Here is a 51,876-nt window from a genome sequence, read left to right as displayed (position 1 = left end):
CACACCTCAGAACGGTTGGGAACCCCCCAGCGCGGCGCGCCCCCCCCCCCCCCCCCCCCCCCGCCCCCCCCGCCGCGGTCGCGTTCAGAGAGCGACGTTGACGGTCTTGGTCTGGGTGTAGAGGCTGATGACCTCAGCGCCGAGCTCGCGTCCCCAGCCGGACTGCTTGAACCCGCCGAACGGTAAGGCGGTGTCGAAGCCGTTGTACTGGTTGATCCACACCGATCCGGCGTTGAGCTCGCGCGCGGTGCGGTGGGCCTTGGAGATGTCCCGGGTCCAGATGCCGGCGGCGAGGCCGTAGTCGCTGTCGTTGGCGGCAGCGGCGACGCCCTGCTCGGCGTTGAACGGCAGAGCGGCGACGACGGGCCCGAAGATCTCCTCGCGGACGATGCTGAACCGCGGCTCGACGTCCACGAACACGGTGGGCTCGATGAAGTAGCCTTCGTCGCCCCAGCGCTTGCCGCCGGTCAGGGCGCGAGCGCCGTCCGCCAGTCCCTCGGCAAGGTAGCGGGAGACGCGGTCGAACTGCTCCTGCGACACCAGCGGCCCGAGCTGGGTCGCGGGATCGAGGCCGGGACCGATCTTGACCTGGGCGGCGGCGTCGGCGACGGCCTGGGTGAACTCCTCGAAGATCGCGTCCTCGACGTAGAGGCGGGTGCCTGCGGTGCAGGCCTGGCCGTGGTTGAACAGCCAGGCGTTGAGCGAGCCGGGCACGGCGATGTCGAGGTCGGCGTCGGCGAACACGACGTTCGGGCTCTTGCCGCCCAGTTCCAGGCTCACCTTCTTCAGGTTGCCCTTGGCGGCGTCGACGATGAGCTTGCCGACCTCGGTGGAACCGGTGAAGGCGACTTTGTCGACGCCGTCGTGCGCGGCGACCGCGGCGCCGGCGTCGCCGAACCCGGTGACGATGTTCACCACGCCGGGCGGGAACCCGGCCTCTTCGAACAGCTCGCCGAGCAGCAGCGCCGTCAGCGGGGTCTGCTCGGCGGGCTTGAGCACCACGGTGTTGCCCGCGGCGAGCGCCGGAGCGATCTTCCACGCGGCCATGAGCAGCGGGAAGTTCCAGGGGATGATCTGGCCGCACACTCCGACGGGTTCGCGCAGGGTGTAGGCGTGGAACTGCGCGCCCTCGGGGGCGAAGGGCATGGACACGTTGACCGTGCTGCCCTCGATCTTGGTCGCCCAGCCGGCATAGTAGCGGAAGACGTCGGCGGACCAGCCGACGTCGACGACCTGGGCGATGCCGGCGGACTTGCCGTTGTCCAGGGCTTCCAGCTGCCCGAACACCTCGGCACGCTCGGAGAGCAGGTCACCGATCCGCCAGATCAGCCGCTCGCGCTGATTGGGCTTGATCCGCGACCAGGCGCTGTCCTCGAAGGCCGCACGGGCGGCCTGCACCGCGCGGTGGACGTCCTCGGCCTCTGCGTGGGCAACCTCGGTCAGCTTCTCGCCCGTGGCCGGGTCGTAGGTGGGGAATGTGCGGCCCGAGGCCGCGTCGACCCACTCGCCCCCGATCAGGAGCTTGCCGGAGCGGGACAGGAAGTCGCGGACGGAGCTGTGCAGAACGGGATCAGCGGCGATCGTCATGTGCTGAGCCTTTCGGGGGGAGTGTGCGCTGAGACGGCAGCGGGCAGACGGCGGGGGCGCCGACTCTCGTCGGCGCTCCCGGCGCGCTGGGAATCACTCGGGCAGCTGGTCCTTGGTGATCACCCAGAGCTTCTTGGTGAACGGGCCCTTCGAGATCCAGGTGATGTGCTGACCGGAGTTCAGGCCGATGACGTCGCCTGCTCCGTAGTTGGTCACCCGGCCGGTCTCGGTCTCGCGAACCTCGACCTCACCGGCCAGCAACAGGATCGTCTCGTCGCCCAGCGTTCCGGTGTACGGGGTGGTGAGGGTGCCGTCCGGGGTGACGTCGGTACCGGCGATGCCCTTGCCCGACCGCCAGATCCCGCTCAGGAACGTCCCACTCGACCCACCCTCGCTGATGAAGAACAGCTCGCCCGCGACCTGCGGCCCCTCCGCAGGCTCAGTGAAGTGGTAGTCGACCCACTCCTCCGGGTTGTCGTTGACGGTGTGCACCGTCAGGTTCTGCGGCGGGTTCGGGGTGGCCTGGCTGCCGTTCCAGATCACCCAGTACTTCTTGAAGTACGGCGAACGGATCTCCCAGGTGACCTCGAGGCCCTTCGGGTGGCTGAGGATGGATCCCGGGACGAGCTCGAACCGCTCACCGGTCGCGTTCACGGTCACGGTGGCGGAACCCTCGATCACCGCGGCGAGCTCGTCGCCGAGCGGAGAGGAGTAGACGAGACTGTGCGACCCGTCCGGATTGGCACCCGGCGACGTCGGGCCGGTGCGCCAGAAGCCGGCCTGCAGAGAACCGCTCGTGCCGTTCGCGCGGAAGATCGCGACCTCGCCATGGACCTGCTTGCCCAGCCGGGGCTCCTCCCACTCGAACGGGGACCAGTCCTGCGGAGCAGGGTTCTGGGTCCCGCCGTGAACCTTGTGCTCGGCGACCGAGGTCATCCGACTCTCCTTCAAGCTAGTGTCCGCCCGGCCCGCGAATCGGTCCGGGTCCTGTGTGGTGCATCGGATCTGTGGCGTCCTGACAGCCGGCTCGCGCTAGGGCGCCGATGTGACGAGCAGCACGCTAGGAGAGTCCCGCGAGGCGTGGTGTTCCCTCGCCGCCACAGACTTGTCGCCCCGTGCCACCCAGGTGTTCAGCGGGCCGTCCGCCAGGATCAGGAGTGCCGTGAGACACGGGAACTCGTACTCTCGGGGAGTGGACATCAGGGCCGCAGGCGACGTCACCGAGGAGAGCGCCGTCTCGCTCGCAGACTGGGCCGAGCTGATCAGGGCTCGATTCGTCGAGCTGTCCATCACCCCGCACAGCGGCACAGGTCTTCGAGGTGCGGTCCGGTCACGTCGACTGGGGCAGTTGCAGGCAGCGACCGTCCGGTCGGCACCCCAGACGTTCCGCCGTACCTGCCCGCAGGCGGCGGCCGCCGACTCGGAGCTGCTGGCCGTCGGCATGATCGAACACGGCGTCGGCCATCTCGAGCAGGACGGCAGGCGCTGCGCGGTCCGCGACGGCGGATTCGCCGTCTACGACACCACCCGCCCCTTCACCTGGAGTCTCGACGGCGCCTGGGACATGCGGGTCTACACCTGGCCGCGCGGCGGCCTCCCGGTCACCGACGCGGAACTGCAACGGCTGACCGCCCGCGCCGTCCCGCGCTCCTCGGCCATCGGGTCCCTGGTCGCCCCGATGCTGCACAGGCTCACCGTGGCCGACGCTCCGGCCCTGTCCCCTCCGAACGCCGTACGGCTCGCCGGCGAGATCGCCGAGCTGGCCGTGATCGCGGCCTCCGAGCCGGAGCCGGACGCGGGCAGCGGGGCGAACGCGGACCAGGGGCTCTTCCAGCAGGTCCAGGAGTTCGTCGAGGACAACCTCACCGACCCGCGGCTCGGAGCTACACGCATCGCCGGTGAACTGTTCGTCTCCACCCGGACTCTGCACCGTGCATTCGCGCGACACGACCTCACCCTGGCCAACTGGATCAAGGAACGACGGCTCCAGGCCTGTCGGCGAGCGCTGCGCTCACCGAGCTGGCACGACACCCCCATCAACCAGGTCGCCGCCCACTACGGCTTCGCCAACGCCTCGTTCTTCAGCCGAGAGTTCGCGGCCCGCTTCGGGACCACGCCACGCGCCTACCGCCAAGCTAACCGCAGCCGGTAGCGGCGCCCACGACTCCGACCTGGCCGATCCCGGAATGTGCAGATCGCTGCGCCTGCGCGCAGGGACAAGCGGATGATGGGCGACTACCAGCGAAATGCTGGCCTGCTCGAAGTGGCGTCCGCCGAAGCTGGTGTCCGACCGACACGGCGACGGGCGAGGTGTCGTGTCGCGTTGCCAATCCCACCCGCACCCAAGTGGCGGCCACTTGCTCCTCTGTCGAGCTGCGGTCGCAGGAGCCCTCCCTAGGGCTAGCTAGGAACGGCGGTCGAACAGCCGGGTCCGCAGCTCGGTCTGGCGCTTGTCGATCCCCTCGACGTACTGGTCGAGCTGCTCGACGCAACCGGTGAGCGGCTGGTCCGCGACGGCGTGGAACGGGCCGAATTCGAACAACTCGGCGAGGGTCGTCTCGACGGTGCGCCGGCGCTGCGCGACCCAGTCGAAGAGCCGGCGGTTCAGTGAGGCCGCGAATTCGACGACGTCGTCCCCAGGAGATTCCTGCGCGAGTGCGTGACGGATTTCCGTGCGCAGGACACTTTCCGCCTCCTTCTCCAGCGCGCCGTCGAGCATCGGTCCGGCGGGTGCGGCGAGAACCGACCCGAGGGGCAGCACGGCGGGGCCGAGTTCGAGTTCCAGCTGGAGGACGGACAACGGGTACGGGCCGTGGTCGCGGCGGATCGCGAAGGCCGGGAGTGCGAGGACCATCGGCACCCGCGCGACGGCGTGGCCGGGAATCTCGTCGGCGACGTCCACGCGGAGATCGAAGGTCGGTTCCTCGCGGGGATGCGGGAGGGCCCCCGCCCCGACGTCGACCCCCTGACCAGCCCGGATCGGCTCGATCTGCGGCGCGGCTGCCGGTCCCGCCGCCCCGGGAACCCGCGGCAGCTCGTAGAGCAGCAGGAGCGCGCTCGCCGGGCAGGTGACCCGCAGCCCGGTGATCCTCCGGGGACGGTCCGCAGTGTTCCGCAGGGTCAGGGTGAGGTGCAGCCGGAATTCACGGTGCTCGGCGGGTCCACGGGGATCGGGTTCCGACGGGAAGGCCCTGCCGAATTCCTCTTCCCAGCGGATATCGAGACCGACGACCTCGACCGTCGCGACGCGGCGCCGGCCACGGAGCGGAAAGACGGAAATCGCCGTCATCAGCAGACCGCCGACGGACCTGACGACGGCCGCATTCACAGCGCGACATTAGCACCGGGGTCCGCACGGCCGTCCGTCGCCCCATTTCCGTACCTCATTCTGATGACGGCAGGGAAGAACCGCGACGTGCGGTCCACGAACGACGCCCGGCCGGGTTCTCGAGACCCCGCCCGACGACGAGCGCGAGCGCCGCGACGAGGACGACGGCCACCGACGGGGCCAGCACGACGTGCGGGGCGGCGAAGAGGAACTCCCGCCCCTCGGCGACCATTGCGCCCCACTCCGGTGTCGGCGGCTGGATGCCCAGCCCGAGAAAGGACAGCCCCGAGACGGTGAGCAGCGTCCCGGCGAAGCGGACGCAGGCGTGGGCGACGAGCGGGCCGGCGATGTTGCGCAGCACGTGCCCGCCGAGCACGCGGGCCCGCCCTGCCCCGAGCGCGGCCGCGCCCTCGACGTAGCCCTGCCCGACCTCGCGCACGGTGAGCTGGTAGGCCTGGCGCGCGAACGGGGTCCACCCGACGACGACCACCGCGACCAGCAACGAGCCCGGGCCGGGTCCGAGAACGACCGCGGCGAGCAGCCCGAACAGCACGGTCGGGAGCGCGGCGAGCAGATCGGTCAGGCGCAGCACGGCCCGTCCCGCCCGTCCGCCTGCGTACCCGCACGTCAGCCCGACCGCGACCCCGATGGCCCCGGTGACCACGACGACGCCCGCCGAGAGACCGAGCGTGAGCCGGCCCCCGACGAGGAGCCGCGCGGCGACGTCGCGGCCGAGCTGGTCGGTGCCCAGCAGGTGCGTCGTCGACGGCGGGCGGAGGATGGCCGCGAAGTCCGTCGCCACCGGGTCGGGCAGCAGCAGGGGCCCGGGGCCGGCCAGGAGCACGATCCCGGCCGCGGCACCGACGACCCACCTCACCGGTCGGCCTCCCGGTCGTGGGCGACCGGGTCGAGGGCGAGCTGCGCGACCTCGGCGACCGTTCCGGCGACCACCGCCACCGCGACGAGGACGAGCATGCCGGCCTGCACCACCGGCAGGTCCCGGGCCAGAACGGCGTCGAGCAGCAGCCGGCCCACCCCGGGGATGCCGAACACGGTCTCCACCACCACCGCCCCGCCGAGGAGCCCCGCCACGAACATCCCGGACAGCGAGGTCACCGAGGTCAGCGCGAGCCGGGCGGCGTGCCGCCAGAGCACCCGGCGCTCCGGCAACCCCTTCGCCCGCGCCAGGCGGACGTGGTCGCGGCCGAGTACGTCGATCGTCTCGGCCCGCACGAGCTGTGCCGCCAGCGCGGCCGGGTAGGCCGCGAGCGTGAGCACGGGGAGCACCAGGTGCTCCGGACCGCCCCAGCCGATCGCCGGGAGCACGCCGGCGCCCACCGCGAACACCAGGACCAGCCACGGCGCCAGGACGAACTCCGGCACGGCGATCCCCGCGATGCCCGCGGTGGACAGGCCGCGGTCGAGCAGGCCACCGGGACGCCGCGCGGCGTACACACCGGCCGGGATCCCCAGCACCGCCGCGAGCCCCAGCGCGGCGCCGGTGAGCAGCCCCGACACCGCGATCGTCGACCCGAGCTGGTCGATCACGGAGGTGCGGGCGACGTACCCGATCCCGAGGTCGCCCCGCAGCACGGCGCCCAGCCACCGCAGGTACTGCCCGACGACCGGGCCGTCGAGCCCGAGCTCCGCCGTGACCCGGGCCGCCACCTCGGGCTCCGGCGCGTCGGAGGCGACCCGGGCGCGGAGCACGGTCCGGGTGACGTCGCCGCCGATCAGCCGGGGAAGCGCGAAGGCCACGACCGACGCGGCCAGCAGGACCAGCGGGAGCGGCAGCAGCCGCCGCAACAGCGGGCCGAGCACTCAGGTGTCGGTGCGCGACAGCGGCGGCAGGACCGGCCGCACCCCGAGCGGGTCCGGCACGAAGCCGCTCACCCCGCGCGAGCCGGCGGTGTTGAGCGGGTGCACGACCATCACCCCGACGGCGTCGGCGGTCAGCATCCGGGCGGCCTCGGCGAACAGGCGCTGGCGCTCGGCCGTGTCGGTGACGGTCGGCAGCCGGTCGATCAGCGCGTCGTAGGCCGGCGAGCAGTAGTGGTCGATGTTGTAGCTGCCGCCGCACGTGTAGTCCGAGGTCAGGGTGCTGGTCGCGTCGGCGTAGTCGGACAGGTAGCTGCGCGAGTTGAGGAACATGTCGAACCGCCCGGCGAGCACGTCCGGCTCCTGTGCGGCGTAGTCCCCGACGGTCACCTCCACCCCGATCCCGGCCCGGGCCAGCATCGACTGGATCGCCCCCGCCAGGACGGGCATCTCCGGGCGGTTCGGGAAGGTCCACAGCCGCACCTGCAGCGGCCGCTCGGGGCCGTACCCGGCCTCGGCGAGCAGGACCTTCGCCGCGTCGACGTCGGCACCCGGCGGCGGGGCGGTCCCGCCCCACGGCACCGCCGCACCGAACAGGTCCGCCGCCGGCGCCGCCGCGCCCCCCAGCACCTGCGCGGCCAGCACCGGCCGGTCGATCGCCGTCGTCACGGCCTGCCGCACCCGCAGGTCCGAGAAGGGCGCCGCGGACTGGTTGAGCAGCAGCTCGATCGTCCGCGCGCCCGGGTACTCCGCGACGTCGACGCCGGCCGAGCGCAGCTGGTCGAGCGAGGCGGTGGGGAGGCCCTCGGCGAACTGGACGTCGCCGGACTGCAGGGCCAGGGCCCGGCTCTGCGGATCGGTCACGTACCGCACGGTCACCCGGGCGGTACCGGCCTTCGGGCCCCAGTAGTCCTCGTTGCGCACCAGGACCGCGGAGTCGGTGCCGTTCACCGTCTCCAGCACGTACGGGCCGGTGCCCGTCCGGATCACGCTCGGCTGCCCCTCCCCGGCGTACGCGGCGGGCGCGAGAATGCCCAGGTTCCCGCTGCTCATCCGCAGCGGCACCACCGGGTCCGGCTCCGCCGTCGTGATCCGGACGGCGTCCGCGCCGTCCGCGGCGATCTCGAACCCGATCCCGCGGATCGACCGGGGCGGCGCCGTGGCCTCGGCGATGTGGCCGAGCGCCGTGACGACGGCGTCCGGGGTCAGCGGGCTGCCGTCGTGGAACGTGACGCCCTTCCGCAGCACGAACCGCCAGGTCCGCGGGTCGGCGGTCTGCTCCCACGAGGTGGCAAGCCCCGGAGCGGGCTGGACCGCGTCGTCGACCGTCGTCAACGTCTCGGCCACACCGAGGCTCTGCAGCCGGGCGCCGTCGTCGGCGTCGAACGCGTACGCGGCGCGGGGCGGGAACTGCAGCGCGACGGCCAGCTCGCCGTCCGCCCCGGCCGCACCGGTCCCGCCGCCCTGCCCGCCGCACGCCGCCAGCACGACCGCCCCGGCCACCGCCGCCACCAGCCGCGCCACCCGCCGTCGTGGCATCCGGTCGTCACCTCGATCCCGTCCGGGCCACCCGGATCGGGCAGCCGGATGCATTATCTGTGCAACTGTTCAGATGAGTCAACGTGACATGAACCCGACCTGGGTTGCGCGATGGAAGCAACTGGCACCGGTGGCTCAGCTCGCCCTGACCCGTCTGTCGCCTTTTCGACTTTCTCGTCGACCTCGGGGTTGGATCGCCCTGCCGGCCGGGATACGGTCCCCCGGACCTCGCGGTCCCGTTCACGCGTCGCCCGCCGGGAGTGCCATCCCGTCGCCGCGCGTGCCGGCGGCGCCCCTCGCGCAGCCGCGACGGTCGAACGCGGCGCCTGCCTCGATGCCCGCCCCTCCGGCCTCGCGGCAGGCGCCCTCTCCCTCACCACCGGGGACATCACCACCGGGCGGATCACGTCCGGCCGGTTCACCTCCGTGAGGTGATGGCTCCCGCCCTCAGGTCCGGAGCATTGGTCGCCGCCTCGGGAGCCCGACGCGGCTCCCGCGGCCCACCGCCGACCGGCCGGCCCGGCACAGCGCCGGCCCGGCACAGCGCCGGACCGGTGCCGGACCGGTGCCGGACCGGTGCAGGACCGGTGCCGACCACAGCCGACGACCACGCCTGGAGCGAGCCCATGGGAGCCACAGTCCCGACGACCGGCGGGGACGCGATCCGCCCGTTCACGATCGACGTCCCCGAGGAGCAGCTCACCGACCTGCGCAGACGTGTCGCAGCGACGAAGTGGCCCGACCGGGAACCCGACGCCTCCCAGGGGGTGCGGCTCGAGACGATGCAGGCGCTCGCCGACTACTGGTCGACGGAGTACGACTGGCGGCGGTTCGAGGAGCGGTTCGCGGCCCTCCCCCATTTCGTCACCGAGATCGACGGCGTCGACATCCACTTCGTCCACGTCCGCTCCGAGCACGAGGACGCCTTGCCGCTGCTCGTCACGCACGGCTGGCCGGGCTCGACGGTCGAGCAGCTGAAGATCATCGACCCGCTCACCCGGCCCACGGAGCACGGCGCGAGCGCCGCGGACGCGTTCCATCTCGTCATCCCGTCACTGCCCGGGTACGGGTTCTCGGGGAAACCGACCGAGACCGGCTGGGACCCCGTCCGCATCGCCCGCGCCTGGGTCGAGCTGATGAGCCGGCTCGGCTACCCGCGGTACGTCGCGCAGGGCGGCGACTGGGGCAACGCCGTCACGGAGCGGATGGCCTTGTTGAAGCCGCCCGGCCTGCTCGGCATCCACACCAACATGCCGGCGACGGTTCCCGCCGACGTCTCGAAGGCCCTCCAGCTCGGCGACCCGCCTCCGGCCGGGCTCTCCGCCGCCGAGCGGACGGCGTACGAGACGCTGGCCGACTTCTTCAGGACCGGCGTCGGGTACGCCATCGAGATGGCCAACCGGCCGCAGACCCTCTACGGCATCGTGGACTCCCCCGTCGGCCTCGCGGCGTGGATGATCGACCACGACGTCCGCAGCTACGAGCTCATCGCGCGCGCCTTCGCCGGCCGGCCCGGCGGCCTGTCCCGCGACGACGTCCTCGACAACGTCACCCACTACTGGCTGACCAACACCGCGATCTCCTCCGCGCGGCTCTACTGGGAGAACACGGGGGCCTTCTTCGACGCCCGGGGTGTCGACATCCCGGTCGGCGTGACCGTCTTCCCCGACGAGCTCTACCCGGCCCCGCGGAGCTGGGCGGAGCGGGCGTACCCGAAACTCGTCCACTTCAACGAGGTCGACGAAGGGGGCCATTTCGCCGCCTGGGAGCAGCCGCAGACGTTCGCGGCGGAGGTCCGGGCGACCTTCAGGTCGCTGCGGTGACCGCGACGGCGGAGCTGCCCGTCGAGGGCGAGCTCCCGGAGCTCGCCGGCGCCACGGCCTGGCTGAACTCCGCCCCGCTGACTCCGGCCGGGCTGCGCGGCCGGGTCGTCGTGGTCCAGTTCTGCACCTTTTCCTGCATCAACTGGCTGCGCACGGTGCCCTACGTCCGGGCGTGGGCCGCGAAGTACCGCGACGCCGGACTGGTCCTGATCGGCGCGCACTCGCCGGAGTTCCCGTTCGAGCACGACCTGGCGAAGATCCGGGCCGCCCTCGACGGGCTGGGCGTCGAGCACCCGGTCGCGGTCGACAACGACTTCGTGGTGTGGCGTGCCTTCGAGAACGCCTACTGGCCCGCCCTCTACTTCGCCGACGCCGCCGGACGCATCCGCCACCACCACTTCGGCGAGGAGGACTACGAGCGGTCGGAGCGGGTGATCCAGCAGCTGCTCGCCGAGGCCGGGCACGACGACGTCGACGACGACCTCGTGGCCGTCGAGCCCGACGGCGTGTTCCGCGCCGCCGACTGGGACGGGCTCGGGTCGCCCGAGACCTACGTCGGCTACGCGCGGGCCGCCGGCTTCGCCTCCCCCGGCGGCGTCGACCCCGACCGCGGCCGGGTCTACGCCGAGCCGCCGCGGCTCGCGCTCAACCAGTGGGCCCTCGCGGGCGACTGGACGGTGGGGAGCCAGACCGCGACCCTCGGCGAGCCCGGCGGGCGGATCGTGCACCGCTTCCACGGGCGGGACCTCAACCTCGTGCTGGGCTCCCGGACGGGCGGGCCGGTGCGTTTCCGGGTGCGGATCGACGGGCGGCCGCCGGACGGCTCCGCCGGGCTCGACGTCGACGGGCGCGGCGACGGCACCGTCGTGGAGGACCGACTGTACCAGCTGGTCCGCCAGGACGGCCCGGTGGCCGACCGCACCGTGGAGATCACCTTCGTCGACGCAGGCGCCCAGGCCTACGTCTTCACCTTCGGCTGAGCCGGCGCCGCCCCGCGGGCCGATGAGTTCCGGGCCGCGGGGCGGTCCATCGGGCATGCCGAGTCACGTGCTGGAGACACCCGAGGTCGACCTCGCGTACGACGTCGAGGGACCGCTGCCGACCGCCGACGGCCGCCCGCCGCTGCTGCTGATCGGCCAGCCGATGGACGCCGGCGGGTTCCGGGCGCTCGCCGCCCGCTTCCCCGACCGGACGGTCGTCACCTACGACCCGCGGGGCCTGGGCCGCAGCGTCCGCAAGGACGGCCGGGTCGACCAGACCCCGGAGGCCCAGGCCGCGGACGTCCACGCGCTCGTCGAGCACCTGGGCGCCGGCCCCGTCGACCTGTTCGCCAGCAGCGCGGTGCCGTCACCGCGCTCGCCCTGGTCGCGGCGCACCCCGGCGACGTGACCACCCTCGTCGCGCACGAGCCGCCGATCCTCTCCGTGCTGCCCGACGCCGGGGCCGCCGAGCGCGCCCGGGCCGCCGTCCGGGACGTCTACGAGGCGAAGGGCTGGGGTGCCGGCATGGCCGCGTTCGTCGCGATGACCTCGTGGCAGGGTGAGTTCACCGAGGAGTTCCTCGCCCGCCCGGCGCCCGATCCCGCGCAGTTCGGGATGCCGGCCGGCGACGACGGCTCGCGCGACGACCCCCTGCTCTCCGACCGGTCGTGGGCGGTCAGCAGCTACCGCCCGGACGTCGCCGCGCTGGCCGCCGCGCCCACCCGCGTCGTGATCGCCGTCGGCGAGGAGTCGGCGGGCACCCTCACCGCGCGCACCGCGGAGGCGACCGCCGCCCTGCTCGGCGGGCGGCCGGTCGTCTTCCCCAGCCACCACGGCGGCTTCCTCGACGGCGAGTTCGGCTACGCCGGCAAGCCGGACGAGTTCGCCGCGACCCTGCGGACGGTGCTCGACGGGTGAGCCCCTACACCACCGCCGTCTCGCCCCAGATGTCCTCGAGGTAGCGGTCGCTCGCCCGCAGCCCGGCGAGCCACGCCTCGCCGTCGGACTCGCCGGCGCCGGTCTTGGCGCGGAACACCGCGACGAGGGCCGCCCGGACGCCCGGGGCCATGGTCGAGGCGTTGCCGCAGACGAAGACCACGCCGTCGTGCTGCAGGGCCTCCCACACCTGGTCGGCCGACGCCTCGAGGGCGTGCTGGACGTAGCGGTGTGCGTAGCCCTTGACCCGGGAGAAGGCCGGGATCAGGGTCGCGACCCCGTCGGCCTCGTAGGCCTTCAGCTCGTCGGCGTAGAGCAGGTCGTCCTCCGGGTCCCGGCAGCCGAGGAACAGCAGGGACGTGGCGATCGGGACGCCGCGGGCCCGCAGCGCCTGCCGCTCCTGCAGGAACCCGCGGAACGGGGCCATCCCGGTGCCGGCCCCGACCATGATCATCGGCACGTGCGGGTTCTCCGGCGGCCGGAAGGCGATGCTCGGCTGCCGGACGAACGTGAACACGGTGCCGCCCTCGGGCACGTCGCCGAGGTGCCCGGAGCAGACGCCGCGGAACGTCGAGCCGTCCCCCCGGCGCGCCGGCGCCTCGAGCACGCCGACGGTCACCGCGGCCTCGGCGCTCATCGACGGCGACGACGAGATCGAGTAGTAGCGCGGGCGCAGCGGCGGCAGGAGGTCGAGGTACTCCGCGAACGGCAGGTCGCACTCCGGGTGCTCCTCGAGCAGGTCGAGCAGCGTGCGCCGCGGGACGGCGATCCGCTCCCGGTAGCGGGCCTTCGCCTCGTCGTCCGTCCCGGCGAGGTCGGCGAGCTCGTCGCGGGCCGCGCCCTCCGGCATGTGCGCCGCCATCGCCGCCAGGCCCGCGCGGCTCGCGACGTCCTGCAGCTCGACGGAGCCCGCCAGGATGCCGAGCAGCGGGTAGGGCTCGCCGATCGGCAGGTGGGTCGGGGTGGCGCCGGTCGCGGTGAGCGTGGCGTACTGGCCGCCGTCGAGGCCGAAGCGCGCGATCACGCGGTTGACCACCGACATCGCGTTGCGCGGCAGCACCCCGAGGTGGTCGCCGGCGGCGTAGGTCGTCCCGGTGGGCAGCGCGATCTCCAGGTGCCGCACCGAGCGTCCGCCCGGGGTCCCGGCGCGGGCCGTGAGCTCGCGGTTCACCCGGACCGTCGCCGCCTGGCCGCGGTAGGACTGCAGGATCGGGCTGGCGGTGCGGCGCTGCTCGAGCTCCACGGCCAGCCGCGGACCGCCCCCGGCCATCGCCGTCGCCCCGGCCTCCAGACCGAGGGCGGAGCCCAGGGCGTCCCACAGCCCGGCGTACCAGGCCTCGAACTGCCCGTCGAAGTCGCCGCGGGCGTCACCCTCCCCCCGCGGGTAGACGCGCGTCGCGCCGCGGGCCTCGAGCGCGGCGTCGACCCGGGTGGGCACCGCCTGGTAGGTCGCGGCCCAGTCGCGGTTGCCGCAGCCGAAGACCGTGTAGCGCACGCCCTCCGCCGAGGTGGCGGTGTCGTCGGCCCACGTGCAGAACTTCCCCGCGTTGTCCGGCGGCTGCCCGTTGTACGACGAGGTGACGACCACGACCGCGCCCTCGGTGGGCAGCTCCCCCACCGCGTCGTCCAGCCCCGCGGTGCGCGCGGTGTAGCCCCGGTCGGTCGCGTCCCGCGCGATCCGCGAGGCGAGGTCCTCCGACGCCCCGAGGTTCGACCCGAACAGCACCAGCAGCGGGGTGCCGTGCCGGTCGGCCGGCGCGACGGCGAGGGCCGGGGACCGCGGGATCGTCACGGCCTCCGCCTGCCGCGGCGTCGTGCCCCAGGTCCGGCCGCCGCGCGGGCGAATGGTGATCGTCAGCCCCTCGGGCTTGAGGGTCAGCGACTCCTTGATCTTCAGCTGGTAGTCCGCGTGGTCGACCAGCTCGAAGCGCTGCAGGACCATGCCGAGCACCAGCGTGGCCTCCTGCAGCGCGAACTGCCGCCCGATGCAGGCCCGCTGGCCCGACCCGAACGGGCGGAACGCGTTGGGCGGCAGGGCGTCGAGACGCTCGGTCGCGACGTGGTCCGGGTTGAACTCCTCCGCGTCGGGCCCCCACACCCCGGTCAGCCGGTGCAGCATCGGCGTCAGGGCGACGACGGCCTGCCCGGGCTCGAAGGGCCCCCACCCGCCCACCGTGGTCCGCTCCCGGGCCTGGCGGGTGAACGCGGGCGCGGTCGGCCACAGCCGCAGCGTCTCGTCGAGGATCTGCCGGACGTACCCCAGCTGCTGGACCTGCGCCACGGTCGGCGGCACCGACGGGTCGGTGCCCAGCACGCGGTCGACCTCCTCATGGGCCCGCGCGACGACCTCCGGGTGCTTGAGCAGGTAGGCGATCGCGAAGGACAGCAGCCCGCTGGTCGTCTCGTGGCCCGCGACCAGGAACGTCACGCACTGGGCGACGATGTTGTGGTCGGGCAGGCGGTTCCCCTGCTTGTCGGTGCCGACGAGCATGTGCCCCAGCAGGTCGGTTCCCGGGTCGCCCGAGGCCTTCCGCTCCGCGAGGATCCGGCCCACCGTGTCGTCCATGTACCTGCTGTCCGCCTCCAGCTGCCGCTGGGCCCCGCGGCGCAGCTTGATCGCGGCCGGGAGCAGCCGTTGCCGGGCCTGGGTCTCGTGCAGCGCCCCCATCATCGCCTCGACGAACGGGTGCTGGCCCTCGCGGTAGAAGGAGTTGAAGCGGTAGCTGAACCCGCACAGGGCGATCGTGTCGAGGGTCAGCCGCGTCATGTCCGCGGTGACGTCGATCGGCTCGTCGGGGTTCAGCCGCTCCCACTTGAGGCACAGCTGCTCGGCGATGTCGATCATCGGGTCGAGGTAGCCCTTCATCGCCCAGGTGCTGAAGCTGGGCAGCAGGATGTCGTGCGCCGACTTCCACAGCGGGTCGTCGGTGTCGGCGGTGAACAGCCCGGCGCTCTTGTGCGTCTTGCGGAACTCCCGCTGGCTGAGCCCGACGAGCTTGTCGAAGCGGGTGTCGTCGCACAGGTCGTTCACCATCTCCAGGCCGGACGCGACGTAGATCGGCCCGGTCGGGGTGGTGAGCTTGACCATCGGCCCCCACTCGCGCACGACCTTGATGAGGTCCTGGATCAGCGTGGCCTGGTGGATCTCGAACATGTTGCCGATGAGGGGCACGCCCTTCGGACCGGGGATGTCGTCCAGCGTCCTCGACGGGGCGGGCGTGGCGGGCGTGACGGAGGCGGTCATGGCTGGTCGCTCCTGAGGCTCGGGCGGGCGGTGTCGTCGAGGGGCGCGGCGGTGCCGGGGGGTGCCGGGTCGGGCGCGGGTGCGGGCGCCGGTGCGGGCGCCGGTGCGGGCGCCGGTGCGGGCGCCGCCGCGCGACGGGCGTGACGCAGCAGGAAGATCGAGATCAGCACGACCCACGCCGGGAAGACGAGGACGGCGGCGGGGTTGCTGGTCACGGCGAGCAGCAGGAACGCGGCGAGCAGGTATGCGATCACGGCCGGGACGACCGGGAGCACCTTCGCGTTGCGCAGCAGGGTCGTGGTGGTCAGCGCGAACATGCCGGCCCCGCGCACCCCGAAGATGAACACGAGGCCGTAGCCGACGCCGGTGAGCGCCCGCGCGGTCTGGGGGTCCTCGGCGGGTGTATGGCCGAAGTAGACGCCGAACGCGACCGCGCCGACCGCGGCGGTGCCGGCGAACAGGAGCGTCACGAAGATGGCCCCGGCCAGCAGGTTCAGCCCGTGCGCCATCGTCGACGGCGCCGGGGTCAGGGTGTCCAGCACGGCGCGCATCGCGGTCATGTGCCAGAGGAACGCGATACCCGCGAACGGGACGAGGTAGAGCCCGACGGCCACGAACAGCTGGTCGCCGCCGTTGGCGTAGAACCCCGCGTACGCCGAGTCGGGGTCGGCGAGCGTCGGGGCGCGGTGCACCAGGACCAGGGCCACGACGAACAGGACCGCGAACACGATCCCGCTGATCGCCGCGATCCGCGCCGAGGGCCCCGTGCCCGACGACGCCGACGGGGCCGCCTCGCCCGCCGGGGCCGCCGCGCTCACCGGGTCCGCCGCGGCGCCGCGCCGTCGTCCGGGAACGGGTCGCCGGGCGGTTCGAGGTCCTCGAGGATCCGGAGCAGGTCGAGCGTGCCGGAGAACGCGAGTTCCCGGCCGGAGTCTGTCGTCACGATGCCCCCCAGTCGCCCGTCGGCGGTGCGGAGAAGCTGGACCGTCAGGTGCATGACCTCCCCCTGTCACCGCGGACACGGTGGCACGGGGTGCGGCCGGCCGACCACGGTCGGACCTTCCAGCCGGCCTTCCAGTTGACTCCCGCGTCCCGGCCGGGCGCGGTCCGTGACCGGGCCGCTCCGCAGGATCGGCCGGGCGGCTCCGGGGCCCGCCGCCGTTCGGAGCAGGAGCACCGCGGGTTCCACACAGTGGGCGCGCGTGAGCTGCGTCCCGGCAGCTTCTCACTGCCTTCCGCCGTCCGCGGGAGGGCGGTAGGAACGGGTCCCATGACCGGAGGCCGACCCCGCCGCATCGCGCTCGCCTGCCAGGGCGGAGGGAGCCACACGGCCTTCACCGCCGGCGTGCTCGCCCGCCTGCTGCGCGCCGACGCGCTGCGCGACCACGAGATCGTCGGGCTGTCCGGCACCTCGGGCGGGGCGATCTGCGCCCTGCTGGCCTGGGTCGGGCTGCGGGACGGCGACCGGGAGCGGGCGGCCACGCTGCTGGAGGAGTTCTGGCGCGACAACTCGGCGCGCTCCCCGATCGCGCGCCTGCAGAACGTCGGCATGGTCACCGCGGGAGTGCTGCAGGGGCTCGGGCTGGTCCCCGGGATCAGCCCCTACGCGATCCCGAGCGCGCTCGGCGGGACGGACCAGTTCCGGGCCTTGCTCGCGCGGCACGTCGACTTCGACGCGCTGACCGTCGACAGCGCGGGCGAGGACCCGATGCTGCTGCTCGGCGCCGTCGACGTCCTCTCCGGCCGCTTCCGCGCGTTCAACAGCCGCCAGGACCGCATCACCGCCGACGCGGTGATCGCCTCGGCCGCGATCCCCACCCTGTTCCGCGCCGTGCGGACCCACGGCGGCACGTACTGGGACGGGCTGTTCTCGCAGAACCCGCCGGTGCGCGACCTGCTGGCCACCCGGCCGGACGAGCTGTGGGTCGTCCAGATCAACGCGCCGGCCATCGACCGGGAGCCGCGGACCCTGATCGAGATCGGCGACCGGCGCAACGGGCTGGCCGGCAACCTCTCGCTGCACCAGGAGCTCGGGTTCATCGAGACGATCGACCGGATGCTCGCCGACGGCGACCTGCTCCCGGACCGCGGCTACATCCACACGACGGTCCGGATCATCGAGATGCCGTCGACCGTCCTGCCCCGCCTGATCGGCTCGGCGTCGAAGCTCAACCGCGACGTCCTGTTCCTCGACGGCCTGCAGGCGAAGGGCCGGGAGCAGGCGGACCGCTTCCTCGCCGCGCTCGCCTTCGAGCACGCCGTCGACGCCCGGGACGCCGACGCCGTCCGCGCCGCCACCACCGAGGAGGCCCGGCTGGTGTCCGTCGCCCCGTTCCGGGACCGTGCCGACGTGTCCCTGCGCGGACACATCCCCGCGCTGCTCGACGGCACGTTCGCCATCGACCCCACCCGCAAGCAGGTGGCCGGTGACCGGGCCACGTGGAGACTGCGGATGCACGACGGGCCGGCGGCGTTCGGGCAGGCCGAGGCCGAGTTCACGGACGGCCGGGTGTCGGGACTGCGGCTCGGCCCGGTCCCCGCCGAGGGGTGAGCCCCCGGCCGGCTCAGTCCCGGGTGAGGTCGAGCGGCTGGTCGTGACGGCGCAGGAGCAGCGCGGCCAGCACCCCGACCACCCCGGAGGCGAGGCCGAGCACGGCCAGCGCGGCCTGCAGCCCGCCGACCCCGGCGCCGACCGCGGCGAGGATGAGCGGGCAGAGGAACTCGCCGAGGAACAGCGCGCCGGTCCAGAGCCCGGTGCCGCGGCCGCGCTGGTCGAAGTTGAGCCGGTTGACCGCCCAGGTCAGCAGCGTCGGCAGCAACATGCCGGTGCCGAGACCGGTGAGGACGGCTCCGACCGTGATCACGACCGGCGACGTCGTCGCGAAGACGAGCAGCAGGCCGACGGCCGAGAGCCCGAACTCGATCGGCAGCAGCGCCCGAGGTGTCCGGCCCGACAGCCGGCCGAACACGACCGCGCCGGCGGCGGTGGCGAGCGACATGACCGCGCTGATCGCGCCGATGGTGCCGGTGGCGGTGATCCCCACGCCGGCCAGCACGAACGACAGCTCCACGATCAGGGCGTAGAACACGATCCCGCCGAACAGCGTGACCACGCACGGCACGAGCAGCTGCCGCCAGGGCAGCGGCGTCCGGGTCCCGGAGGCGGTGGCGGGCCGCGCGGGCTGCCAGATCGCGAGCGCCATCGGCACGGCGAGCAGCGCGGCCACGGCATAGAGCCAGAACGGCGTCCGCCATCCGGCGGCGCCGAGCACGCCGCCGAGGGCGAGGAAGACCGTGGCGGACAGCGTGGCCACCAGCGTCTGCAGGCCCAGGTACCGCGCCCGCCGGGCACCGGACCAGTAGTCGCCGATCAGCGTGGTGCAGCAGGTCATGATCGCGCCCTCGCACAGCCCGACCAGCACCCGGCTCGCCAGGATCGCGCCGAGCGAGTCCAGGTAGAGCGGGGCGGTACCGAACACGGCGTAGGCGAGCATCGCGACCAGCAGCAGGCGCTTGCGGTCGATCCGGTCCACCACCACCCCCGCGAACGGGGCGGTCAGCCCGATCAGCAGCGCGGGGGCGGTGAGCACCACCGGGACCAGGACGTCGACGCCGGGCGTCCCGGCGAAGGCCTGCGTCATCTGCGGCAGCACCGGGGCGATGAGCACGGCCCCGAGCACGGACAGGCAGCTGCCGGCGAGCAGCAGGGCCAGCTGCAGGGGCCCGGCCTCCCGCTGGGCGCCGGGCGCGGGCGCCGTGTCGGGCGCGGCGCCGGGCGGCGGGGCGTTCAGGGCGGGACTGTCGGACATGGGGGCACCTGACCTCGTCGTCGATGCGGAGCTCTGCTCCGGAGTGGACGGTCGCGACACCGCCGGCACCGGTGCGACCTGCGACGAAGTGTGGGGACGCGGCGGCGCGAGCGGAAATCACTTCTCCCGAAGTGCGCTATCAGCCCCGTGGATGGGCGCTACACGCGCCCCGCCACGCGGGTCAGGAGGTCGCGCAGGTACCGGTGCTCGGGGTCGTCGTCGTACATGGGGTGCCACCAGATCGCCTCGACGAGCGGGGCGACGTCGACGGGGCAGGGCAGCGCGCGCACCCCGAACTCCGCGGGGATCCGGTCGACGAGCCGGCGCTGCAGCAGCGCGACCCGGTCGGAGCCCGCGACCAGGCCCGGGACGGTCAGGAAGTTCTCGGTGACGACCTGGACGTCCGGCTCGATCCCGAGCATCCGCATCTGCCGCACGGCCGGGGTCGAGGCCGTGGGGCCGTGGTAGGTGACGACCCACGGCAGAGTCCGGAGCTGCTCGACCGTCAGCTCCGCGCCGACGGCGGGGTTGCCGGTGGCGACCAGGCAGACCCAGTCGTCGAGGTAGAGGTCGGTGTGCGGGAGCGCGTCGACGAAGCCGTGCGGCATCAGCAGCAGGTCGGCGTTGGTCAGGGTCTGTGTGACGTTGTCGACCACCTGCGGGGTGTTGGCGGTGAACCGCAGGCGGGCGCCGGGCGCCTCCTCCCGCAGGCACGCCACCAGCTCGGGACCGAGTACGGCGACGCCGTAGTCGGTCATGATCAGCGAGAACTCGCGCGTGGTGGTGGCGGGGTCGAAGTCCGGCTCGGCGGCGAAGACGCGCTCGACCCCGGACAGCGCGGTGCGCACCCGGTGGCGCAGCTGCACGGCGAGGGGCGTGAGCCGGTACTGGTTGCCGAAGCGGGCCAGCAGGTCGTCGCCGAAGTGCCGGCGCAGCCGCGCGAGCTGGGCGGACACGGCCGGCTGGCTGAGCCCCATCTGCTCGGCGGCCCGGCTGACGCTGCGGTGCTCGAGCAGCGCGTCGAGCGTCACGAGCAGGTTGAGGTCCAGGCTCGCCAGGTTCACGAGGCGGCAGCGTATCCACCGCACTGATGTCCCGCATCACCCATTTCGTCTTCCCTGATGCGCGCGGATCACCGACCGTGGACGGCGTCGCTCGAGGAGGTACCGACATGCTGGACCGCACCGATCCCGAGGGGGCCATCGCCGCCGCGGCGAAGCGCTGCTCGAACTGGGGCCGCTGGGGCGCCGACGACGTGCTGGGCACCCTGAACTTCCTGGACGAGGCCAAGCGCCGCGAGGGCGCCGCCCTGGTCCGCCGGGGCGTGAGCTTTGCGCTGGCCCAGCGCTTCGACGCGGACGGCCCGCAGAAGGGCTGGCGGCGCCGCACCAACCCCGTGCACACGATGCTCGACACCGGCCTGGAGGCCGAGCGCGGCACCCAGGGCTTCCCGCACGGCCTCGGCGGGGCGGACGACGTCGTGTTCATGCCGCTGCAGGCCTCGACCCAGTGGGACGGGCTCGGCCACATCTTCGACCACGGCGTCGCGTGGAACGGGCGCGGCGCCGGCGACGTCGTGACCAGCGAGGGCGACCGGGTGACCGGCATCGAGACCGCGTCGGGCCGGATCACCGGGCGCGGGGTGCTGCTCGACGTGGGCCGCGCGATCGGGACCGGCGGGGAGCTGCCCGACGGGTTCGCGATCACCGTCGAGCACCTCGAGGAGACGATCGCGGCGCACGGCGTGACCGTCGGCCACGGTGACCTGCTGCTGGTGCGCACCGGACGCCTGGCCCGGGCCCGCCGGGAGATCGCGGAGGGGAAGGGCTGGGGCGACTACGCCGGCGGCCCCGCCCCCGGCCTGTCCTTCACCACGGCGGACTGGCTGCACGGCACCGAGATCGCCGCGATCGCCACCGACACTTGGGGCTTCGAGGTCCGGCCCAACGAGTTCGACGAGGCCTTCCAGCCCCTGCACCAGGTCGCGATCCCCCACATCGGGCTGTTCCTCGGCGAGATGTGGGACCTCGACGCCCTCGCCGCCGACTGCGCCGCCGACGGGACCTACGAGTTCTTCCTGACCGCCGACCCGCTGCCGGTGACCGGCGCGGTCGGCGCCCCGGTCGCCCCCGTCGCCGTCAAATAGCCCCCGCCCCAGCCCCCGCGGACGAAGGAGTCCCCATGCCCGCCGTCAACACCGTCCTCGTGGTCGGCAGCGGCCTCGCCGGCACCGCGACCGCGATCCACCTCGCCGACCGCGGCGTCGCGGTTGACCTGGTCGAGATCACGCCCGACGTCGCCGCCGTCGGCTCCGGGATCACGTTGCAGGGCAACGCCCTGCGCGAGCTGCGGAACCTCGGCGTCTGGGAGCGCGTGCAGGCGCGCGGCTTCGGTTTCGACAGCCTCGGCCTGCGCGCCCCCGACCCCGCGGGGACCCTGCTGGTCGAGATCCCCGACGCCCGCACGGGCGGCCCGGACCTGCCGGCCACCCTGGGGATGCCGCGCCCGGACCTCGCCCGGATCCTGCACGACCGTGCCGGCGAGGCCGGCGTCAAGATCCGCTTCGGGATCACCGCCACCGGGCTCCGCCAGGACGGTGCCGGCGTCGACGTCGACCTCTCCGACGGCACCTCCGCCCGCTACGACCTGGTGGTGGGCGCGGACGGGATCCGCTCGGCGGTCCGGCGGATGCTCGGCGTCGAGCTGGAGACCCGCCCCACCGGGATGGGCATCTGGCGCGCGTTCGGCCCGCGGCCGGCCTCGGTGACCCGCACCGACCTGTTCTACGGCGGACCCTGCTACATCGCGGGCTACTGCCCGACCGGCGAGGACTCGCTCTACGCCTACGTCGTCGAGGACGCACAGGACCGCAGCGCGCTGTCCCCCGAGGAGCGGCTGGCCACCATGCGGACGCTGGCCTCGGCATACCACGGCCCGTGGGACGACGTCCTCGCCACGCTCGACGACCCCTCCCGGGTCAACTACACCTGGTTCGAGACCCACGTGCTGCCCGCGCCGTGGAACCGCGGCCGCGTGGTCCTGATCGGCGACGCCGCCCACTCCTGCCCGCCGACGCTGGCCCAGGGCGGAGCCCAGGCGCTCGAGGACGCCGCCGTGCTCGCCGAGCTCCTGCTCGCCGCCGACACCCTCGACGACGACCTCTGGGCCGCCTTCACCGCGCGCCGGCACGCCCGCGCCGCCGCTGTCGTCGAGGCCTCCGTCCAGCTCGGACAGTGGCTGCTCGACCACGAGCAGGGCGACGTCCCCGGCCTCATGGGCCGCATCGCCGCGCTCGTCACCGAACCCGCCTGAGGAGACAGAAGTGACCGACCGACTCATCACGCACCTGCGGCACGTCGACCTCGCCGTGCCGGACCTGGCCCGCCAGCAGGACTTCTACACCGGCGCGTGGGGCCTCACCACCGAGCACTCCGACACCGGGATCGCCTTCCTCGCGGCCGAGGGCTCGCCCGAGCAGTACGTGGTGCGGCTGCGGCAGGCCGCCGACAAGCGCATCGACCTCATCGCCTTCGGCGCCGCGACCCCCGCCGACGTCGACACCCTCGCCGCCCGCCTGGCCACCGCCGGCGTGCAGCTCGTCCGCGAGCCCGGCGTGCTCGACACCCCCGGCGGCGGCTACGGGTTCCGGTTCTTCGACAGCGAGGGCCGCACCGTCGAGGTCAGCGCCGACGTCGCGATCCGCACGCACCGCACCGTCGAGGCCGGCGAGTCGATCCCCGTGCGCCTGTCGCACGTGGTCGTCAACGCGGCGGACCCCGAGGGCACGCGGGCCTTCTACGAGCGCCACCTCGGGTTCCGCCTGTCCGACACGCTCATGCACCCGCGGATGGGCCAGATGATGTGGTTCCTGCGGATCAACTCCTGGCACCACAGCATGGCCATCGCCCGCGGCCCGCACCCGTCGCTGCACCACGCGTCGTTCGAGCTGCGCGGGATCGACGAGTACATGCGCGGCACCGGGCGGCTGCTGCGCGCGGGGGTCGAGAAGATCTGGGGTCCCGGCCGGCACCTGGCCGGCAACAACACCTTCAGCTACTTCCTCGACCCGCACGGCAACACCGTGGAGTACACGACGGAGCTGGAACTGATCGACGAGGACACCTGGCACCCGCACCTCTACGACTTCACCCGTCCCGAGGTGTCCGACCAGTGGGGCACGGCCAACGCGATGAACGAGTTCGTCGCCTCCCGGTCGTTCAACGACGTCGACAAGGGCCTGTTCGTGGCCCCGCCGGTCTGAGGGGGCCGCCATGCGGTTCGCCACCGTCGCCCACGAGGGCAGGGTCCGCGCCGGCGTCGTCGCCGACGGGACGGTCCACCCGCTGCCGGCGGGCACCACGGTCCTCGACCTCGCCCGCGCCGGGTCGTCCGCGGCGCGCGAGGCGGGGGCAGCGGCGCTCGCCGGGCCGGGCGTCCCGCTCGACGCGGTCCGGCTGCTGCCGCCGCTGGATCCTCCGACCGTGCGGGACTTCGTCGCGTTCGAGGAGCACGTCGAGGGCGTCGTCGCCTCCGTCGGTGACGGGGCGGGCGTCGTACCGGAGTGGTACGAGGCCCCGACCTTCTACTTCACCAACCCGTGCGCACTGGTCGGGGCGCACGACGACGTCCCGGTCCCCCCGGGCTCGCAGCTGTTCGACTTCGAGCTCGAGGTGGCCGCGGTCGTCGGCCGGGACGCGGAGTCCCCGACGCCGGAGGAGGTGGAGATCTTCGGCTACACGATCCTCAACGACTGGTCCGCCCGCGACCTGCAGCGCCGCGAGATGAAGGTCAACCTCGGCCCGGCCAAGGGCAAGGACTCCGCGACCACCCTCGGCCCGTGGCTGGTCACCGCGGACGAGCTGGAGCCCTACCGGGACGCGGAGGGCTTCCTGGCCCTGGACATGCGCGTCGCGGTCAACGGCGTGGAGATCGGCCAGGACCTGCTCTCCAACATGGGCTGGCCGTTCGAGGAGCTCGTCGCCTACGCGGGCCGTGGCACCCGCGTCCGCGCCGGCGACGTCCTCGGCTCCGGGACCTGCGGCAACGGCGGGTGCCTCGCGGAGCTGTGGGGCCGGCGCGGCGCGCAGGACCCGCCCCCGCTGCGCCCCGGCGACGTCGTCGAGATGACCGTCGAGGGGATCGGGACGATCCGCAACACCGTCGTCGCCGGCGTCGATCTGCCGCCCGTCCGCCCCGCCCGTGTCCGGCCGCGGACCCGGAAGCGGGCGTCGTGAGGGTCGCGGGGAAGGTCGTGATCGTGACCGGCGCCGGGCAGGGCCAGGGCGCCGCCGAGGCCCGGCTGCTCGCCGCCGGGGGCGCCACCGTGGTCGGCGTGGACCTCGAGCCCGAGCCGGCCGAGGAGCTGCCCGGGGTGGACTACCGGCAGCTCGACGTCACCGACGGCGCCGGGTGGGCCGCGCTGACCGCCGGGCTCGACCGGGTCGACGGGCTGGTGGCCAACGCCGGGATCACCTGGCGGGCCCGGCTCACCGAGCTCGACGCCGCCGACCTCGCCCGCGTGCACGAGGTCAACGTGACCGGCACGCTCCTGGGCATCCAGGCCGTCACGCCGCGGATGCCCGCGGGCGGGTCGATCGTGGTCGTCGGCTCGGTCGCCGCGCTGACCGGCCACTACCCGGCCGCCTACACCGCCAGCAAGTGGGCCCTGCGCGGGCTCGCCAAGGCCGCGTGCCTGGAGCTCGGCCCGCGCGGGATCCGGGTGAACACCGTGCACCCCGGCTACATCGAGACCCCGATGACCGCGTCGGCCGCGCCCGCCTTCCGCGCCGCGAACGTCGCCGAGACCCCGCTCGGCCGCACCGGCACGGTCGACGAGGTCGCCCCGCTCGTCGCCTTCCTGATCGGCGACGACGCCTCGTTCGTCACCGGCGCCGAGATCCCCGTCGACGGCGGCCTGACCGCCCACGGCGGCGTGAAGTCGATCAGCGACGCCGTCCGGACCCCCTGAGAGGACCTGCAGTGTTCGAGTACTTCCCCGGCAACTACGTGTGGAACCTGGGCGTCGTCGCCGCGCTCAACTCCGGCGGCCTGATCGACGAGATCGACCGTGCCTGCCGCCCGATCCGCGAGGCCGCGGCGCAGGGCTCCGACGCCGGCACCCCGGACTTCCTGCGCGCCTGGACCGCGCTCACCGACCAGCTCGTCGCGCAGGCCGAGGCCGCCGAGAAGACCGGCCACACCCGCACCGCGGGGCAGCTGTACTTCCGGGCCACCAACTACCTGTGCCAGGCCGAGCGCATGCTCGCGCACTCCGACCCGAACCGCGTCCCGACCTACCGCCGGGTGCTGGAGCTGGCGCAGAAGGCGTTCTACCTGCGGGACAAGCGGATCAGCCGGGTCGCGATCCCGTACGAGGGCACCACGCTGCCCGGCTACTTCAGCGCCGCCCCGGCCACCGACGACGGCCCCGCCCCGGTGATCGTGCTGGTCAACGGCCTCGATTCGACCAAGGAGCACATGTACGGCTCCGCGCACTGGGAGGAGCTCGCCGCCCGCGGCATCTCCTGCCTGATGCTCGACCAGCCCGGGACCGGTGAGGCCCTCCGGCTGCAGGGCCTCACCGCCCGCATCGACACCGAGGCCTGGGCGGGCGCCGCCGCCGACTGGCTCGAGCGGCGCGCGGACGTCGACGCCTCCCGGATCGGGATCGTCGGCTGGTCACTGGGCGGCTACTACGCCCCTCGCGCCGCCGCGTTCGAGAAGCGGTTCGCGCTCTGCGTGGCCTGGGGCGCCAACCACGACTGGGGCGCGGTGCAGCGCCGCCGCCTCGAGCGCGAGGGCGAGCGCCCCGTGCCGCACTACTGGGAGCACGTCCTGTGGGTGTGGGGGCAAGAGGACCTCGACACCTTCATCGCCTTCGCCGACGACGTGCACCTCGACGGCGTCGTCGAGAAGATCACCGTGCCCTTCCTGATCGCGCACGGCGCGAACGACCGGCAGATCCCGCTCGAGTACGCCCACCGCTCCTACGAGCAGGCGGTGAACTCCCCGAGGCGGGAGCTGCGCGTCTTCACCCCGGAGGAGGGCGCCACCGAGCACATCGGCCTCGACCACCTCCCGCACGTCAGCACGTACATCGCCGACTGGGTGGCCGACACCTTCGCCGAGCCGGGGCGCCCCGCACTCAGTAGGTGATCAGCGGCTTGATCACCCCGTCCCGCTTGTCCCGCATGACTGCGAACGCCTCCTCCGCGTCCCCGATGCCGAACCGGTGGGTGGTCATCGGGGTGGGGTCGACCTTGCCGGTGACGAGCAGTCGCATGAGGCGCTCCATGCGCTCCCGGCCGCCGGGGCACAGGTCGGTGGTGATCTGCTTGCCGGCCATGCCGAGGCCGAAGGCGTCGAGCGGGATGGTCAGCGTCGGGCCGCCCTCGCCGTGGTGGCCGAGGTTGGAGATCGTGCCGCCGGCGCGGGTCGCGCGCAGGCAGCCCTCGAAGGTGACCTGTGAGCCCAGGGCCTCGATGGCCGAGTCCACGCCGTCGCCGGTGATCTCCACGATCTGCTCCGCGGCGTCCCCGCCCGAGGGGTCGACCACGACGTCCGCCCCTAACTGCTTGGCGAGCGCCGCCCGGTCCGGCCGCCCCTCGACCGCGATGACCAGGCCGGCGCCCAGCAGCCGGGCGCCCAGGGTCGCGGAGAGCCCGACGGCGCCCTGGGCGAAGACGGCGACGGTGCCGCCGAGCGGGATGTGGGCGTTCTCGGCGCCGACGAAGCCGGTGGAGAGCATGTCGCAGGCGTAGACCGCGACCTCGTCGGCGAGCCCGTCGGGGATCGGGGCGAGGTTGTAGTCGGCGTCGTTGACGTGGAAGTACTCGGCGAGGTTGCCGTCCTTCTGCGCGGTGTAGCGGTAGCCGCCGAGCGGGCCGCCGCACTGCGAGCTCAGGCCTCGCTGGCAGTAGTCGCAGAGCGCTCGACGAGGCCGATCCGGCCTTCGCCGAGGAAGGCGAGTCCGCGCATGGTGCTGCTCATGGTGCGTCCTTCCGGGTAGTGCGGTCAGGCCGGGCCGGCGAGGAGCTCGCCGAGGTGCTGGTCGATCTGGGGCATGTAGGTGGGCGCCACGGCGAACAGGGCGAGGTGGCCGAGGATGTCGTCGACCACGCGCAGCTCGGAGTGCTTGATCTTCTCCTGCTCGGCCCGGCAGTCCCGGACCGGGAAGAACATGTCCTCGCTGATGGGCATGACGAACGTGCGGGCGGTGATGCGCCCGAGCGCGGCGTCGAGGTCGCCGCCGGTGTGCCGCGCGACGTCGCCGCGCTGCCACTTCCACGCCATGCACAGCAGGTCGTTGGGGTCCATCGCGGTGAAGTACGGCTCGAGGAAGCCCTCGAGGAACGCCTCCTTGCTCTCGAACTCCAGGGCCCGCCACACCTCCTGCTTCCAGAACTCCGTGGAGAGACCCATCACCGCCCAGATGCCCGCGTGCCGCTTGAGCCCGGCCTCGACCTCGGTGTTCGAGGTGTACTCGCCGTCGGCGAAGCCCGGGTCCGAGGTGATCGCCTCGTTGAGGGCCTTGGTGAACAGGAAGTCGTGCGGCGTGTTCTGCGCGGTGCCCGCGATCGCCGCGGCCCGCTTCACCTTCTCGGGGAAGCGGACGGCCCACTCGTAGACCTGCTGGGCGCCCATCGACCCGCCGACGACGGCGTGCAGCGTCTCGATGCCGAAGTGCTCGCGCAGCAGCCGCTCCTGGGCGACGACGTCGTCGCCGATCCGGACGTGCGGGAACGCCGACATGGCGATCCCCGCGTTGGGGCCGTCGGCGTTGTGCGGGGAGGTCGACAGGCCGGACCCGATCTGGTCGACCACCACGATGAAGTACCTGTCCGGGTTCAGCGCGTGCTCGGGGCCGATGTAGGCGTCGCGCCAGATCTGGTGGGTGCCGGAGTACCAGGTCGGCACCAGGATCGCGTTGTCCCGGGCCTCGTTCGGGGCGCCGAAGGTGGCGACGGCGAGCCGGCAGTCGGGGATGCTGCCGCCGTCCTCCAGATCGAGCCGGCCGATGGGGATCAGGTCGTACTCGCCGTGGAACTCGGGCGAGTAGTACGGGTTGTCGATCATGTCCAGCTCCTCGTCGAGGGACCGTGCCGACCCACTGTCGACGGTGTCCCGCGACCCGCCGTGTCCGGAATTGGGACACGCCACGACCTTGACCCGTGGCGCACGATGTGAGGTGGGACACGAGGAGGTGCTCGCGGGGATGGACGACGTGCCCGACCGCCGCCTGTTGCTCGCGAGCGCCCGGGCGGAGCTGCTCGAAGGCGGGGGCGCCCCGGAACGCCGCGGGGTGCCCGACCACGTCGCGGCCTCGTGGCGGCGCAGCGTGGCCGGCGGGGTCGCGCCGGACTCGGTGGAGAGCCAGTACTTCACCGGGCTCGACCTCGCGTCCCGGCTGGTGCGGTGCGCCCGGCCGGTGATCGACCAGCTCTCGGAGCAGATCGCGGACGTCCCGATGTGCGTCGCGCTCACGGACGACCGGGCCCGGATCCTGGCCCGCAAGGACAGCAGCCGGTGGATCGGGCGGATCCTCGACCGCGTCTACTTCGCGCAGGGCTTCGGCTACGCCGAGGGGACGGTGGGCACCAACGGCGTGGGCACGGTCCTGGAGTTCGGCGAGTCCGTGCACATCGTCGGCGCCGAGCACTTCGTCGGCACCCTGCAGTCCTTCGCCTGCGCCGGCGCCCCGGTCCGCGACCCCTTCACCGGCCGGATCGAGGGTGTCCTCGACATCAGCTGCCTCGCCGACCACTCGACGCCGCTCATGCACTCGCTCGTCCGCGCCGCGGCCCGCCGCATCGAACACAATCTGGTCCAGGACCGCGACCAGGCCCAGCAGGCGCTGTTCGACGTCTACTCGCGGGTCGACGCCCGCACGCGCGGCGCGGTCGTCGCGGTGGGCCCGCGGGTGGTGGTGGCCAACACGTCGATGCAGACCCTGCTCGCCGCCGGCGACCGGGAGGCCCTGCACGACCACCTCCGCTTCCTCGCGGGCCGGCACACCTCCGTCGACCACCGGGTCGACCTGCCCTCCGGCGCGCGGGTGCGGCTGCGCGGCTCGACCGTCACGATCGGGGACGACGTCGCGGGCATGATCGGCGTCGTCACGCTCCTCGACGAGGTCGACGACCACCCCGCTCCCGCGGCGACGCTCGGTGTCGCCGGGCCGCGGGGGACCGCCTCCTCACCGGCGTGGTGCGCCGCGGCCGCCGCCGCGCGCGCCGAGCTCGACGCCGGCCACCCCGTCCTCGTGCTCGGCGAGCCCGGTGCCGGCCGGTTCAGCCTGCTGAGCGACCTGCACCTGCAGGGGAACCCGCACGGCCGGGTCACCCGGGTCGCCGCCCGGACGATCGAGGCCGGTCCCCGAGAGGTCGCCGGGGCCGTCGCGACGGCCGGGGCCGGGACCCTGACCGTGCTCTGCGACGTCGACCGTCTCCGGCCGGCGACCGTGGAGCTGCTGGTGGACGCGTTGGGAAAGCACGCGGACGCCCTGCCCCGGCTCGCCGCGACCGCCGCGCCCGCGGACGGACCGGCCCCCTCCGTGCACCGCTCGCTCCTGGCGGTCCTCCGCGGCTGCGTCACGGTGCCGCCCCTGCGTCACCGCACCGCGGACCTCCCCGGGCTGGCTCGCGGGCTCCTCGACGAGCTGGCGCCCCACCGCGACGTCCGGCTCTCCGCCGAGGCCGTCCGCCTGCTGTCCCGCTACCGGTGGCCCGGGAACGTCCGCGAGCTCCGGGAGGTCCTCGCCGCCGCGGTGGCCCGCCGCCCGGTGGGCGTGATCGAGGTTCAGGACCTGCCCGCCCACTGCCAGAGCACCCCGCGCAGCGCGCTGCGCCCGGTCGACGAGATCGAGCGGGACGCCATCGTCTCGGCGCTGCGCACGGCGGCCGGGAACCGCAAGGCCGCGGCCGCCGCGCTCGGGATCGCCCGCTCGACGATGTACCGCAAGATCCGTCAGTACGGAATCACCGACTGACGTCCGGACGTGTCCGTTGTTGGGACACGTCCGGTGGGTGGGACACCGCCCACGATGTCCGGGCCCACCCAGGCAGGACACACGGAAGAGGTCGATGACGATGACGTCCGCACCCGACACCGCACCGCCGGCCGACGGTTCCGCGGCCCCGCTGGAACTCGACGCGGTGGTCCTCGGCGCCGGCGTCGCCGGGCTCTACCAGCTCCACCAGCTCCGCGAACAGGGACTGCGCGTGCGGGCCTACGAGGCCGGGAGCGACGTGGGCGGGACCTGGTACTGGAACCGGTACCCCGGCGCGCGGTTCGACTCCGAGGGCTACATCTACCAGTACCTGTTCTCCGAGCAGCTCTACACGGAGTGGAGCTGGAGCGAGAAGTTCCCGGGCCAGCCCGAGGTCGAGCAGTGGCTGCGGTACGTGACCGAGCGGCTCGGCCTGCGCGAGGACATCCAGTTCTCGACGCGGATCGTGAGCGCCCACTACGACGAGGACCGCGGCCGCTGGACCGTGCGCACCGACCGCGGCGACACGATCGACACGCAGTTCTTCGTCACCTGCGGCGGCATGCTCTCGGCGCCGATGGAGGCCCTGTTCGAGGGCCAGGACACCTTCCGCGGCCCGATCGTCCACACCTCGCGCTGGCCGAAGGAGGACGTCGACCTCGCCGGCAAGCGGGTCGGCGTCGTCGGGATCGGGGCCACCGGGATCCAGGTCATCCAGACGATCGCGAGCGAGGTCGAGCACCTCACGGTCTTCGCCCGCACCCCGCAGTACGTGCTGCCGATGAAGAACCCGAAGTACGGCGAGGCCGAGCAGCGCTGGTACAAGAGCCGCTTCGAGGAGCTGCGCACGACCATCCCGCACACGTTCACCGGGTTCGAGTACGACTTCGAGCACGCCTGGGCCGACTGCACCCCCGAGCAGCGGCGGGAGATCCTCGAGGAGATCTACCAGGACGGGTCGCTCAAGCTGTGGCTGGCGAGCTTCGGCGAGATGTTCTTCGTCGAGGAGGTCAGCGAGGCGGTCTCGGAGTTCGTCCGCGACAAGATGCGCGCCCGGCTGAAGGACCAGCACCTGATCGACGTCCTCGTGCCCACCGACTACGGTTTCGGCACCCACCGCGTCCCGCTCGAGACGAACTACCTCGAGGTCTACCATTGGGAGAACGTCGAGCTGGTCGGGGTGAAGGACAACCCGATCGCCCGGATCCTGCCGAACGGCGTCGAGCTGACCGACGGCAGCGTCCACGAGCTCGACGTGATCATCCTGGCCACCGGGTTCGACGCGGGCACCGGCGCGCTGACCCGCATCGACGTCCGCGGCCGCGAGGGTCGCTCGCTGACCGAGGACTGGGGCCGCGACATCCGCACCACGATGGGGCTGATGGTCCACGGCTACCCCAACATGCTCACCACGGCCGTGCCGCTCGCCCCGTCCGCGGCGTTGTGCAACATGACGACCTGCCTGCAGCAGCAGACCGAGTGGATCACCGCCGCGATCCGTGACCTGCGCGAGCGGGGCGCGACCGTGATCGAGCCGACCGAGGCCGGCGAGGAGGCCTGGGTGGCCCACCACGAGGAGGTCGCCTCCGCGACGCTCGTGCCGAAGACGCACTCCTGGTACCTGGGCTCCAACGTCCCCGGCAAGCCCCGGCGGCTGTTGTCCTACATCGGCGGCGTGGGCCAGTACCGGCAGAAGTGCGACGAGGAGGCGGCCGCCGGGTACCCCGCGTTCGACCGACGCTGACGTCCGCGCCCGGGCCCGGCCCCGCCACTCCGGCGGGGCCGGGCCGGACCTCCCGCGACCGTCAGACGACGACGGTGTCGATCCCCTCGTGGTGCTTGCCGAACTCCACGTACTCGTCCTCCATGATCGCCCGCGGGTTGAAGAGCGGGTCGGCGAGGATGCCGTGGACGCGGCGCCGCTGCATGCCCATGTTGCCGCCGTCGTAGATGGGCAGCACGGAGGCCTCGCGGAGGATCTTGCCGAAGCCCGCCTTCCGCTCCAGGCTGTTCACGCCGACGATCTGCATGCACTTGTACACGCAGTCGAACATCATCTCGGTGACCTGGATCTTGTTCATCGCCCCGACCAGCTCGGCGTGCTGGTCGTGCTTGTCGAGGTAGTCCGCCGCCCGCCAGGAGAAGTAGCGGCCCATCTCGATCTTCGCCGCGACGTCGCCGAGGACGTAGCCGACGTTCTGGAAGGAGATGATCGGCTTCAGCGCACCGGCCGTGTTGCCCCGGGCGAAGTCGAGGGCCATCTCGTAGGCGGCGCGGGCCATGCCGACCGCCGCGATCGCCGCGATCGGGCCGGACCAGGCGAAGTTGCGGTTGATGACGAGGTCGCCGTTGCCCTCGGCCCCGGGCAGCAGGTTCGTGGCCGGGATGCGGGCGTCGGAGAAGACGATCTCCGCGTTCGAGGCGAGGCGGTGGCCCGTCTTGTCGAGGGTGCGGTAGGTGACGCCCGGGGTGTCCCGCTCCAGGACCAGCGCGGACAGACCCTCGGTGCCGCCCTTGTCGGGGTCGGTGCGGACGATGAGCGTGCCGGCGTTGACGCCCCGCTCGTCCCAGCCCGCCGACGACGGCCAGTACTTGCGACCGTTGACGACGAAGTGGTCCTCGTCCCGCGTCGCGGTCAGGCCGACACCGGCCGGACGCGGAAGCGGGATGTCGAAGTTCGCGGTGCCGGCCGGGTTGCCGGGCGGCTCGCTCGCGGTCCATCCGCCGAGGTACTCCCCCGTCGGGTCCGAGGTCGCCGCCCGTAGGAACCGGTCCTTCTGCTCGTCCGAGCCGTACCAGGCGATCGGCATCAGGCCGAGACCGTTGCACAGGACCGTGCAGGCGAACCCGGGATCGACGACGCACAGCTCCTCGGCCGCGACCGTCAGGTCGACGCACGACACACCACCTCCGCCGTACGCCTTCGGCAGCATGCACATCGCGATCCCGGCCTTGTACGCCTCGACGTAGGCCGGCTTCGTCATCTGGAAGCCCTTGAGCGGGTCCGGCTCCGCGTCGGCCGCGGCGACGATCGGCTTGAGGACGTTCTCGGCGAAGGCCCGCACCTCGTGCTGCAGCTTCTTCTGTTCGTCGGACATCGTGAAGTTGATGGTCATCGGAACTCCGAGTGGCATCGGCGGTCTTCAGTTGGCGTGGTGGTTCCGGAGTGGTGGTTCCGGAGTGGTGGTTCCGGCGTGGTGGTCGCCCGCTCCCGTGAGCCGGGCGGCGAACGACGGTACGCCGGTGCCGTCGCCGTGCCTATCCGTCGTCCCGGGGTCGCTCGCGCCGCGGGGCGACGGCTCGTTTCCGCCGGCTCCAGCACGGTCGCCGGGTGGCGTCAGGGTCGGTGGGCGGCCACGGCCTCCGCGCCCCGGACGTCGCCGACCCCGCGAAGGCCCTCGACGACGCCGTCGATGTCCGCCGCGGGCCGGTTCTGGCTGAGCTTGAACTTCGCGTCGACCCGGTCGATGCGGACCTCGACGCCCACGATCGCGCGCAGCTGGCCGCGGAAGAACTTCTCCGGGACGTCGTCGACGCGCCACGGGGCCGGCCGGTCCGCCTCGTGCAGGTCGGTCAGCCGCCGCACGACGTCGGCGAGCCAGTCGACGTCGTCGTGCACGGTGACGATGCCGTGGACGTGCGCGGTCACGTAGTTCCAGGTGGGGACGACGCGCCCGTGCTCGGCCTTGGAGGGGTACCAGGTCGGGCTGACGTACGAGTCCGGACCGCGGACGATCACCAGGCCCTGCTGCCCGTCGGCCCGCCGCCAGTGGTCGTTGGTGCGGGCGAGGTGGCCCAGCAGCGTGCCCCGCTCGCGGTCGTGGACGAACGGCAGCATCGTCGCCTCCAGACCCTCCGGGCCGGCGGTGATCAGGTCCGCCGCGCCGTGGTGGTCCAGCAGCTGCTGCACGTCCTCGTCCGCGGGGGCGAAGTGGGTCGGCACGTACACGGTCACTCCTCGCATCGGAACCGGTGACATCAGCATGCACCGCCGGGCGGCCTTCTTCGACGGCCGATCCCCCGTCATCTCGGAAGGCCATTCCCGCATGCGATCGACGCGGCGGCCGGGCGGGCGACAAGACCGTCGCCTACCGCGCGGTGGCCCGCAGGGCGTGCCGGCGGCCGTCTCCCGTGGCACGGTGCGGGGATGGTCCCGATCAACTGGTGGGCCTTCGCGGGCGCTGTTCCCGAACCTGCTCAACCCGAAGGCGGTGCTGTTCCTCGCGGCCGTGCTGCCGCAGTTCGTGGTGGCCGGTGCCGCTCCCGTCCCTGCGCAGATCGTGCTCCTCGGCCTGCTGGACGTCGTTCTCGGCGCGCTGCCGTGGGCCGCGGTGGTCCTGCTCGGGCTGCGGCTGGCGGACGTGCTGCGGCGGCCCCGCGTGCGGCGCTGGTGGGACCGCGCGACGGGCGCCACGCTCGCCGGGCTGGGCGGCGGTCTGGTGCTCGACCACCGCTGACGGGCCGGCCCGGCGGGTCAGCGGGTCAGGATGGTGTGCAGGACGTCGGCGAGCGGTTCCGGGTGCACCTGGACGCCGATGTGGCTGGTGGCGATCTCGTGCACGTCGAACGGGTTGTCCGGGGTGAGGGCGTCCGCCTCGGCGATGTAGCGGTCCTGCAGCGCGGGCGGCAGTGCCCGGTCCCCCGTGAGCCGGACGTAGCTGCGCGGGATCCGGCCCCAGGTGGCGGCGTCGGCGCGGACGCGGTCCTCGTCGATCAGCAGCGTCTCGTCCGGGTCCTGCGTGTGCAGGTAGGCGAGCAGCTCGTCCCGGGTGCCGTCGGCGAGCAGGGCGGCCTGCAGGGCGTCGAGCATCGCCGGGTCCGCGGTGCGCCAGTTGAGCCGCAGCGCCCCGACGGCGGCGGGGTCGGCGCAGATCAGGCCGGCCACCGAGCCCAACAGGCTCTCCGCGTTCTCCGGCGACGCGTCGTACTCGGCCGGACCCGCCTGCACCGGGCAGTGCGCGGACACGTACACCAGCCGGTCCACCAGCTCGGGCGCCGCGTTGCCGACGGCGGTCAGGGTCAGCCCGCCCCGGCTCACCCCGACCAGCACGGTCGGCCCGTGCTCGCGGGCCCGCCGCAGCACGTCGACGACCGCGGCCACGTCGTCCGCCGTGCCGATCCCCTGCATCCCGCTGGGTTCGGCGGCCAGCGCCGCGGGGTCCTGCGGGCCGAGGTAGCCGCGCGGGACCCGCGCGGAGAACCCGTGCCCTGGCAGGTCGACGGCGAGCACGCGGTGCCCGCGCAGGGCGAGCTCGCGCGTCACCGGGGTCCAGGACGCGGCGTTGCAGCCCATTCCGTGCACGAGCACGACGGTCGGATCACTCACGGCCCCGCAGTCTGCCGGGCCGCCCGCACCCGGCCGGCGGGACCCCGTCGACGCCGGATCAGTCGTCCCGCAGGACGGTGCGGCGGTCGATCCGCCAGCCGGCCGGGGTCCGGACGAGGTCGTCCACGACGGTCGTCAGGCGGTGCAGCCGGGAGGGCTCACCGGTCGGGGTGCCGACGATCTGCAGGTAGGCCCGGGAGGTCAGGGTGTCGGGCCCGCCCGGGATCACCTCGACCGTGCTGACGACGTGCCGCAGCGCCTCGCCGGACTCGACGCAGCCCGCGTGGAAGCGCTCGGCGAACGCCGTCAGTTCGGCGGCCCCGATGGCCGGGTCGGGATAGCTGGGCGAGTGGAACTCGCCGTCCGCAGTGAAGGTCGCGGCCCAGTCCGCGGCCCTGCCCGAGTCGATCGCATGGCTCTGCCGCCCGTAGAGCTGGTGGACGGCGAGCACGTCCTCGGCCGAGATGTCCATGGCGACATGCTCGGCCGTGATCGAGGAACGTTTCACCGTCCGGCAGCGGCCCGCACCGGTCGGCCCGGGCGCGTCGGCTCACCGCCGCGCCCCGGGCCCCCGGCGCGCCGTCAGCTCGGCTGGGGCACGATCCGGATGTACGGACGCGGGGCCTCCCAGCCGTCCGGGTAGGTCCGGCGCGCCTCCTCGTCCGAGACCGAGCCGGCGATGATCACGTCCTCGCCCTGCCGCCAGTTCACCGGCGTGGCGACCTTGTGCCGCGCGGTCAGCTGCAGCGAGTCGATCACCCGCAGGACCTCGTCGAAGTTGCGGCCGGTGGTCATCGGGTAGGCCAGGACCAGCTTGACCTTCTTGTCCGGCCCGATGACGAAGACGTTGCGCACCGTCTGGTTGTCCGCCGGCGTGCGGGCGCCCGCGTCACCGCTGGTCTCGGCCGGCAGCATGCCGTAGAGCTTGGACACGGCGAAGTCGGCGTCGCCGATGACCGGGTAGTTCGGCGCGTGCCCCTGGGTCTCGGCGATGTCGGAGGCCCATTCGGCGTGGCTGCCCACCGGGTCCACCGACAGGCCGAGGATCTTCACGTCGCGCCGGTCGAACTCGGGCTTGATCCTGGCCATGTAGCCCAGCTCGGTGGTGCACACCGGGGTGAAGTCCTTCGGGTGCGAGAACATCACCGCCCACGAGCCGCCCATCCAGTCGTGGAACCGGATCCGGCCCTCCGTCGTCTCGGCCTCGAAGTCGGGCGCGTCGTCGTTGATCTTGAGCGTCACCGCGGTCTCCCCTCACGGCCGGCGGCGCGTCACCCTCCGCGTGCCCGCGGAGTTCCGGCCGGCCTCCTCCGGCCGGGCCCGGACGGAGCCGTCGCGCGTCGCCGGGTCCCCGAAAGTACGCACGCACCACCGCCCGTCAATCCACCAGGCGGCCCGGGAGGCTGCCCCGAAAGGGCTTGTCAGCTCGGCGGGGGCTCGCCCCCGGTGTGCGCGAACAGCTTCGCCACGATCGTCCACTCCCCGTCGATCCGGGCCAGCGAGAAGTAGTCGACGAACGACACGGACCCCCAGTAGCCCTCCTCGGCCACCGTCGCGACCGCGGCGTCGCCGGTCTGCTGGACCGCGAGGATCCGCGAGCGGTACCGCCCGGTGTCGGCGGGCGCGCTCGCCGCGAGGGCGAACAGCTCCTCGATCGGGACGTCGAACCGCTCACCCCCGAGCGAGCCGAACATCCGTGCGTCGGTGTGGAAGGCCCGGCGCAGCTTGTCGACGTCGCCCTCGGCCTCCCCCTCGAGGCAGAGCCGGACGGTCCGGCAGATCGCGTCGTAGTCGTCGACCGCGCTCCCGGCCCGGTCCTCGATCACTTCGGTCACGACGGCCTCCCCACGGTGTCGCCCTCGCTCTCGTCCCGAGCACGCAGGGTCCCGCCGCGACCCGCCGCGGTCTGTACGTACTTCGCGTCCCCCTGGGCAGCCCCGACCTCCGGCCCGACCTCAGGCGTCCGGGCTGCCCGGGACGAGCGGGACGAAGCTGACGTCGGCCAGCTCCTCGGTCCGGCCGTCGCGGTAGCGGACCAGGGTGCCGACGCGCTGGCCACCGACCGGGCAGACGATCGTCCCGCCCGGGGCAAGCTGGTCGAGCAGGTCGGGCGGGATCTCCCCGGGGGCCAGCGCGGTGACCACGATCCCGTCGAACGGCGCCCGGTCCGGGGCGCCGCGCATCCCGTCCCCGGTCCGGACCTCCACGGTCGGCGCGAGCTCGGCGAGCACCTCGCGGGCCCGCGCCGCGAGCTGCGGGTCGCGCTCGACGGTCACGACCTCGCCGACGCACCGGGACAGCACCGCCGCCGCGTAACCGGACCCGGTCCCGATCTCCAGCACCCGCGCCGACAGCGGTTGCTCCAGTGCCACCACGCTGAACGCCACGATCCAGGGCGACGAGATCGTCTGCCCGCGGCCGATGTCGAGCGGGTGGTCGCCGTAGGCCTCGCCGGCGAGCTCCGGCCGCACGAACCGCTCGCGCGGCACCTCCCCCATCGCGGCGAGCACCCGCGGTTCCGTGATCCCCGCGCCGCGGAGCCTCGCCACCATCGCCTCGCGCGCGTTCCCGGTCCCAGCCGTCATCGGACCTCCTCCCGCCGCGGCCTACCCGCTCCCGGCCCACCCATGTCGTGCGGGCCGGCGGGTCGCGCCGTCAGTGCTCCGGCTGCTCCTTGGTGAGGTGGAGCAGCCAGTCCTCGCCGGTGCGGATCAGGGCGTAGCGCCGGGAGCCGGTGCGCCCGTGCAGGGTGAAGACGATCCGCCGCTCGTCCCGGTCGTGCTCCTCCCACCAGCCCGTGTCGGCGATGGTCTTGTGCTCGTCGGTGTACCCGAGGTGGTCGAGGCCGTGGTCGGGGACGCCGACGGCGAGCCGGTTGCGCCGCGGGTCGTCGGGCAGCCCGCGGGGCACGGCCCAGGACCGGAGCACCCCGTCCTCCTCCAGCCGCAGGTCGAAGTGCGGCCGCGGCCGCCGGTGGTCGTGCAGCACGAAGGCGGGGCGCTCCATCCGCCCAGTGTGGCGCGCCGGAGATCGGCCGGCAGCGCCGCCGGTCTCACCCGGGCGTCGCGACGCCGGCGCCCCGGCGGCCCAGGGCCGCGCGGGTGCCGCGGGCGATCTCGAGGTCCTCGCGGGCCGGGACGACGAGGGTGCGCACGGCAGCCCCGACGGCGGTGATCTCGCCCGCGCCGGCATCGTTGCGGGCCGGGTCGACGGCCACGCCGAGGAACGTCAGCCGCTCGGCGGTCCGGGCGCGGACCTCGGCCGCGTGCTCACCGACCCCGCCGGTGAAGGCCAGCGCTTCCAACCCACCGGCCGCGGCGGCCATCGCGGCAATGCCGGCCGCCAGTCGGTGGACGTAGACGTCCAGGGCCAGCCGGGCCGCGTCGTCGTCCCGGCCCAGGATCTCCCGCATGTCGGCCGTGCCGGCCAGCGCCACCAGCCCGGACCGCTTCTCCAGCGTCTCGGCGACCTCGTGCGGGGCGAGGTGCTCGTGCTCCTCCAGCCACAGCACCAGGCCGGGGTCGACGGTGCCGGAGCGGGTGGCCATGACCAGGCCCTCCAGCGGCGTGAACCCCATCGTGGTGTCCACGCTGCGGCCGTCGAGGACGGCGGCGAGCGACGCCCCGGCCCCGAGGTGTGCCGTGACGATCCGCCGGGCGCCGGTCAGCTCGGCCACCCGGGCCGAGCACCAGGCGTGGGACAACCCGTGGAAGCCGTAGCGACGGATCGCGTACCGCTCGCGCCACTCCTGCGGCACGGCGTAGGTCGCGGCTGCCTCCGGGATGGTGGTGTGGAAGGCGGTGTCGAAGCAGGCCACGGCGGGGACGTCGGGCAGCAGCGCGGTGACGGCGTCGAGCCCGGCCAGCGACTTCGGCTGGTGCAGCGGGGCCAGCGCGGTGAGGTGCTCCAGATCCGCACGGACGTCCGCGTCGATCACCACCGGGTCTGTGAACCGGGTGCCGCCGTGCACCACCCGGTGGCCGACCGCGTCGGGCGTGGGCCACGCGCGCAGGACGTCGTCCAGGTCTGCCCCGGGTTCGGTGTCCGCGCTCTCCTCCACCTCGTCGTCGGGCCCGAGGAGGCGCAGCTTGAGACTCGACGAGCCCGCATTGACCACCAGCACACTCATGCCCACCGCCAGTCCGCGATCTCGGGGTCGTCGTCCCCGTGCTCGCGGGTGTAGGCGCGGGCGGCGAGGCGGCGGTCGGCCATCTTCTGCCGCAGGGTCGCGGCCCGGCTGCCCAGTGACGGCACGCGGTCGATGACGTCCATGACCAGGTGGAAGCGGTCGAGATTGTTGAGCATGACCATGTCGAAGGGCGTGGTCGTGGTGCCCTCCTCGATGTACCCGCGCACGTGCAGGTTGCGGTGCCCGTTGCGGGAGTAGGTGAGCCGGTGGATCAGCCACGGGTAGCCGTGGAAGGCGAAGATCACCGGCCGGTCCACGGTGAACAGCGCGTCGAACTCCGGGTCCGACAGGCCGTGCGGGTGCTCGCGGTCGGGCTGCAGCCGCATCAGGTCCACGACGTTGACGACCCGGACCTTCAGCTCGGGCAGGTGCTCGCGCAGCAGCGCCGCCGCCGCCAGCGTCTCCAGGGTCGGGATGTCGCCGCAGCAGGCCAGCACGACGTCCGGCTCCTCGGCGCCGTCGGAGACGGGAGTGGACGCCCAGTCCCAGATCCCGAGGCCACGGGTGCAGTGCGCGATCGCCTCGTCCATCGACAGGTAGTTCAGCTGCGGCTGCTTGCCCGCGACGATCACGTTGACGTAGTGGCGGCTGCGCAGGCAGTGGTCGGCCACCGACAGCAGCGTGTTGGTGTCCGGCGGCAGGTACACCCGGGTGATCTCGGCCTTCTTGTTCACGACGTGGTCGAGGAAACCGGGGTCCTGGTGCGAGAAGCCGTTGTGGTCCTGCCGCCAGACGTGGCTGGACAGCAGGTAGTTCAGCGACGCGATCGGCGCCCGCCACGGGATGGCCCGGGTGGTCTTGAGCCACTTGGCGTGCTGGTTGAGCATCGAGTCGACGATGTGGATGAACGCCTCGTAGCTGGTGAACAGCCCGTGCCGGCCGGTCAGCAGGTAGCCCTCCAGCCAGCCCTGGCACAGGTGCTCGGACAGGACCTCCATGACCCGCCCGCCCGGGGCGAGGTGCTCGTCGCCCGCCTCGATGCGCGCGTTCCATGCCCGGTCGGTCTCCTCGAACACCGCCTGCAGCCGGTTGGACGCCACCTCGTCCGGGCCGAAGAGCCGGAAGCGGTCGGGGTTGCGGCGCATCACCTCGCGCAGGAACCCGCCCAGCACCCGGGTCGCCTCGCTCGGCTCCGCCGCCGGCTCGTCGACGGGCACGGCGTGACGGCGGAAGTCCGGCATCGCCAGATCCCGCAGCACCAGCCCGCCGTTGGTGTGCGGGTTCGCGCTCATCCGCCGCTCGCCCTCCGGCGCGAGGGCACGGATCTTCTCGACGAGCCGGCCGCTCTCGTCGAACAGCTCCTCGGGCCGGTAGCTGCGCATCCACTCCTCGAGCTGCGCGCGGTGACGCTCGTCGGTGCGGGTGCCGGCGAGCGGCACCTGGTGGGCGCGGAAGGTCCCCTCGACCGGCTTCCCGTCCACCTCCCGCGGCCCGGTCCAGCCCTTCGGCGTGCGCAGCACGATCATCGGCCACGCCGGACGGTCGGCGGGCGGGTCCGCCTTGATCGCCGCGATCTCGTCCAGCGTGGCGTCGAGCGTCGCGGCGAGCTCCTCGTGCACGGCCGCGTGGTCCGTGTCGAGCCCGGCGGTGAGGAACCGGGGCGTGTAGCCGTAGCCCCGCATCAGCGCGGCGAGCTCCTCCTCGGGGATCCGGGCCAGCACCGTCGGGTTGGCGATCTTGTAGCCGTTGAGGTGCAGGACCGGCAGCACGACCCCGTCCCGGCGCGGGTCGAGGAACTTGTTCGAGTGCCAGCTCGCGGCGAGCGGGCCCGTCTCGGCCTCGCCGTCGCCGACCACGCACAACGCCAGCAGGTCGGGGTTGTCGAACACCGCGCCGTAGGCGTGGACCAGGGCGTAGCCGAGCTCGCCGCCCTCGTGGATCGACCCCGGCGTCTCCGGGGCGACGTGGCTGGGCACCCCGCCGGGGAACGAGAACTGCCGGAACAGCGCCCGCAGCCCGTCGACGTCCTCGCCGATCCCGGAGTAGATCTCGCTGTAGGTGCCCTCGAGGTAGGCGTTGGCCACCAGCCCCGGCCCGCCGTGCCCCGGCCCGGTCACGTACAGCGCGTTCAGGTCGCGGGCGCGGATCGCCCGGTTCATGTGCGCGTACAGCAGGTTCAGCCCCGGCGTGGTGCCCCAGTGCCCCAGCAGCCGCGGCTTCACGTGCTCCACCGCGAGCGGCTCGCGCAGCAACGGGTTGTCGAGCAGGTAGATCTGCCCGGCCGACAGGTAGTTCGCGGCGCGCCACCAGGCATCGAGCAGTGTCAGGTCGGACGGGGCGGAGGACACGAGCGGCTCCGGGGCGTCGGCACTGGATCGGTACGCGGTCCGGGCCGACTCTGCCGCGCCGCGGGGTGATCGGCCAGCGCTGCGTAACCCGGTGTTCAGAGGGACTTCACGTCGACGGTGCGTTCGTCCACGTCGTGGCCGAGGTGGTCGACCACGTCGACCACGCCCTCGAGGCGGCGGGTCAGGGCGACGGCGACGACGGCGTCGGCGTGCGTGGACACCCGGCCCTCGAGCGTCACGACCCCGCCGGCGGCCGTGACCGTCACCTGCCCGGGATCCAGCAGCAGGATCCGGCCGAGGACCTCGTCGCGGACCTCGCGCGCCAGGTCGTCGTCCGGTCGCTCGAACACGCGCAGCAGGTCCGCGCGGCCCACCACGCCCCGCAGGCGCGGCGGCCGGTCGGCGAGGTCCGCCCCGGGCTCGTCGACGACCGGGAGCCACCCCAGCCGGTGCGCCGCCATCGTCCGGGCCGCCTCGGCCACGCCGGTGCCGGGGTCCACGGCGACGACGTCCGACGTCATCAGGTCGCGCGCCCGCGTGTGCGGCGGGACCTCCGGCCGGTGCTGCCACCGGCGGCGCCGGTGGACCACCGGGGGCTCCACGTCGTCGTGCTCGGCGAGGCGGAGCACGTCGGCCTCGGACACCACCCCGAGCAGGAGCTCCCCGTCGACGACGGGCAGCGCGCGGACCCCGCGCCGGCGGAGGGCGGCGACGACCTGGGCGACGGACGCGTCCGGGCCGACCGCCTCGACGTCCGTCGTCATCACCTCGCCGACGAGGGTGCGGCGCAGCGCCGTCACCGGGTCGCCTCCGCCGGTTCCGCGCCGGCCCGCACGTCCTCGCCCGAGCGGCCCGGCGGGGGCACGACGGTCACCGAGCACGGGGCGTGCAGCACGCAGTGCAGCCCGACCGATCCCAGCAGCAGGCTCGCGGCGGCCCCGCGCCCGCGGGACCCGACGACGAGCAGGTCCGCGCCCGCGGCGGCCCCGCTGAGCACCTGTCCCGGCTCGCCGGGGACGGCCCGGACCGCCACCTCCGGTGTCGCGTCGCCCTGCTCGGCGCGCACCTCCTCGGCCGCCGCGCGGGCCCGGGCCCGCAGCTCCCGCTCGACCTCGACGGCCAGGTCCCGGGAGGTCGGCACCTGCGGCGCGCCGGACCGCACCGGCCAGGGCGCGGGCACGGCGAAGGCGGACACCACCTCGACGCGCACCCCGCGGCGGGCGGCCTCGTCCAGCGCGAACCGCAGCGCCGCGGCGGCGCCCGGCGACCCGTCGTCGCCCACGACGACCCGGCCACGGGTGCGTGCCGGTGGCGCCGGGCGCTCCGGCAGTCCGCGCCGGCGCCGCACCTCGGCCGCGCCGCGCTCGCCCCGGGCGACCACCCGCAGGACGTCCCGCCGGGTGACGATCCCGACCAGGTCGCCGTCGTCGACGATCGGGACCGACCGCACGTGCGAGTCGAGCATCAGGGACACGACGTCGGTGAGCTCGTCCTCCGGGCGCATCGCGAGCGGCGTGCGGGACATGACCTCGTCGACGACCTGCGGCTCGCGCCCCTCGAGGCGGAACCGGTCGCGGACCAGATCGGCCTCGGTCACGAGGCCGAGCAACCGCCCGTCCGCGTCGACCACCGGCGCGGCGGTGAACCCGTGCGCGGCCAGCAGCGCGGCGGCGGGGGCGATCGGGGTGTCCGCCGGCACGGTGACGACCGGGCTCGTCATCACGTCGTCGGCCCGCAGCGGGAGGCCCTGCCCCGTGATCATCGGCCGTCCCGCCAGCGCGGCTCGACCTCGTCCCACTCCCGTTCCCACTCGGCGGCGCGCAGCCGGGCGACCCCGCCGGCGGCGAGGTGCGCGAGGGCGGCCACGACGAACCCGCCGATCACCAGGACCGCGCTGGCGCTCGCCACCGTGACGAACACGATCTCGGTGGCGGTCAGCGGGGCGCGCGCGAGCCGCCCGTCCGCCGCGACCCAGGCCTCGACCGGGTCCCCGACCCGCCGCGGCCCCGCGACCTCCGTGCGGCCGACGTGCTCGACGCCGGTCCGGTCGGTCCAGCGGACGTCGGCCGGAACGAGGTTGCGGCCCTCGGGCAGGACCGGCACGTCCTCGGTGAGGACCGCCGTGACCGGGGTCCGGTCCCGCACCTCGGCGGCCGCCCGGTCGGTCAGGTCGCCGTGGACGCCCAGGCCGACCAGGACCGACGCCCCGAGGAGCACGAGGACCGTTGCGCTGACCACCCACGCGACCAGGTCGGCGACCCGGTCGGAGCGGCGGCGGCCGTCGCGCCGGCGGGGCCGCGACGGGCGGGCGTGCTCACCGGCGAGCATCGCGGCCTTCCTCCTCCGGGGCGTCGGCCGACGGCTCGGTGCGCGGCTCCGCGGGCACATCCGGACCGTCTGCCGGCGGGTCGACGGCGCCGGGCACGCCGGGCAGGTGGACCGCGGGTGTGTCGATGTCGGCCTCGTCGCCGTAGAGGGCAGCGAGGACGTGCTGCTCCTCGTCGGCGTCGGGCAGGGTCGACGATGCGCTCATGACGGCCACGCTCCGGCCGTTCCCCCGGGACCGGCAGTGCCGAAGGTCCGTCGGGGGGTCCCGGTCACGGGCTCATCCGCCCCGCACGGCCGGCTGGTTGACCCGTTCCAGGTCGTCGGCGGCGATCCCGAGCAACCGGTGGGTGAGCTCCGACAGCGCCCGCGCGGCCGCGAGCTCGTCACCGATCTCGGGCACGTCGCGGTCCGCCGGGTTCAACCGCGCCAGGCCGACCCCCATCACCGACTGGGTCTCGTCCGGGTGGAGCCGGGCCACCGCCCGGGTCCGGCCCTCGTGCTCGTCGATGTCGATCGACACGGTCCAGCGCTTCGACTCGTGCACGGCGCCCTCCTCCTCGCGTCCCGGGCGAGCCTCCCCCGCCTACGGCACGGCCAGGAGGGCCGTCGTACCCGCTCCGTTCAGGTCGTGAGCCCCGAGCTCCCGTCGGCGACGGACGCGGAGACCGCTCAGGAGCCGGGTCCGGCGGCCGGCTCGGCGACCCGCTCGTCCCGGTCGTCGACCAGGTCGCCGCGGACGGCGACGACCCCTTCCAGCCTGGCCACCAACGCCGTCGCCCGCCGGGCCCGGCCGGACCGGCGGAGGTGGCCCGACAGCGTGACGACACCCCGCTCGACCTCGACGGACACGGCGTCGGCCTCCTCGGCGAGGACCGGCCGCAGCACGCCGTCGACGATCTCGGCGCGCAGCTCCGCGTCGTCCCGGAGGAAGACGGTCAGCACGTCCGTACGGCCGAGGACGCCGACCACGTGCTCGGCGGCGCCGTGGAACTCGGTCACGGCCAGCCACCCCACGCCGCGCTCCCGCATCCGCCGCGCGGCCTCCGCCACCGACGCGTCCGGCCGGACGGTCACCACAGCCGTACTCATCAGGGCGCGCGCCGTGGCCGGCCGCGCCGGGTCGGCCCGGCGGAAGCGCTCGTACGACGCCGCCGGGTCGCCCCGCTCGGCCGTCCGCATCAGGTCCGCCTCGGAGACGACCCCGAGCAGCCGGCTGCCCTCGAGCACCGGCACGGCGCGGACCGCGTTGCGGGTCAGGACCAGGGCGACCTCGTCGAAGTCCGCCTCGGGCCGGACGGACACCACGCGCGTCGACATGACGTCGCGGACCAGGGTCCGCCGCAGCGGCGCGGTCACGGCGCGTCCCCGGCGGGCACGGGTGCGGTCCGCGGCGGGCGGACCACGGTGACCCGGCACGGCGCGTGCAGCACGCACTGCAGGCCGACCGACCCGAGCACCGTGCTCGCCAGGCCGCCGCGGCCGCGGTGCCCCACCACCAGGTCGTCGGCGTCCCCGGCCTCCCCCAGCAGTACGGCGGCCGGGGAGCCGGGCAGGGCGAGGACGTCGACCGGCACGTCCGCGACCTCGTCACCCAGCTCCGCCCGCGCCTCGGCGACCGCCTCGCGCAGGCTGCTCTCGAGGGTGCGGGTGACCTCCGCGGCCGTGGGCGGTCCGCCCGCCCGGCCGAACTCGGGCCAGAAGTCGGGCGCCTCGAAGGCCATGACGACCCGCACCCGGGCCTCCCGGCGCACCGCGTCGCGGAGCGCGTGGCCGAGCGCGGTCCGCGACCCAGCGGACCCGTCCACCCCCACGACGATCGTCGGTGTCCCCATGGTCCCTCCCTCGTCGGTCCCTGCGCGGCAGGGTGACCCGGGAGAATCGTCGGCGGCACCGCCGGCGGTCCCGGCGTGGCGGGCCGGTCGGCCCCCCCTGTCCGCAGCTCAGCGCTGCAGGGCGGTCTCCCGCTCCATGTGCGAGAGCTTCTGCGGGTTGCGCACGGCATAGAGCCCGGTGACGAGGCCCTGGTCGATGCGCACCGCCACGACGCTGTCGAGCTCGCCGTCGAGCCGGAGGATCAGCGCCGGGTGGCCGTTGACCTGCACCGACTGCAACGACGCCGCGGCGGCGACCCGGCCCAGCCCGGCGGTCAGCACGCGGGCCACCTTGTCCGCGCCCACGATGGGCCGCAGCACCGCCTGCTTGACGCCGCCGCCGTCGCCCACGAGGACGACGTCCGGGGCGAGGATGTCGAGCAGGCCCTGCAGGTCGCCGGTCTCGACCGCCCGCCGGAACGCGTCGAGCGCGTTCCGCGTCTCGGCCGGGGAGACGATCCCGCGGGGGCGGCGCGCGGCGACGTGCGCCCGCGCCCGGTGCGCGATCTGACGGACGGCGGCGGGGCTCCTGTCGACGGCCTCCGCGATCTCGTCGTACCCGAGGTCGAACACGTCGCGCAGCACGAACACCGCCCGCTCGGTCGGCGCCAGCGTCTCGAGCACCAGCAGCATCGCCATCGAGACGCTGTCGGCCAGCTCGACGTCCTCCGCCACGTCCGGCGAGGTCAGCAACGGTTCGGGCAGCCAGGACCCGACGTAGGACTCCTTGCGCCGGCCCAGCGTACGCAGCCGGGTGAGCGCCTGGCGCGTGGTGATCCGCACGAGGTACGCGCGCCGGTCCCGCACCGCGTCGAGGTCGACGGTCGCCCAGCGCAGCCAGGTCTCCTGGAGGACGTCCTCCGCGTCGGCGGCCGAGCCGAGCATCTCGTAGGCCACGGTGAAGAGCAGGTTGCGGTGGGCGACGAACGTCTCGGTGGCGGGGTTCGCGGCGGCCGGGTCCTGGTGCTCCGTCGACATGGGTGCTCCTCCTCCTTCGCGGTGTCCCGCACCAGACGCCGCGGCCCGCCGTTCCGTGACACCGGGACAGGGGTCGATCTCCATGGCGCACGTCACATCCTGCCCCTGTCACGGGGACCCGCCCGCCGGCATCTGGTGTCCGTCCAGTGCAGCAGCACACGGCACCACGAGTGAGGACGAGGTCATGGACGCCCGCATCAACCTGTTCGACAACGAGATCGCCGCCGCCTTCGGCAAGCGCTTCGCCAACGCCGCCCTGGTGATCCACCGGTCCCCGCTGCCGAAGGCCACCCAGGAGCTGGTGTCCCTGCGCGCCAGCCAGATCAACGGCTGCGGCTTCTGCACCGACATGCACACCAAGGATGCCGCGGCCGCCGGCGAGACCGCGGTCCGGCTCAACCTGGTCGCCGCCTGGCGCGAGGCCACCGTGTTCACCGAGGCGGAGCGGGCCGCGCTGGCGCTCGCCGAGGAGGGCACCCGGCTCGCCGACGCCCACCAGGGCGTGTCCGACGAGACCTGGGCGCAGGTCCGGAAGCACTACGACGAGGACCAGGCCGCCGCCCTCGTCGCCCTCGTCGCCCTGGTCAACGCGGCCAACCGGATCAACGTCATCGCGCGCACCCCGGCGGGCTCCTACGAGCCCGGCATGTTCGACGCGATGACGAGCTGAGCGGGCCCCGGCCCGGGATCCTCCGGTCCCGGGCCGGCCGCTACCACGCGTCCGGCTCGGACTCGGCGGTCCTGTTCGCTGCAGTGGGCGGCGGCCGTCCGCCGGTCAGGACCTCGACAGGCCGATGGAGAGCGGACCGCGCCTGCCCTCGGCCGTCTCGGCCCGGATCGCCGGGATCTCCGCCGGGTCGAGCAGCCCGATCGACGCCGCGTGCTCGGCGATCTCGACGCTGTCGTCCACGGCCAGCATCGGCACCCCCAGCGCGGTCACCCGCTCCGCCAGCGCCCGGACCTCGGCGTCCCGGCGCAGGGTGGGCCCCGGGGGGCGGCGTACGTAGACCGCGCGGATCCGGTCCGGGTGCGCCTCCGCGACCGCCGCGTAGATCTCCGGGTCGAGCTGGCCGGTGTCGCCGACGAGGACCAGCCCGAGCCCCGGGTGCTCGTCCAGGATCTGGGTGATCAGCCCGATCTTGTGCTCGCGCGCGCCGATGCGGAACAGGTTCCCGTGCCCCGGACCCCAGTCCGTGAGCAACAGCGGGCCGAGCGGGAACGCCCGCAGCGCGATGAACTCCAGCAGCGTGCCGTGCAGGTTCCACGGGCTGGTCGACACGTAGAAGACGGGCCGGCACACCCCCGAGTGCGGTGCGACCAGCGCCCGGTACAGCGCCGCAGAGCCGGGCAGCGGGGCGCGGTCCGCGGTCTCGGTCAACAGGGTCGCCCGCAGGAACGCGAGCCCCCGCGTCAGGCCGGTCTCGAGGATGGTGTCGTCCACGTCGCTGACCAGGGCCACGTCCGCCCGCGGATCGACGACCAGGACCTTCGCCCGCGCGGCCGTCCCGGCCTGGAGGGTCAGCTCGGCCTCGTGCCAGCCCGGCTCCAGACCCGGCCGCTCGACGACGGCGTCCACGTACCCCTCGACGTCCGCCCGGACGTGCCGGACCCCGGCGGGGATACGGATGGCGACGTGCGCCCCGGGCAGCTCGATCGTGAAGAAGCGGCTGAGGCTCGCGAGCAGAACCTGCCGCCGCGAGCGCGGACCGGGCGCGAGGTCGTCCTCGGTGACGGCGTCGGGGTGTCCCATCGCCACTCGCGCACCGATCCGGACACGCTCGGTGGACCCGTGGCCGATGAAGGGCAGGACGAGCGGCCGGCGCCGCCCCCGGATCACCACGACGACGATGACGACCCGGCTCAGCACCCGTTCCGCGGCGACGGCCAGGCGGACGAGGGCGGCCTTGGTCTGCGCGCGCTTCACGACGTCAGGGTGGCGTGGAGACGATCAGCGCGCCACCCGGGGCCGCCGGTCCGGGACCGTGTCCCGAAGTGGGACGCGGGCGGGCGACCTCGCGCTGCGATGATTCGCGCCGTAGTTTCGTCGGCAGACGGGCCGACGTGGGAGGGGCGGGCGCTGGATGTCCCCGGATGCCGCAGCAGAGGCTCCCCTCGCAGGTGTGCAGGTCGTGGACCTGACGACGACGTTCATGGGCCCGTACTGCACGCTGCTGCTCGCGCAGATGGGCGCGGACGTCGTCAAGGTCGAGGCCCCTGCCGGCGACGTCCTCCGCTATGTCGGGGACGAGCGCGGCACGGGCATGGGCCCGGTGTTCCTCAACGCCAACCGCGGCAAGCGCAGCATCGCGCTGGACCTCAAACGGCCCGAGGGGCGTCGCGCCCTGATGCGCCTGGTCGGCAGGGCCGACGTGTTCGTGCACAACATGCGGCCGGAGGCGGTGGCGCGGCTCGGCCTGCACGCCGAGGACGTGCACGCCGCCAACCCGCGCACGGTCTACTGCGTGGTCCGCGGCTTCTCCAGCACCGGCCCGTACCGGGACAAGGCCGCGTACGACGACGTCATCCAGGCCTCGTCCGGGCTCGCCGCCGTGCAGGGCGGACCCGACGGACCGACGTACATCCGCACGCCGGTCGCCGACAAGGCGACGGGCCTGATGGCGGTCGGGGCGATCGCCGCCGCGCTGTACCGGCGGGAGCGCAGCGGGCGGGGACTTGCCGTCGAGGTGCCCATGCTCGAGACGATGGTCGCGTTCACCCTGCTCGACCAGCAGGGCGGCTACGTCTTCGACCCGCCGCGCGGGCCCGCCGGCTACTCCCGGTTGAACTCCCCGTACCGCAGGCCGTACCGGACCGCCGACGGGCACGTCGGCGTCATGGTCTACACGGACCCGCAGTGGCGCGCGTTCTTCGAGCTCGTGGGCAGGCCCGGGCTCGCCGCCGATCCCCGCTTCCGCACGATCACCGCCCGGACGCTGCACGTCGACGAGCTGTACCGGCTGCTCGAGGAGGAGCTGCGGAGGCGCCCGACCGCCGAGTGGCTGGCCGCCTTCGACGAGCGTGGCATCGCGGCGATGCCGGTCCTCACCGTGCCCGAGCTGTTCTCCGACGAGCACCTGCGCGCCACGGGCACGTTCGAGGCCGCGGTGCATCCGACCGAGGGACCGCTGCGCTTCGCCCGGTTCCCCGTCGACTTCTCCGGAGCCGCCCCCGTGGACCTGCGGCCGGCGCCGCGGCTCGGGGAGCACGGACCGGAGATCCTGGCCGAGCTGGGTTACGTCCCGGAGGAGATCCGCGCACTCGGCCTCGCGGACGGGCACGCACCGGACGTCACGCTCCGGCCTCGTGAGGACGCCTGACGCACCGCGCCGTCCGCCGGAGGCCGCCCGGTGGGGCAAATTAGGACACGGACGCCTCCCGGTTCCGCGGTTCGATCGTCCCGTCAGCAAGCCACCGTCCTCGGAGCCGGCCTCCCCGCCGGTCCGTGCACAGCAAGGGAGCCCGCGGTGAAGTTCCAGCTGTTCATGCTGCCGACGATTCCGGCGACGTTGGAGGAGCGCGCCGCACGGCGCCCCATCGGCCGTGACAACGACGCCTTCCAGGCGATGATCGCCGAGGTCCGCGAACTCGCCGTGATCGCCGACGAGGTGGGGTTCGACGTCTTCTCGACCACCGAGCACCACTTCCACTCCGAGGGGTTCGAGGCGTCGGTGCAGCCGATGATGCTCTACGCCGACCTCGCCGCCCGCACCCAGAACATCGCCTTCGCACCCCTGTCGCTGGTGCTGCCGGCCAACGACCCGCTCCGGGTCGCCGAACAGGTCGCCTACCTCGACCACCTCACCGGCGGCCGCGTGTACGGCGGCTACGCACGCGGCTACCAGGACCGCTGGGTCAACGTCTTCGGCCAGCACATCCCCGTCAAGGGCACCCCCATGGACGGCAGCCCCGACGACAAACACAACCGCGCGGTGCACGAGGAGTACCTCGAGCTGATCTACAAGGCGTGGACGGACGACCTGCTGACCTTCGACGGCGAGTTCTACAAGGTGCCACCCAAGGAGGGCATCACCCGCTGGCCCGCCGCGGAGTGGACCCGCCAGTACGGGCACCCGGACGAGATCGACGAGAACGGCCACATCCGCGGGATCTCGGTGATCCCCAAGCCCTACCAGCAGCCCTACCCGCCGGCCTTCCAGCCGTTCTCGGTGTCCGAGTCGACCATGGTCCACACCGCACACCACGGCGTCATGCCGATCATCCTCGTGGCGGAACCGGGACAGTTCACGCACCTGGCCAAGCTGTACCAGTCCTCGGCCGCCGAAGCGGGCCGTCAGCTCAAGCTCGGCGAGAACATCGGCGCGTTCCGCGCCGTGGCCTTCGGTGAGGACCGGCAACAGGCCTGGAACCTGATGGAACGCACGAACTACTACGGATTCCAGATCTACTTCTCCGGCTTCGGCTTCTGGGAAGCGCTGCGCCTACCCGGCGACGAGCAGACCTACCCGAAGGGCTCGGCGCTGCTGCCCCCGGAGGAGTGGACCATGGATCGCTTCACCAAGACCAAATACGGCCTGGTGGGCACCGTCGACGACATCAAACGCGACATCGAGGACCTCGCGACCATCCACGGCAACGGCGGCGAGCTGGAATGGTTCTCCTGGTTCTTCGACCAGGGCCTGATGCCACTCGACGAGGCCAAGCGACAGCTCGAAACCTTCGCCGAGCACATCATCCCCGAGTTCCGCTGAACCGCGCGGCTGGGGCGGACCGGCCGGCCCGGGCGCCCCCCCCCCACACCGCCCCCGGGGCGACCCCAGTTTCTACGAGCTGAGATGGGGTGAGCGGGGGGGTGGGGGAGAGGGTGGGGTGCGTGGGGGTGGGTTA

Annotated in this window: 48 protein-coding genes and 1 pseudogene; 17 read left to right on the top strand and 32 right to left on the bottom strand. The window is 73.6% G+C overall.

Features of this window, described 5'->3' with window-relative positions:
- Positions 1-84: 84 nt before the first annotated feature.
- Complete coding sequence (locus AB0B41_RS19100; RefSeq protein ID WP_358204906.1) at positions 85-1,587, bottom strand: aldehyde dehydrogenase family protein; 1,503 nt, start codon at positions 1,585-1,587, stop codon at positions 85-87.
- Between the two features lie 93 nt (positions 1,588-1,680).
- Complete coding sequence (locus tag AB0B41_RS19095) at positions 1,681-2,523, bottom strand: cupin domain-containing protein (protein ID WP_358204904.1); 843 nt, start codon at positions 2,521-2,523, stop codon at positions 1,681-1,683.
- A gap of 256 nt (positions 2,524-2,779) precedes the next feature.
- On the opposite strand from AB0B41_RS19095, the gene AB0B41_RS19090 reads away from it, so the two are divergent.
- Positions 2,780-3,739 carry a helix-turn-helix domain-containing protein gene (locus tag AB0B41_RS19090; RefSeq protein ID WP_358204901.1) on the top strand — a complete coding sequence of 320 codons (960 nt, stop codon included), beginning with the start codon at positions 2,780-2,782 and terminating at the stop codon, positions 3,737-3,739.
- A 252-nt stretch (positions 3,740-3,991) separates the two neighbouring features.
- Here AB0B41_RS19090 and AB0B41_RS19085 read toward each other — a convergent pair whose 3' ends face one another.
- The 4 genes from AB0B41_RS19085 to AB0B41_RS19070 form a co-directional block, all read right to left on the bottom strand.
- Positions 3,992-4,876 carry a hypothetical protein gene (locus AB0B41_RS19085; RefSeq protein WP_358204899.1) on the bottom strand — a complete coding sequence of 295 codons (885 nt, stop codon included), beginning with the start codon at positions 4,874-4,876 and terminating at the stop codon, positions 3,992-3,994.
- A gap of 94 nt (positions 4,877-4,970) precedes the next feature.
- A complete protein-coding gene (locus AB0B41_RS19080) occupies positions 4,971-5,792 on the bottom strand; it encodes an ABC transporter permease (protein WP_358204897.1) in 822 nt (273 codons plus the stop codon).
- On the bottom strand, positions 5,789-6,736 hold the full coding sequence (locus AB0B41_RS19075) for an ABC transporter permease (RefSeq protein WP_358204896.1): 948 nt from the start codon (positions 6,734-6,736) through the stop codon (positions 5,789-5,791). Before AB0B41_RS19075 ends, AB0B41_RS19080 begins: the two co-directional genes overlap by 4 nt.
- Entirely contained in the window at positions 6,737-8,272 is a 1,536-nt protein-coding gene (locus AB0B41_RS19070; protein WP_358204894.1) for an ABC transporter substrate-binding protein, read from the bottom strand.
- A gap of 626 nt (positions 8,273-8,898) precedes the next feature.
- Here AB0B41_RS19070 and AB0B41_RS19065 point away from each other — a divergent pair.
- The 3 genes and pseudogenes from AB0B41_RS19065 (at position 8,899) to AB0B41_RS19055 (ending at position 11,993) form a co-directional block, all read left to right on the top strand.
- Entirely contained in the window at positions 8,899-10,095 is a 1,197-nt protein-coding gene (locus tag AB0B41_RS19065; RefSeq protein WP_358204891.1) for an epoxide hydrolase family protein, read from the top strand.
- The gene (locus AB0B41_RS19060; protein ID WP_358204889.1) at positions 10,092-11,075 is read left to right on the top strand and encodes a hypothetical protein; all 984 of its coding nucleotides are present in this window, start codon (positions 10,092-10,094) and stop codon (positions 11,073-11,075) included. The genes AB0B41_RS19065 and AB0B41_RS19060 overlap by 4 nt, the downstream gene beginning before the upstream one ends.
- A gap of 55 nt (positions 11,076-11,130) precedes the next feature.
- A pseudogene (locus AB0B41_RS19055) lies at positions 11,131-11,993 on the top strand (alpha/beta hydrolase).
- 4 nt (positions 11,994-11,997) lie between these two features.
- Here the strand turns inward: AB0B41_RS19055 and AB0B41_RS19050 are convergent.
- Genes AB0B41_RS19050 through AB0B41_RS19040 form a run of 3 tightly spaced genes read right to left on the bottom strand, consistent with a single transcriptional unit; the run spans position 11,998 to position 16,252 of the window.
- Positions 11,998-15,255 carry a cytochrome P450 gene (locus tag AB0B41_RS19050; RefSeq protein ID WP_358204887.1) on the bottom strand — a complete coding sequence of 1,086 codons (3,258 nt, stop codon included), beginning with the start codon at positions 15,253-15,255 and terminating at the stop codon, positions 11,998-12,000.
- The gene (locus AB0B41_RS19045; protein ID WP_358204884.1) at positions 15,252-16,073 is read right to left on the bottom strand and encodes a hypothetical protein; all 822 of its coding nucleotides are present in this window, start codon (positions 16,071-16,073) and stop codon (positions 15,252-15,254) included. The genes AB0B41_RS19050 and AB0B41_RS19045 overlap by 4 nt, the downstream gene beginning before the upstream one ends.
- Positions 16,070-16,252, bottom strand: coding sequence for a hypothetical protein (locus AB0B41_RS19040; RefSeq protein ID WP_358204882.1), 183 nt, complete (start codon positions 16,250-16,252; stop codon positions 16,070-16,072). The genes AB0B41_RS19045 and AB0B41_RS19040 overlap by 4 nt, the downstream gene beginning before the upstream one ends.
- Positions 16,253-16,525: 273 nt before the next feature.
- Between AB0B41_RS19040 and AB0B41_RS19035 the strand changes: the two genes are divergently transcribed.
- Entirely contained in the window at positions 16,526-17,806 is a 1,281-nt protein-coding gene (locus AB0B41_RS19035; protein WP_358204879.1) for a patatin-like phospholipase family protein, read from the top strand.
- A 13-nt stretch (positions 17,807-17,819) separates the two neighbouring features.
- On the opposite strand, the gene AB0B41_RS19030 is transcribed toward AB0B41_RS19035, so the two are convergent.
- On the bottom strand, positions 17,820-19,064 hold the full coding sequence (locus tag AB0B41_RS19030; RefSeq protein WP_358204877.1) for an MFS transporter: 1,245 nt from the start codon (positions 19,062-19,064) through the stop codon (positions 17,820-17,822).
- A gap of 158 nt (positions 19,065-19,222) precedes the next feature.
- Positions 19,223-20,128: a LysR family transcriptional regulator gene (locus AB0B41_RS19025; RefSeq protein WP_358204874.1), complete on the bottom strand. Its 906-nt coding sequence runs from the start codon at positions 20,126-20,128 to the stop codon at positions 19,223-19,225.
- A gap of 107 nt (positions 20,129-20,235) precedes the next feature.
- On the opposite strand from AB0B41_RS19025, the gene AB0B41_RS19020 reads away from it, so the two are divergent.
- The 6 genes from AB0B41_RS19020 to AB0B41_RS18995 are packed head-to-tail and all read left to right on the top strand — an operon-like array spanning position 20,236 to position 26,219.
- Positions 20,236-21,210: a cyclase family protein gene (locus AB0B41_RS19020; RefSeq protein ID WP_358204872.1), complete on the top strand. Its 975-nt coding sequence runs from the start codon at positions 20,236-20,238 to the stop codon at positions 21,208-21,210.
- A gap of 35 nt (positions 21,211-21,245) precedes the next feature.
- Entirely contained in the window at positions 21,246-22,376 is a 1,131-nt protein-coding gene (locus AB0B41_RS19015) for an FAD-dependent monooxygenase (RefSeq protein WP_358204870.1), read from the top strand.
- Between the two features lie 10 nt (positions 22,377-22,386).
- A complete protein-coding gene (locus AB0B41_RS19010) occupies positions 22,387-23,325 on the top strand; it encodes a VOC family protein (protein WP_358204868.1) in 939 nt (312 codons plus the stop codon).
- Positions 23,326-23,335: 10 nt separating this feature from the next.
- Positions 23,336-24,298: a fumarylacetoacetate hydrolase family protein gene (locus AB0B41_RS19005; RefSeq protein WP_358204866.1), complete on the top strand. Its 963-nt coding sequence runs from the start codon at positions 23,336-23,338 to the stop codon at positions 24,296-24,298.
- The gene (locus tag AB0B41_RS19000) at positions 24,295-25,032 is read left to right on the top strand and encodes an SDR family NAD(P)-dependent oxidoreductase (RefSeq protein ID WP_358204864.1); all 738 of its coding nucleotides are present in this window, start codon (positions 24,295-24,297) and stop codon (positions 25,030-25,032) included. Before AB0B41_RS19005 ends, AB0B41_RS19000 begins: the two co-directional genes overlap by 4 nt.
- 11 nt (positions 25,033-25,043) lie before the next feature.
- Positions 25,044-26,219, top strand: a complete 1,176-nt coding sequence (locus AB0B41_RS18995) for an alpha/beta fold hydrolase (protein WP_358204861.1) — start codon at positions 25,044-25,046, stop codon at positions 26,217-26,219.
- On the opposite strand, the gene AB0B41_RS18990 is transcribed toward AB0B41_RS18995, so the two are convergent.
- Positions 26,209-26,811 (bottom strand): zinc-binding dehydrogenase, encoded by a 603-nt coding sequence (locus AB0B41_RS18990; RefSeq protein WP_358204859.1) that lies wholly within the window; start codon positions 26,809-26,811, stop codon positions 26,209-26,211. The genes AB0B41_RS18995 and AB0B41_RS18990 overlap by 11 nt on opposite strands.
- Before the next feature lie 266 nt (positions 26,812-27,077).
- Positions 27,078-28,139 carry an alpha/beta fold hydrolase gene (locus AB0B41_RS18985; RefSeq protein ID WP_358204856.1) on the bottom strand — a complete coding sequence of 354 codons (1,062 nt, stop codon included), beginning with the start codon at positions 28,137-28,139 and terminating at the stop codon, positions 27,078-27,080.
- 112 nt (positions 28,140-28,251) lie between these two features.
- Here AB0B41_RS18985 and AB0B41_RS18980 point away from each other — a divergent pair, with 112 nt between their 5' ends.
- Positions 28,252-30,051 (top strand): helix-turn-helix domain-containing protein, encoded by a 1,800-nt coding sequence (locus AB0B41_RS18980; RefSeq protein WP_358204854.1) that lies wholly within the window; start codon positions 28,252-28,254, stop codon positions 30,049-30,051.
- 100 nt (positions 30,052-30,151) lie between these two features.
- A complete protein-coding gene (locus AB0B41_RS18975; RefSeq protein WP_358204852.1) occupies positions 30,152-31,795 on the top strand; it encodes an NAD(P)/FAD-dependent oxidoreductase in 1,644 nt (547 codons plus the stop codon).
- Positions 31,796-31,856: 61 nt separating this feature from the next.
- Here the strand turns inward: AB0B41_RS18975 and AB0B41_RS18970 are convergent, their stop codons facing one another.
- The gene (locus tag AB0B41_RS18970) at positions 31,857-33,167 is read right to left on the bottom strand and encodes an acyl-CoA dehydrogenase family protein (RefSeq protein WP_358204850.1); all 1,311 of its coding nucleotides are present in this window, start codon (positions 33,165-33,167) and stop codon (positions 31,857-31,859) included.
- Between the two features lie 221 nt (positions 33,168-33,388).
- Complete coding sequence (locus tag AB0B41_RS18965) at positions 33,389-34,000, bottom strand: FMN-binding negative transcriptional regulator (protein ID WP_358204848.1); 612 nt, start codon at positions 33,998-34,000, stop codon at positions 33,389-33,391.
- Between the two features lie 190 nt (positions 34,001-34,190).
- Here AB0B41_RS18965 and AB0B41_RS18960 point away from each other — a divergent pair, with 190 nt between their 5' ends.
- Positions 34,191-34,508, top strand: coding sequence for a LysE family transporter (locus AB0B41_RS18960; protein ID WP_358204845.1), 318 nt, complete (start codon positions 34,191-34,193; stop codon positions 34,506-34,508).
- 17 nt (positions 34,509-34,525) lie between these two features.
- On the opposite strand, the gene AB0B41_RS18955 is transcribed toward AB0B41_RS18960, so the two are convergent.
- From AB0B41_RS18955 to AB0B41_RS18880, 16 genes are all read right to left on the bottom strand, one after another.
- Positions 34,526-35,377, bottom strand: coding sequence for an alpha/beta hydrolase (locus AB0B41_RS18955; RefSeq protein ID WP_358204843.1), 852 nt, complete (start codon positions 35,375-35,377; stop codon positions 34,526-34,528).
- Positions 35,378-35,435: 58 nt separating this feature from the next.
- Positions 35,436-35,849 (bottom strand): nuclear transport factor 2 family protein, encoded by a 414-nt coding sequence (locus tag AB0B41_RS18950; RefSeq protein ID WP_358204841.1) that lies wholly within the window; start codon positions 35,847-35,849, stop codon positions 35,436-35,438.
- A gap of 110 nt (positions 35,850-35,959) precedes the next feature.
- Complete coding sequence (locus AB0B41_RS18945) at positions 35,960-36,619, bottom strand: peroxiredoxin (RefSeq protein WP_358204839.1); 660 nt, start codon at positions 36,617-36,619, stop codon at positions 35,960-35,962.
- A 179-nt stretch (positions 36,620-36,798) separates the two neighbouring features.
- On the bottom strand, positions 36,799-37,212 hold the full coding sequence (locus AB0B41_RS18940; protein ID WP_358204836.1) for a nuclear transport factor 2 family protein: 414 nt from the start codon (positions 37,210-37,212) through the stop codon (positions 36,799-36,801).
- Positions 37,213-37,332: 120 nt separating this feature from the next.
- Entirely contained in the window at positions 37,333-37,962 is a 630-nt protein-coding gene (locus AB0B41_RS18935; protein ID WP_358204834.1) for a protein-L-isoaspartate(D-aspartate) O-methyltransferase, read from the bottom strand.
- A 70-nt stretch (positions 37,963-38,032) separates the two neighbouring features.
- The gene (locus AB0B41_RS18930; RefSeq protein WP_037045880.1) at positions 38,033-38,383 is read right to left on the bottom strand and encodes a DNA polymerase ligase N-terminal domain-containing protein; all 351 of its coding nucleotides are present in this window, start codon (positions 38,381-38,383) and stop codon (positions 38,033-38,035) included.
- Between the two features lie 46 nt (positions 38,384-38,429).
- Positions 38,430-39,506: an acetate/propionate family kinase gene (locus tag AB0B41_RS18925; RefSeq protein WP_358204832.1), complete on the bottom strand. Its 1,077-nt coding sequence runs from the start codon at positions 39,504-39,506 to the stop codon at positions 38,430-38,432.
- On the bottom strand, positions 39,503-41,854 hold the full coding sequence (locus AB0B41_RS18920; protein WP_358204830.1) for a phosphoketolase family protein: 2,352 nt from the start codon (positions 41,852-41,854) through the stop codon (positions 39,503-39,505). Before AB0B41_RS18920 ends, AB0B41_RS18925 begins: the two co-directional genes overlap by 4 nt.
- A 95-nt stretch (positions 41,855-41,949) precedes the next feature.
- Positions 41,950-42,654, bottom strand: coding sequence for a CBS domain-containing protein (locus AB0B41_RS18915; RefSeq protein WP_358204828.1), 705 nt, complete (start codon positions 42,652-42,654; stop codon positions 41,950-41,952).
- Entirely contained in the window at positions 42,651-43,616 is a 966-nt protein-coding gene (locus AB0B41_RS18910; RefSeq protein ID WP_358204825.1) for a CBS domain-containing protein, read from the bottom strand. Before AB0B41_RS18910 ends, AB0B41_RS18915 begins: the two co-directional genes overlap by 4 nt.
- Positions 43,613-44,182, bottom strand: a complete 570-nt coding sequence (locus AB0B41_RS18905; protein WP_358204823.1) for a hypothetical protein — start codon at positions 44,180-44,182, stop codon at positions 43,613-43,615. The genes AB0B41_RS18910 and AB0B41_RS18905 overlap by 4 nt, the downstream gene beginning before the upstream one ends.
- Positions 44,169-44,387, bottom strand: a complete 219-nt coding sequence (locus AB0B41_RS18900) for a hypothetical protein (RefSeq protein WP_358204821.1) — start codon at positions 44,385-44,387, stop codon at positions 44,169-44,171. The genes AB0B41_RS18905 and AB0B41_RS18900 overlap by 14 nt, the downstream gene beginning before the upstream one ends.
- Before the next feature lie 72 nt (positions 44,388-44,459).
- Positions 44,460-44,726 (bottom strand): DUF1876 domain-containing protein, encoded by a 267-nt coding sequence (locus AB0B41_RS18895; RefSeq protein WP_037045876.1) that lies wholly within the window; start codon positions 44,724-44,726, stop codon positions 44,460-44,462.
- Positions 44,727-44,851: 125 nt separating this feature from the next.
- On the bottom strand, positions 44,852-45,538 hold the full coding sequence (locus AB0B41_RS18890; protein ID WP_358204819.1) for a CBS domain-containing protein: 687 nt from the start codon (positions 45,536-45,538) through the stop codon (positions 44,852-44,854).
- Positions 45,535-46,014, bottom strand: coding sequence for a universal stress protein (locus AB0B41_RS18885; RefSeq protein WP_358204817.1), 480 nt, complete (start codon positions 46,012-46,014; stop codon positions 45,535-45,537). Before AB0B41_RS18885 ends, AB0B41_RS18890 begins: the two co-directional genes overlap by 4 nt.
- A 108-nt stretch (positions 46,015-46,122) precedes the next feature.
- Positions 46,123-47,031, bottom strand: a complete 909-nt coding sequence (locus tag AB0B41_RS18880; RefSeq protein WP_358204814.1) for an RNA polymerase sigma-70 factor — start codon at positions 47,029-47,031, stop codon at positions 46,123-46,125.
- Between the two features lie 184 nt (positions 47,032-47,215).
- On the opposite strand from AB0B41_RS18880, the gene AB0B41_RS18875 reads away from it, so the two are divergent.
- On the top strand, positions 47,216-47,701 hold the full coding sequence (locus tag AB0B41_RS18875; RefSeq protein ID WP_358204812.1) for a carboxymuconolactone decarboxylase family protein: 486 nt from the start codon (positions 47,216-47,218) through the stop codon (positions 47,699-47,701).
- 105 nt (positions 47,702-47,806) lie between these two features.
- On the opposite strand, the gene AB0B41_RS18870 is transcribed toward AB0B41_RS18875, so the two are convergent.
- The gene (locus AB0B41_RS18870; RefSeq protein WP_358204810.1) at positions 47,807-48,955 is read right to left on the bottom strand and encodes a phosphatase domain-containing protein; all 1,149 of its coding nucleotides are present in this window, start codon (positions 48,953-48,955) and stop codon (positions 47,807-47,809) included.
- A 157-nt stretch (positions 48,956-49,112) separates the two neighbouring features.
- Here AB0B41_RS18870 and AB0B41_RS18865 point away from each other — a divergent pair, with 157 nt between their 5' ends.
- Together AB0B41_RS18865 and AB0B41_RS18860 are read left to right on the top strand one after the other, a co-directional pair.
- The gene (locus tag AB0B41_RS18865; RefSeq protein ID WP_358204808.1) at positions 49,113-50,348 is read left to right on the top strand and encodes a CoA transferase; all 1,236 of its coding nucleotides are present in this window, start codon (positions 49,113-49,115) and stop codon (positions 50,346-50,348) included.
- A 147-nt stretch (positions 50,349-50,495) separates the two neighbouring features.
- The gene (locus AB0B41_RS18860) at positions 50,496-51,740 is read left to right on the top strand and encodes an LLM class flavin-dependent oxidoreductase (protein WP_358204806.1); all 1,245 of its coding nucleotides are present in this window, start codon (positions 50,496-50,498) and stop codon (positions 51,738-51,740) included.
- Positions 51,741-51,876 lie beyond the last annotated feature (136 nt).

Source organism: Pseudonocardia sp. NPDC049154, assembly GCF_040648315.1.
In the GTDB taxonomy this organism is placed as follows: Bacteria; Actinomycetota; Actinomycetes; order Mycobacteriales; family Pseudonocardiaceae; genus Pseudonocardia.
Note: the sequence above shows the minus strand (reverse complement) of the source record. Positions and strands in the feature narration are given on the sequence as shown.

Excerpts from the sequence above, each read along its gene's own strand:
- AB0B41_RS19100 (WP_358204906.1), bottom strand. The coding sequence starts at position 1,587 with ATGACGATCGCCGCTGATCCCGTTCTGCACAGCTCCGTCCGCGACTTC.
- AB0B41_RS19095 (WP_358204904.1), bottom strand. The coding sequence starts at position 2,523 with ATGACCTCGGTCGCCGAGCACAAGGTTCACGGCGGGACCCAGAACCCT.
- AB0B41_RS19085 (WP_358204899.1), bottom strand. The coding sequence starts at position 4,876 with ATGACGGCGATTTCCGTCTTTCCGCTCCGTGGCCGGCGCCGCGTCGCG.
- AB0B41_RS19070 (WP_358204894.1), bottom strand. The coding sequence starts at position 8,272 with ATGCCACGACGGCGGGTGGCGCGGCTGGTGGCGGCGGTGGCCGGGGCG.
- AB0B41_RS19065 (WP_358204891.1), top strand. The coding sequence starts at position 8,899 with ATGGGAGCCACAGTCCCGACGACCGGCGGGGACGCGATCCGCCCGTTC.
- AB0B41_RS19050 (WP_358204887.1), bottom strand. The coding sequence starts at position 15,255 with ATGACCGCCTCCGTCACGCCCGCCACGCCCGCCCCGTCGAGGACGCTG.
- AB0B41_RS19040 (WP_358204882.1), bottom strand. The coding sequence starts at position 16,252 with ATGCACCTGACGGTCCAGCTTCTCCGCACCGCCGACGGGCGACTGGGG.
- AB0B41_RS19035 (WP_358204879.1), top strand. The coding sequence starts at position 16,526 with ATGACCGGAGGCCGACCCCGCCGCATCGCGCTCGCCTGCCAGGGCGGA.
- AB0B41_RS19030 (WP_358204877.1), bottom strand. The coding sequence starts at position 19,064 with ATGTCCGACAGTCCCGCCCTGAACGCCCCGCCGCCCGGCGCCGCGCCC.
- AB0B41_RS19020 (WP_358204872.1), top strand. The coding sequence starts at position 20,236 with ATGCTGGACCGCACCGATCCCGAGGGGGCCATCGCCGCCGCGGCGAAG.
- AB0B41_RS19015 (WP_358204870.1), top strand. The coding sequence starts at position 21,246 with ATGCCCGCCGTCAACACCGTCCTCGTGGTCGGCAGCGGCCTCGCCGGC.
- AB0B41_RS19005 (WP_358204866.1), top strand. The coding sequence starts at position 23,336 with ATGCGGTTCGCCACCGTCGCCCACGAGGGCAGGGTCCGCGCCGGCGTC.
- AB0B41_RS18990 (WP_358204859.1), bottom strand. The coding sequence starts at position 26,811 with ATGCTCTCCACCGGCTTCGTCGGCGCCGAGAACGCCCACATCCCGCTC.
- AB0B41_RS18985 (WP_358204856.1), bottom strand. The coding sequence starts at position 28,139 with ATGATCGACAACCCGTACTACTCGCCCGAGTTCCACGGCGAGTACGAC.
- AB0B41_RS18975 (WP_358204852.1), top strand. The coding sequence starts at position 30,152 with ATGACGTCCGCACCCGACACCGCACCGCCGGCCGACGGTTCCGCGGCC.
- AB0B41_RS18970 (WP_358204850.1), bottom strand. The coding sequence starts at position 33,167 with ATGACCATCAACTTCACGATGTCCGACGAACAGAAGAAGCTGCAGCAC.
- AB0B41_RS18950 (WP_358204841.1), bottom strand. The coding sequence starts at position 35,849 with ATGGACATCTCGGCCGAGGACGTGCTCGCCGTCCACCAGCTCTACGGG.
- AB0B41_RS18935 (WP_358204834.1), bottom strand. The coding sequence starts at position 37,962 with ATGACGGCTGGGACCGGGAACGCGCGCGAGGCGATGGTGGCGAGGCTC.
- AB0B41_RS18930 (WP_037045880.1), bottom strand. The coding sequence starts at position 38,383 with ATGGAGCGCCCCGCCTTCGTGCTGCACGACCACCGGCGGCCGCGGCCG.
- AB0B41_RS18925 (WP_358204832.1), bottom strand. The coding sequence starts at position 39,506 with ATGAGTGTGCTGGTGGTCAATGCGGGCTCGTCGAGTCTCAAGCTGCGC.
- AB0B41_RS18910 (WP_358204825.1), bottom strand. The coding sequence starts at position 43,616 with ATGATCACGGGGCAGGGCCTCCCGCTGCGGGCCGACGACGTGATGACG.
- AB0B41_RS18905 (WP_358204823.1), bottom strand. The coding sequence starts at position 44,182 with ATGCTCGCCGGTGAGCACGCCCGCCCGTCGCGGCCCCGCCGGCGCGAC.
- AB0B41_RS18900 (WP_358204821.1), bottom strand. The coding sequence starts at position 44,387 with ATGAGCGCATCGTCGACCCTGCCCGACGCCGACGAGGAGCAGCACGTC.
- AB0B41_RS18885 (WP_358204817.1), bottom strand. The coding sequence starts at position 46,014 with ATGGGGACACCGACGATCGTCGTGGGGGTGGACGGGTCCGCTGGGTCG.
- AB0B41_RS18880 (WP_358204814.1), bottom strand. The coding sequence starts at position 47,031 with ATGTCGACGGAGCACCAGGACCCGGCCGCCGCGAACCCCGCCACCGAG.
- AB0B41_RS18875 (WP_358204812.1), top strand. The coding sequence starts at position 47,216 with ATGGACGCCCGCATCAACCTGTTCGACAACGAGATCGCCGCCGCCTTC.
- AB0B41_RS18865 (WP_358204808.1), top strand. The coding sequence starts at position 49,113 with ATGTCCCCGGATGCCGCAGCAGAGGCTCCCCTCGCAGGTGTGCAGGTC.